56 protein-coding genes (1 of these 56 cut by a window edge) are annotated in these 56377 nt (G+C 60.9%); 16 read left to right on the top strand and 40 right to left on the bottom strand.

The features are described 5' to 3' along the window. The 20 genes from nuoL to BMH52_RS16510 all read right to left on the bottom strand — a co-directional run. Positions 1 to 297: the start of an NADH-quinone oxidoreductase subunit L gene (gene nuoL, locus BMH52_RS16605; protein ID WP_014718912.1), read on the bottom strand. 1557 nt of this gene lie to the left of the window's left edge; the window shows 297 of its 1854 coding nt (coding positions 1-297); its start codon is at positions 295 to 297; its stop codon lies off the left edge, out of view. Beyond that, on the bottom strand, positions 294 to 602 hold the full coding sequence (gene nuoK, locus BMH52_RS16600) for an NADH-quinone oxidoreductase subunit NuoK (RefSeq protein ID WP_003174727.1): 309 nt from the start codon (positions 600 to 602) through the stop codon (positions 294 to 296). Before nuoK ends, nuoL begins: the two co-directional genes overlap by 4 nt. Positions 603 to 604: 2 nt before the next feature. Continuing rightward, positions 605 to 1108: an NADH-quinone oxidoreductase subunit J gene (gene nuoJ / locus BMH52_RS16595; protein ID WP_003174726.1), complete on the bottom strand. Its 504-nt coding sequence runs from the start codon at positions 1106 to 1108 to the stop codon at positions 605 to 607. A 9-nt stretch (positions 1109 to 1117) separates the two neighbouring features. Continuing rightward, on the bottom strand, positions 1118 to 1666 hold the full coding sequence (nuoI, locus tag BMH52_RS16590; protein ID WP_014718911.1) for an NADH-quinone oxidoreductase subunit NuoI: 549 nt from the start codon (positions 1664 to 1666) through the stop codon (positions 1118 to 1120). Between the two features lie 11 nt (positions 1667 to 1677). Further along, positions 1678 to 2685: an NADH-quinone oxidoreductase subunit NuoH gene (gene nuoH / locus BMH52_RS16585; RefSeq protein WP_003174724.1), complete on the bottom strand. Its 1008-nt coding sequence runs from the start codon at positions 2683 to 2685 to the stop codon at positions 1678 to 1680. Then, complete coding sequence (gene nuoG, locus BMH52_RS16580; RefSeq protein WP_073844366.1) at positions 2682 to 5396, bottom strand: NADH-quinone oxidoreductase subunit NuoG; 2715 nt, start codon at positions 5394 to 5396, stop codon at positions 2682 to 2684. Before nuoG ends, nuoH begins: the two co-directional genes overlap by 4 nt. A 135-nt stretch (positions 5397 to 5531) precedes the next feature. Beyond that, entirely contained in the window at positions 5532 to 6887 is a 1356-nt protein-coding gene (gene nuoF, locus BMH52_RS16575; RefSeq protein WP_005789119.1) for an NADH-quinone oxidoreductase subunit NuoF, read from the bottom strand. Next, on the bottom strand, positions 6884 to 7381 hold the full coding sequence (nuoE, locus tag BMH52_RS16570; RefSeq protein ID WP_003232080.1) for an NADH-quinone oxidoreductase subunit NuoE: 498 nt from the start codon (positions 7379 to 7381) through the stop codon (positions 6884 to 6886). Before nuoE ends, nuoF begins: the two co-directional genes overlap by 4 nt. Before the next feature lie 2 nt (positions 7382 to 7383). Further along, complete coding sequence (gene nuoC / locus BMH52_RS16565) at positions 7384 to 9168, bottom strand: NADH-quinone oxidoreductase subunit C/D (protein WP_005789116.1); 1785 nt, start codon at positions 9166 to 9168, stop codon at positions 7384 to 7386. A gap of 71 nt (positions 9169 to 9239) precedes the next feature. Continuing rightward, positions 9240 to 9914 (bottom strand): NADH-quinone oxidoreductase subunit B family protein, encoded by a 675-nt coding sequence (locus BMH52_RS16560; protein ID WP_003174719.1) that lies wholly within the window; start codon positions 9912 to 9914, stop codon positions 9240 to 9242. A gap of 10 nt (positions 9915 to 9924) precedes the next feature. After that, positions 9925 to 10338, bottom strand: a complete 414-nt coding sequence (locus BMH52_RS16555; protein ID WP_003192109.1) for an NADH-quinone oxidoreductase subunit A — start codon at positions 10336 to 10338, stop codon at positions 9925 to 9927. 643 nt (positions 10339 to 10981) lie between these two features. After that, positions 10982 to 12307, bottom strand: coding sequence for an isocitrate lyase (gene aceA / locus BMH52_RS16550; RefSeq protein WP_032896668.1), 1326 nt, complete (start codon positions 12305 to 12307; stop codon positions 10982 to 10984). A gap of 493 nt (positions 12308 to 12800) precedes the next feature. Beyond that, positions 12801 to 13538, bottom strand: coding sequence for a secretin N-terminal domain-containing protein (locus BMH52_RS16545; protein WP_072433928.1), 738 nt, complete (start codon positions 13536 to 13538; stop codon positions 12801 to 12803). Between the two features lie 226 nt (positions 13539 to 13764). Next, positions 13765 to 14187, bottom strand: coding sequence for a GNAT family N-acetyltransferase (locus BMH52_RS16540; RefSeq protein WP_014718908.1), 423 nt, complete (start codon positions 14185 to 14187; stop codon positions 13765 to 13767). After that, positions 14180 to 15346: a cupin domain-containing protein gene (locus tag BMH52_RS16535; protein ID WP_014718907.1), complete on the bottom strand. Its 1167-nt coding sequence runs from the start codon at positions 15344 to 15346 to the stop codon at positions 14180 to 14182. The genes BMH52_RS16540 and BMH52_RS16535 overlap by 8 nt, the downstream gene beginning before the upstream one ends. Positions 15347 to 15430: 84 nt before the next feature. Then, on the bottom strand, positions 15431 to 16801 hold the full coding sequence (gene purB / locus BMH52_RS16530) for an adenylosuccinate lyase (protein WP_014718906.1): 1371 nt from the start codon (positions 16799 to 16801) through the stop codon (positions 15431 to 15433). 125 nt (positions 16802 to 16926) lie between these two features. Then, a complete protein-coding gene (hflD, locus tag BMH52_RS16525; protein WP_019816713.1) occupies positions 16927 to 17550 on the bottom strand; it encodes a high frequency lysogenization protein HflD in 624 nt (207 codons plus the stop codon). Then, positions 17547 to 18671 (bottom strand): tRNA 2-thiouridine(34) synthase MnmA, encoded by a 1125-nt coding sequence (gene mnmA, locus BMH52_RS16520; protein ID WP_014718905.1) that lies wholly within the window; start codon positions 18669 to 18671, stop codon positions 17547 to 17549. Before mnmA ends, hflD begins: the two co-directional genes overlap by 4 nt. A 59-nt stretch (positions 18672 to 18730) precedes the next feature. Then, positions 18731 to 19177: an NUDIX hydrolase gene (locus tag BMH52_RS16515; RefSeq protein WP_073844364.1), complete on the bottom strand. Its 447-nt coding sequence runs from the start codon at positions 19175 to 19177 to the stop codon at positions 18731 to 18733. Between the two features lie 225 nt (positions 19178 to 19402). Further along, complete coding sequence (locus BMH52_RS16510) at positions 19403 to 21628, bottom strand: NADP-dependent isocitrate dehydrogenase (RefSeq protein ID WP_072433931.1); 2226 nt, start codon at positions 21626 to 21628, stop codon at positions 19403 to 19405. 483 nt (positions 21629 to 22111) lie between these two features. Between BMH52_RS16510 and icd the strand changes: the two genes are divergently transcribed. Beyond that, positions 22112 to 23368 (top strand): NADP-dependent isocitrate dehydrogenase, encoded by a 1257-nt coding sequence (icd, locus tag BMH52_RS16505; RefSeq protein WP_005789095.1) that lies wholly within the window; start codon positions 22112 to 22114, stop codon positions 23366 to 23368. A gap of 75 nt (positions 23369 to 23443) precedes the next feature. Here the strand turns inward: icd and cspD are convergent, their stop codons facing one another. Next, positions 23444 to 23704 carry a cold shock domain-containing protein CspD gene (gene cspD, locus BMH52_RS16500; RefSeq protein ID WP_014718902.1) on the bottom strand — a complete coding sequence of 87 codons (261 nt, stop codon included), beginning with the start codon at positions 23702 to 23704 and terminating at the stop codon, positions 23444 to 23446. A gap of 225 nt (positions 23705 to 23929) precedes the next feature. On the opposite strand from cspD, the gene clpS reads away from it, so the two are divergent. After that, the gene (gene clpS, locus BMH52_RS16495) at positions 23930 to 24298 is read left to right on the top strand and encodes an ATP-dependent Clp protease adapter ClpS (RefSeq protein ID WP_005789091.1); all 369 of its coding nucleotides are present in this window, start codon (positions 23930 to 23932) and stop codon (positions 24296 to 24298) included. 29 nt (positions 24299 to 24327) lie between these two features. Then, complete coding sequence (gene clpA, locus BMH52_RS16490) at positions 24328 to 26598, top strand: ATP-dependent Clp protease ATP-binding subunit ClpA (RefSeq protein WP_003192090.1); 2271 nt, start codon at positions 24328 to 24330, stop codon at positions 26596 to 26598. 245 nt (positions 26599 to 26843) lie between these two features. Here clpA and infA read toward each other — a convergent pair whose 3' ends face one another. From infA to aat, 3 genes are all read right to left on the bottom strand, one after another. After that, a complete protein-coding gene (infA, locus tag BMH52_RS16485) occupies positions 26844 to 27062 on the bottom strand; it encodes a translation initiation factor IF-1 (RefSeq protein WP_002553999.1) in 219 nt (72 codons plus the stop codon). Between the two features lie 100 nt (positions 27063 to 27162). After that, positions 27163 to 27870, bottom strand: coding sequence for an arginyltransferase (locus BMH52_RS16480; protein ID WP_003192088.1), 708 nt, complete (start codon positions 27868 to 27870; stop codon positions 27163 to 27165). A 56-nt stretch (positions 27871 to 27926) separates the two neighbouring features. Further along, on the bottom strand, positions 27927 to 28607 hold the full coding sequence (gene aat / locus BMH52_RS16475; RefSeq protein WP_014718900.1) for a leucyl/phenylalanyl-tRNA--protein transferase: 681 nt from the start codon (positions 28605 to 28607) through the stop codon (positions 27927 to 27929). A 474-nt stretch (positions 28608 to 29081) separates the two neighbouring features. Between aat and ftsK the strand changes: the two genes are divergently transcribed. Genes ftsK through cysG form a run of 6 tightly spaced genes read left to right on the top strand, consistent with a single transcriptional unit; the run spans position 29082 to position 36579 of the window. Continuing rightward, a complete protein-coding gene (gene ftsK, locus BMH52_RS16470; RefSeq protein ID WP_003192084.1) occupies positions 29082 to 31490 on the top strand; it encodes a DNA translocase FtsK in 2409 nt (802 codons plus the stop codon). Between the two features lie 54 nt (positions 31491 to 31544). Continuing rightward, positions 31545 to 32168 (top strand): outer membrane lipoprotein chaperone LolA, encoded by a 624-nt coding sequence (gene lolA / locus BMH52_RS16465; protein ID WP_003174700.1) that lies wholly within the window; start codon positions 31545 to 31547, stop codon positions 32166 to 32168. A gap of 23 nt (positions 32169 to 32191) precedes the next feature. Further along, entirely contained in the window at positions 32192 to 33517 is a 1326-nt protein-coding gene (locus BMH52_RS16460; RefSeq protein ID WP_014718899.1) for a replication-associated recombination protein A, read from the top strand. After that, complete coding sequence (gene crcB, locus BMH52_RS16455; RefSeq protein ID WP_014718898.1) at positions 33514 to 33888, top strand: fluoride efflux transporter CrcB; 375 nt, start codon at positions 33514 to 33516, stop codon at positions 33886 to 33888. Before BMH52_RS16460 ends, crcB begins: the two co-directional genes overlap by 4 nt. Before the next feature lie 15 nt (positions 33889 to 33903). Further along, positions 33904 to 35184 (top strand): serine--tRNA ligase, encoded by a 1281-nt coding sequence (gene serS, locus BMH52_RS16450; RefSeq protein WP_019816715.1) that lies wholly within the window; start codon positions 33904 to 33906, stop codon positions 35182 to 35184. Then, positions 35185 to 36579, top strand: a complete 1395-nt coding sequence (gene cysG / locus BMH52_RS16445) for a siroheme synthase CysG (protein WP_073844362.1) — start codon at positions 35185 to 35187, stop codon at positions 36577 to 36579. Between the two features lie 106 nt (positions 36580 to 36685). On the opposite strand, the gene BMH52_RS16440 is transcribed toward cysG, so the two are convergent. The 6 genes from BMH52_RS16440 to tusD form a co-directional block, all read right to left on the bottom strand. Continuing rightward, the gene (locus tag BMH52_RS16440) at positions 36686 to 37681 is read right to left on the bottom strand and encodes a glutathione S-transferase family protein (RefSeq protein WP_060767000.1); all 996 of its coding nucleotides are present in this window, start codon (positions 37679 to 37681) and stop codon (positions 36686 to 36688) included. Positions 37682 to 37769: 88 nt separating this feature from the next. Continuing rightward, on the bottom strand, positions 37770 to 38771 hold the full coding sequence (locus BMH52_RS16435) for a glycosyl transferase family protein (RefSeq protein WP_014718894.1): 1002 nt from the start codon (positions 38769 to 38771) through the stop codon (positions 37770 to 37772). Continuing rightward, positions 38768 to 39103 carry a TusE/DsrC/DsvC family sulfur relay protein gene (locus BMH52_RS16430; protein WP_014718893.1) on the bottom strand — a complete coding sequence of 112 codons (336 nt, stop codon included), beginning with the start codon at positions 39101 to 39103 and terminating at the stop codon, positions 38768 to 38770. Before BMH52_RS16430 ends, BMH52_RS16435 begins: the two co-directional genes overlap by 4 nt. Then, on the bottom strand, positions 39100 to 39378 hold the full coding sequence (gene tusB, locus BMH52_RS16425) for a sulfurtransferase complex subunit TusB (protein WP_073844360.1): 279 nt from the start codon (positions 39376 to 39378) through the stop codon (positions 39100 to 39102). The genes BMH52_RS16430 and tusB overlap by 4 nt, the downstream gene beginning before the upstream one ends. After that, positions 39378 to 39728, bottom strand: a complete 351-nt coding sequence (gene tusC, locus BMH52_RS16420) for a sulfurtransferase complex subunit TusC (protein ID WP_014718891.1) — start codon at positions 39726 to 39728, stop codon at positions 39378 to 39380. Before tusC ends, tusB begins: the two co-directional genes overlap by 1 nt. 1 nt (position 39729) lies before the next feature. Beyond that, complete coding sequence (gene tusD, locus BMH52_RS16415; protein ID WP_003192069.1) at positions 39730 to 40122, bottom strand: sulfurtransferase complex subunit TusD; 393 nt, start codon at positions 40120 to 40122, stop codon at positions 39730 to 39732. 157 nt (positions 40123 to 40279) lie between these two features. Between tusD and BMH52_RS16410 the strand changes: the two genes are divergently transcribed. Continuing rightward, positions 40280 to 41455 carry a CaiB/BaiF CoA-transferase family protein gene (locus BMH52_RS16410; protein ID WP_032902852.1) on the top strand — a complete coding sequence of 392 codons (1176 nt, stop codon included), beginning with the start codon at positions 40280 to 40282 and terminating at the stop codon, positions 41453 to 41455. A gap of 93 nt (positions 41456 to 41548) precedes the next feature. Here BMH52_RS16410 and BMH52_RS16405 read toward each other — a convergent pair whose 3' ends face one another. Both BMH52_RS16405 and BMH52_RS16400 read right to left on the bottom strand, forming a co-directional pair. After that, entirely contained in the window at positions 41549 to 42043 is a 495-nt protein-coding gene (locus BMH52_RS16405; protein WP_003192067.1) for a SprT family zinc-dependent metalloprotease, read from the bottom strand. A gap of 128 nt (positions 42044 to 42171) precedes the next feature. Then, positions 42172 to 42774 (bottom strand): Yip1 family protein, encoded by a 603-nt coding sequence (locus tag BMH52_RS16400; protein WP_014718889.1) that lies wholly within the window; start codon positions 42772 to 42774, stop codon positions 42172 to 42174. 362 nt (positions 42775 to 43136) lie between these two features. Here BMH52_RS16400 and ttcA point away from each other — a divergent pair, with 362 nt between their 5' ends. After that, entirely contained in the window at positions 43137 to 43961 is an 825-nt protein-coding gene (gene ttcA, locus BMH52_RS16395; RefSeq protein WP_014718888.1) for a tRNA 2-thiocytidine(32) synthetase TtcA, read from the top strand. 67 nt (positions 43962 to 44028) lie between these two features. Continuing rightward, a complete protein-coding gene (locus tag BMH52_RS16390; RefSeq protein WP_014718887.1) occupies positions 44029 to 44700 on the top strand; it encodes a DNA-3-methyladenine glycosylase I in 672 nt (223 codons plus the stop codon). A 125-nt stretch (positions 44701 to 44825) separates the two neighbouring features. Here the strand turns inward: BMH52_RS16390 and BMH52_RS16385 are convergent, their stop codons facing one another. The 3 genes from BMH52_RS16385 to arsC are packed head-to-tail and all read right to left on the bottom strand — an operon-like array spanning position 44826 to position 46178. Continuing rightward, entirely contained in the window at positions 44826 to 45230 is a 405-nt protein-coding gene (locus BMH52_RS16385) for a DUF2069 domain-containing protein (RefSeq protein ID WP_073844358.1), read from the bottom strand. Beyond that, a complete protein-coding gene (gene wrbA, locus BMH52_RS16380; RefSeq protein WP_014718885.1) occupies positions 45214 to 45828 on the bottom strand; it encodes an NAD(P)H:quinone oxidoreductase in 615 nt (204 codons plus the stop codon). The genes BMH52_RS16385 and wrbA overlap by 17 nt, the downstream gene beginning before the upstream one ends. Next, on the bottom strand, positions 45825 to 46178 hold the full coding sequence (gene arsC, locus BMH52_RS16375; protein ID WP_014718884.1) for an arsenate reductase (glutaredoxin): 354 nt from the start codon (positions 46176 to 46178) through the stop codon (positions 45825 to 45827). Before arsC ends, wrbA begins: the two co-directional genes overlap by 4 nt. Before the next feature lie 115 nt (positions 46179 to 46293). Between arsC and BMH52_RS16370 the strand changes: the two genes are divergently transcribed. Then, entirely contained in the window at positions 46294 to 46755 is a 462-nt protein-coding gene (locus tag BMH52_RS16370; protein ID WP_003192057.1) for a TlpA disulfide reductase family protein, read from the top strand. A 132-nt stretch (positions 46756 to 46887) separates the two neighbouring features. Here the strand turns inward: BMH52_RS16370 and BMH52_RS16365 are convergent, their stop codons facing one another. The 4 genes from BMH52_RS16365 to BMH52_RS16350 all read right to left on the bottom strand — a co-directional run bounded on the left by BMH52_RS16365 (position 46888) and on the right by BMH52_RS16350 (position 51599). Then, on the bottom strand, positions 46888 to 47292 hold the full coding sequence (locus BMH52_RS16365) for an META domain-containing protein (RefSeq protein WP_014718883.1): 405 nt from the start codon (positions 47290 to 47292) through the stop codon (positions 46888 to 46890). Next, complete coding sequence (locus BMH52_RS16360) at positions 47289 to 47729, bottom strand: hypothetical protein (protein WP_003192054.1); 441 nt, start codon at positions 47727 to 47729, stop codon at positions 47289 to 47291. The genes BMH52_RS16365 and BMH52_RS16360 overlap by 4 nt, the downstream gene beginning before the upstream one ends. A gap of 71 nt (positions 47730 to 47800) precedes the next feature. Continuing rightward, positions 47801 to 48790, bottom strand: coding sequence for a 2-hydroxyacid dehydrogenase (locus tag BMH52_RS16355; RefSeq protein WP_072433934.1), 990 nt, complete (start codon positions 48788 to 48790; stop codon positions 47801 to 47803). A 55-nt stretch (positions 48791 to 48845) separates the two neighbouring features. After that, positions 48846 to 51599 (bottom strand): response regulator, encoded by a 2754-nt coding sequence (locus tag BMH52_RS16350; protein WP_019816717.1) that lies wholly within the window; start codon positions 51597 to 51599, stop codon positions 48846 to 48848. A gap of 205 nt (positions 51600 to 51804) precedes the next feature. Between BMH52_RS16350 and BMH52_RS16345 the strand changes: the two genes are divergently transcribed. Both BMH52_RS16345 and BMH52_RS16340 read left to right on the top strand, forming a co-directional pair. Continuing rightward, the gene (locus BMH52_RS16345; protein ID WP_038450508.1) at positions 51805 to 52533 is read left to right on the top strand and encodes a response regulator transcription factor; all 729 of its coding nucleotides are present in this window, start codon (positions 51805 to 51807) and stop codon (positions 52531 to 52533) included. Continuing rightward, positions 52520 to 53878 carry a sensor histidine kinase gene (locus tag BMH52_RS16340; protein WP_058410589.1) on the top strand — a complete coding sequence of 453 codons (1359 nt, stop codon included), beginning with the start codon at positions 52520 to 52522 and terminating at the stop codon, positions 53876 to 53878. The genes BMH52_RS16345 and BMH52_RS16340 overlap by 14 nt, the downstream gene beginning before the upstream one ends. Positions 53879 to 53881: 3 nt before the next feature. Here BMH52_RS16340 and BMH52_RS16335 read toward each other — a convergent pair whose 3' ends face one another. Further along, positions 53882 to 54397: a DUF2062 domain-containing protein gene (locus tag BMH52_RS16335; RefSeq protein ID WP_003192045.1), complete on the bottom strand. Its 516-nt coding sequence runs from the start codon at positions 54395 to 54397 to the stop codon at positions 53882 to 53884. A gap of 135 nt (positions 54398 to 54532) precedes the next feature. On the opposite strand from BMH52_RS16335, the gene BMH52_RS16330 reads away from it, so the two are divergent. Then, the coding region (locus tag BMH52_RS16330; protein ID WP_073844427.1) for a DNA internalization-related competence protein ComEC/Rec2 at positions 54533 to 56377 on the top strand (1845 nt) is incomplete at its 3' end.

Below are 56377 nucleotides of genomic sequence, written 5' to 3'. Positions count from 1 at the left end.
GAAGCCCACACCCACCACCACGCCGAGCATGGTGATCGACAGGCCGTCGATGTAGAGGGCGAAGTTGGGCTTGAAGCCCTCGACCGCCATCCACTGCCACAGCACCAGGGTGTAGTGACCGCCTTCAGGCGGTGCCACGTTGAATTGCCAGATGACGTAGGCGGCCACGATGGCCGACAGGCCGATGGAGCCCACGCCGATCAGGGCCGAGAGGTTTTCCGACCAGCGCCCGCGAGAGAACGACAGCAGCAGGAAACCGATCAGGGGGAATACGAAAGTCAGAAAGATCATGTTCATCCGCGCATCTCACTGGCAGCGTCGATATCAAGCGTGTGGAAGCGACGATACAGCTGCAGCAGGATCGCCAGGCCAATACTGGCTTCGGCGGCTGCCAGGCTGATCACCAGGATGAACATCACTTGCCCATCCGGCTGGCCCCAACGTGCGCCTGCCACAATGAACGCCAGTGCCGCGGCGTTCATCATGATTTCCAGGCTCATCAACACGAACAGAATGTTACGGCGAACCATCAGGCCGACCAGGCCAAGGCAGAACAGGATGCCGGCGACCGCCAGACCATGCTCCAAAGGGATAGCAGGCATCGTCATTGCTCCTTGGCTTCGTTGCGGCCCAAGTGGAAGGCAGTGATGGCTGCGGCGAGCAGCAGCATCGAAGCCAGTTCGACCACCAGCAGGTACGGGCCGAACAGGCTGATGCCCACGGCTTTCGCGTCTACGGTGGTGTGGCCGATGGCCTGGCCGCTCTGGTGAGCGAACAGCACATACAGCAGTTCACCCAGCAGCAGCGCTGCGAGGACAACCGGGCCGAGCCAGATGCCGGGCTTGAGCCAGACGCGCTCCTGGGCGACCGAAGCCGGCCCCAGGTTGAGCATCATCACCACAAACACGAACAGCACCATGATGGCGCCGGCATAGGCGATCACTTCCAGCACACCGGCGAACGGTGCGCCGAGGCTGAAGAAGGTCATGGCCACGGCGATCAGCGAAATGATCAGGTAGAGCAGGGCGTGCACGGGGTTAGTGTTGGTGATCACGCGAAGCGTGGACACCACTGCAATACCCGATGCGAAATAGAAAGCGAATTCCATCTTTCTTCCTTAAGGCAGCAAGCTCTTCACGTTGATCGGCTCGGCTTCGTTTTGTGCGGCGCCTTTTGGCTTACCGGCAACGGCCATACCTGCAACACGATAGAAGTTGTAATCAGGGTTTTTACCGGTACCTGCGATCAAAAGATCTTCTTTCTCGTACACCAGGTCCTGACGTTTGAACTCGGCCATCTCGAAATCCGGGGTGAGCTGGATCGCGGTGGTCGGGCAAGCTTCCTCGCAGAGGCCGCAGAAAATGCAGCGCGAGAAGTTGATGCGGAAGAAGTCCGGGTACCAGCGACCGTCTTCGGTTTCAGCTTTTTGCAGGGAGATGCAACCCACCGGGCACGCCACGGCGCACAGGTTGCAGGCTACGCAACGCTCTTCGCCGTCGGGGTCGCGGGTCAGTACGATGCGGCCGCGATAGCGCGGCGGCAGGTACACCGCTTCTTCGGGGTATTGCAGGGTGTCGCGTTTGCGAAAGCCGTGACCGAACACCATCACCAGGCTTCGCAACTGGGTACCGGTACCCTTAACGATGTCGCCAATATATTTGAACATGGGTCAAATCCTCACTGAACCGCGGCAGCTGGCGTGTTCAACAACACGACGGCAGCCGTCACCAGCAAATTGATCAGGGTCAGCGGCAGGCAGAATCTCCAGCTGAAATCCATCACCTGGTCATAACGCGGGCGCGGAATCGAGGCGCGCAGCAGGATGAACAGCATGATGAAGAACGCGGTCTTCAGGAAGAACCAGAAGAAGGCCAACTGCGGCAGGATGCCAAACGGACCGTGCCAGCCGCCGAAGAACAGCGTGACCAGCAGGGCCGAGATCAAGATGATGCCGATGTACTCACCGACGAAGAACATGCCCCACTTCATGCCGGCATATTCAATGTGGTAACCGTCGGCCAGTTCCTGTTCCGCTTCCGGCTGGTCGAACGGGTGACGGTGAGTCACGGCCACGCCAGCGATGAAGAAGGTGCAGAAGCCGAAGAACTGCGGAATGATGAACCACAGGTTCTGCGCCTGGTACTCGACGATGTCGCGCATGTTGAACGAGCCAACCTGCACCACGATGCCCATCAGTGCCAACCCCATGAACACTTCATAGGATACGGTTTGCGCCGAGGCACGCAAGCTGCCCAGCAGGGCGAACTTGTTGTTGCTCGACCAACCGGCGAACAGCACCGCGTATACCGACAAACCGGCCATGGCGAAGAAGAACAGCAAACCGATGTTCAGGTCCGCCACGCCCCAGGTCGGGGTGATCGGGATGATCGCAAAAGCAATCAGCAAGGCGCTCATGGCGACCACCGGTGCCAGGGTGAAGATCACCTTGTCGGCAAACGGCGGGGTCCAGTCTTCCTTGAAGAACATTTTCAGCATGTCGGCAGCGATCTGGAACATGCCGAACGGGCCAACACGGTTCGGACCGTAACGGTCCTGCCACCAGCCCAGCAGGCGACGTTCGACGAAGCTGAGCAGGGCGCCCGCGACGACCACGGCCAACAGGATCACGATGGCCTTGACCACCGAGATGATCACGTCAATTACTTCCGGCGTGAACCAAGTCATTGCGCTGCCTCCTGCAGACCGTCAACGGTTTTGCCGAAAATGGCAGGCGGAATACCGGCGATGCCTTTAGGCAGTGCAACCAGGCCGGCACCCAGCTCGTCATTGATACGCAGCGGCAGACGCAGGGTCTGGCCGGCCACGTTGAGGCTGAGCAGGGCACCGTCGTTGACGCCCAGGCGGTCGGCTTCGGACTTGGCCACGGACACATAGGCGGCAGGAATGCGCTCTTGAACCGGCGCGGCCTTGGAAGAAGTTTCTTCGCTGCCGAACAGGTGGAAGAACGGCACGACCTGCCAGGTACCCGGCGCCGGATTGAACGGACGCGGTACCGCAGCGAACCAGTTCAGCGAGTCACCGCTGGTTTCGATCAGGCGGGTGCCCGGGTCGCCAGCGCGGATGTGACCACCGACTTCGTCCTGGAACTTGTTCCAGGCCTGCGGCGAGTTCCAGCCCGGCGACCAGGCAAATGGCACCTGCTGACGGGGTTCGGCCGAACCCGAATAACCTTCCATGGAGAAGGCAAACGCGGTGTCGTTGTCTTGCGGGGTACGCGGTTCATGCACGCTGATGTCGGCGCGCATGGCGGTACGACCGGAGTAACGCAGCGGCTCACGTGCCAGTTTCAGGCCCTTGATGCGGAACGCGGCAGACGGCGCGGCATCGACAATACGAGCAAGCTGCGGCGCGCTGGCGGCGGTGGCAGCCGTCACGTGGTCGAGCTGGGTCCAGTCGATCGGCTGGTTCAGCAGGGTGGCGCGCAGGGCATGCAGCCAGCGCCAGCCTTCGTGCACCAGGATGCTGGCGTCCATGTACTTCGGATCGAACACCTGGAAGAAGCGCTGGGCGCGGCCTTCCTGGCTGACCAGGGTACCGTCGCCTTCGGCGAAGGTGGCGGCTGGCAGCACCAGGTCGGCACGCTCGCTGGTCGCGGTCTTCTGGTGGTCGGCGACGATCAGCACTTTGGCAGCATCCAGTGCAGCGTCAACCTTGGCGGCAGCGGTGCGGGTGTACAGGTCGTTTTCCAGCACCACGATGGCGTCGGCGTTGCCGTCGATAACCGCTTGCAGCGCCGCGTCCACGGACTCGCCACCGAGCATGGCCAGGCCCAGGCTGTTGGCTTCCGGCACCACCAGGCTGATGGAACCATTCTTGTCGCGCAGCTTCAGGGCCTTGGCGATGTTGGCGGCGGCTTCGATCAGCGCTTTGGAACCCAACGAGGTACCGGCAATGATCAGCGGGCGCTTGGCCGCCAGCAGGGCGTCGGCAATGCGCTGAGCCAACTCGGCAGCTTCAGCGTCCAGGCCTTCAACGGCGGGTGCGCTGGCGTCGAGGGCGTGGGCCACGGCGAAACCGAGGCGCGCCAGGTCGTCCGGCGCGGCGTGTACGCATTCTTCAGCGATGTCGTCGAGCTTGGTTTCAGCCAGGGAAGCGATAAACAGCGGGTTCAGCGCGTGCTGGCCGATGTTCTTCACGGCGGCGTCGAGCCAAGGCTGTACGCGCATGGCGTCGGCCATTTCTTCGGCCTTGCCTTTCACCGATTGACGCAGCGACAGCGCGATGCGTGCAGCGGTCTGGGTCAGGTCTTCACCAAGTACGAAGATCGCATCGTGGTCTTCGATGTCGCGCATGTTCGGTACCGGCAGCGGGCTGTCGTTCAGCACTTGCAGGACCAGGCGGATGCGCTCCAGCTCGTCGGCTTCGATACCGCAGTAGAAGTGTTCGGCACCTACCAGCTCGCGCAACGCGAAGTTGCTTTCGAGGCTGGCGCGTGGCGAACCGATACCCACGATATTGCGCCCGCGCAACAGGTCGGCAGCCTTATCCAGCGCTGCGTCCAGGCTCAGCTTGGCGCCATCGGCCAGCAGGGGCTGGCGTGGGCGGTCTTCGCGGTTGACGTAGCCGTAGCCGAAACGGCCACGGTCGCACAGGAAGTACTGGTTGACCGAACCGTTGAAGCGGTTTTCGATACGACGCAGCTCACCGTAGCGCTCGCCCGGGGAGATGTTGCAACCGCTGGAGCAGCCATGGCAGATGCTCGGCGCAAATTGCATGTCCCACTTACGGTTGTAGCGCTCGGAGTGGGTCTTGTCGGTGAACACACCGGTCGGGCAGACCTCGGTGAGGTTGCCGGAGAACTCGCTCTCCAGCACGCCGTCTTCAACGCGACCGAAGTACACGTTGTCGTGGGCGCCGAACACGCCGAGGTCGGTGCCGCCGGCGTAGTCCTTATAGAAGCGCACGCAGCGGTAGCAGGCGATGCAGCGGTTCATTTCGTGGGAAATGAACGGGCCGAGGTCCTGGTTCTGGTGGGTACGCTTGGTGAAGCGATAACGGCGCTCGTTGTGGCCGGTCATCACCGTCATGTCTTGCAGGTGGCAGTGACCGCCTTCCTCACAGACCGGGCAGTCGTGGGGGTGGTTGGTCATCAGCCATTCGACAACGCTGGCGCGAAACGCCTTGGATTCTTCATCGTCGATGGAGATCCAGGTGTTGTCGGTGGCTGGGGTCATGCAGGACATGACGATACGACCACGGGTGTCGTTCTCGTCGGTGTATTGCTTGACCGCACACTGGCGACAGGCACCGACGCTACCAAGCGCGGGGTGCCAGCAGAAATACGGGATGTCGAGGCCGAGTGACAGACACGCCTGTAACAGGTTGTCCGCCCCATCGACTTCGAGCGCTTTGCCGTCTACGTGGATAGTGGCCATGGTTCAAAGTTCTTCGTTGGCCCGTTGTCAGCGGGCGTGGCTAATGGAATCTTGTTATTCATGTGCATCTACACAGCCTTTACGGCGTCAGCACATGAGCAGGCGAAGGGCACGGACCCTTCGCCTGTTTAAGCGTTACGCGCCGACTACGATCGGCTTCGCCAGAGGCGGGACGGCGGCGCTGGTGGGCGCGATGCCGGCTTCGAACTCCGAGCGGAAGTATTTGATTGCGCTGCCCAATGGCTCCACGGCGCCCGGTGCGTGAGCACAGAAAGTCTTGCCTGGGCCGAGGAAACCGACCAGACCCAGCAGGGTTTCGATGTCGCCCTCGCGGCCTTCGCCATTTTCCAGGGCCATCAGCAGCTTGACGCTCCAAGGCAGGCCGTCGCGGCATGGGGTGCAGAAGCCGCAGGATTCGCGGGCAAAAAACTGCTCCATGTTGCGCAGCAACGAGACCATGTTCACGGTGTTGTCGACCGCCATCGCCAGGCCGGTACCCATCCGGGTGCCCACCTTGCCGATACCGCCGGCATACATTTGTGCATCCAGGTGCTCGGGCAGCAGGAAACCGGTGCCGGCGCCGCCTGGCTGCCAGGCTTTCAAGGTGTAGCCGTCGCGCATACCGCCGGCGTAGTCCTCGAACAGCTCGCGTGCGGTCACGCCGAATGGCAGTTCCCACAGGCCAGGGTTCTTGACCTTGCCGGAGAAGCCCATGAGCTTGGTGCCCATGTCTTCGCTGCCTTCGCGGGCCAGGGATTTGTACCAGTCCACGCCGTCGGCGATGATCGCCGGCACGTTGCACAGGGTCTCGACGTTGTTCACACACGTCGGCTTGCCCCACACGCCCACGGCGGCGGGGAAGGGCGGCTTGGAACGCGGGTTGGCGCGGCGGCCTTCGAGGGAGTTGATCAGTGCGGTCTCTTCACCGCAGATATAACGCCCGGCGCCGGTGTGCACGAACAGTTCGAAGTCAAAACCGGAACCGAGGATATTCTTGCCCAACAGGCCAGCGGCCTTGGCTTCTGCCACTGCACGGTTGAGGTGCTTGGCGGCGGTGGTGTACTCGCCACGCAGGAAGATATAGCCACGGTAGGTCTTGAGCGCACGGGCACTGATCAACATGCCTTCGATCAGCAGATGGGGCAGTTGCTCCATCAGCATGCGGTCTTTCCAGGTGTTGGGCTCCATTTCATCCGCGTTGCACAGCAGGTAGCGGATGTTGATGGATTCGTCCTTGGGCATCAGGCCCCACTTCACGCCAGTGGGGAAGCCTGCGCCGCCGCGGCCCTTGAGACCGGCGTCTTTCACGGTCTGGACGATATCGTCCTGGGCCATGTCGGCGAAAGCTTTGCGCGCAGCGGCGTAGCCGTTCTTGGCCTGGTATTCGTCGAGCCATACCGGCTCGCCGTCGTCACGCAAGCGCCAGGTCAGCGGGTGGGTCTCGGCCGAACGCTTGATCAGGTTGGCCGGGCCGAAAGAGGTCAGGGTCATGGGTAGCCCTCGAGCAATTGGGTCACGCCAGCAGGCTGTACGTCACCGAATGTGTCGTCGTCGATCATCAACGCCGGCGCCTTGTCGCAGTTGCCCAGGCAGCACACCGGCAGCAGCGTGAAGCGGCCGTCGGCGGTGGTCTGGCCGAGGCCGATGCCCAGCTTGGCCTGGATTTCGCTGACCACGGACTCATGGCCACCGATGTAGCAGACCATGCTGTCGCACACACGAATGATGTGGCGGCCCACCGGTTGGCGGAAGATCTGGCTGTAGAACGTCGCCACGCCTTCAACGTCGCTGGCGGGGATGCCGAGGATCTCGCCGATGGCGTAGAGGGCGCCGTCGGGCACCCAGCCACGTTCCTTCTGGACGATCTTCAGGGCTTCGATCGACGCCGCGCGCGGGTCTTCGTAGTGATGCAGCTCGTGCTCGATGGCCGAGCGCTCGGTTTCACTCAAGGTGAAACGGTCTGTCTGGATAAGCGTGCTGTTCATGCTTAGCGGTCCACGTCGGCCATAACGAAATCGATACTACCCAGGTACGCAATCAAGTCCGCGACCATCTCGCCTTTGATCACCGAAGGGATCTGCTGCAAGTGGGCAAAACTTGGGGTACGAATCCGGGTGCGGTAGCTCATGGTGCCGCCATCGCTCGTCAGGTAATAACTGTTGATACCCTTGGTCGCTTCGATCATCTGGAAGGATTCGTTGGCCGGCATCACCGGGCCCCACGAAACCTGCAGGAAGTGCGTGATCAGGGTTTCGATGTGCTGCAGCGTGCGCTCTTTGGGCGGCGGCGTGGTCAGCGGGTGATCCGCCTTGTACGGGCCGGCCGGCATGTTGCGCATGCACTGCTCGATGATCTTCAGGCTCTGGCGCATTTCTTCGACGCGCACGATGCAACGGTCGTAGGCATCGCCATTGGCCGCCAGCGGTACTTCGAACTCGAAGTTCTCGTAGCCGGAGTACGGGCGTGCTTTACGCAGGTCGAAGTCGCAACCGGTGGAACGCAGGCCGGCACCAGTGACGCCCCATTCCAGGGCCTCTTTAGTGTTGTACTGCGCGACGCCGATGGTGCGGCCCTTGAGGATGCTGTTGTCCAGCGCGGCTTTCTGGTACTCGTCCAGGCGCTTGGGCATCCAGTCGATGAATTCCTTGACCAGGCGTTCCCAGCCGTTCGGCAGGTCGTGGGCCACGCCGCCGATGCGGTACCAGGCCGGGTGCAGACGGAAACCGGTGATGGCTTCGATGACCTTGTAGGCACGCTGACGGTCGGTGAAGGTGAAGAACACCGGCGTCATGGCGCCGACGTCCTGGATATAGGTACCCAGGAACAGCAGGTGGCTGGTGATGCGGAAGAACTCGGCCATCATGATGCGGATGGTGTCGACGCGGTCCGGTACCTTGATACCGGCCAGCTTCTCGACCGAGAGCACGTACGGCAGGTTGTTCATCACGCCGCCGAGGTAGTCGATACGGTCGGTGTACGGGATGAAGCTGTGCCAGGACTGACGCTCGGCCATCTTCTCGGCGCCACGGTGGTGGTAGCCGATGTCCGGGACGCAGTCGACGATTTCTTCGCCGTCCAGTTGCAGGATGATACGGAAGGCACCGTGGGCCGAAGGGTGGTTCGGGCCCAGGTTGAGGAACATGTAGTCCTCGTTGGTGCCGGAGCGCTTCATGCCCCAGTCTTCGGGGCGGAAGCGCGCCGCCTCTTCTTCAAGCTGTTGCTTGGCGAGGTTGAGGCTGTACGGGTCGAATTCGGTGGCGCGGGCAGGGAAGTCCTTGCGCAGCGGGTGACCTTCCCAGGTCGGCGGCATCATGATGCGCGTCAGGTGCGGGTGGCCAGGGAAGTCGATGCCGAACATGTCCCAGACTTCACGCTCGTACCAGCTGGCGTTCGGCCAGATACCGGTCACGGTCGGGATGCTCAGGTCGCTCTCGCTCAGGGCGACCTTGATCATCACGTCGCTGTTACGTTCCAGCGACATCAGGTGGTAGAACACGGTGAAATCGGCGCCGCTCGGCAGGCCCTGGCGCTTGGTGCGCAGACGCTCGTCCACGCCATGCAGGTCATAGAGCATGACGTACGGCTTGGGCAGGTTGCGCAGGAAGGTCAGGACTTCGACGAGCCTGGCACGCGCCACCCACAGCACCGGCATACCGGTGCGTGTGGCCTGGGCGGTGAAGGCGTCAGGGCCGAAACGGTTATTGAGTTCGACAACCACATCCTGGTCGTCTGCCTTATAAGGCGGGATGTACAGAGCACTGCCTGTAGTCATGGTTTTTTATCGCTTTCGGTCAACGTAAAGAATGAAGCCAGGTTTTCGTTCTATAAAAGAAGCGGGCTGGATCAGACTTCGTCGGGGCTGCGCAGGTTGGTGACTGCGATTCGCTGTTCGCGGCGCTGTTCCTTTTGAGACGGCATCTCGGCGCGATAAACGCCTTGATCACCGACCACCCAGGACAGTGGGCGACGCTCCTTGCCAATCGATTCCTGCAACAGCATCAAGCCTTGCAGGAACGCTTCGGGACGGGGCGGGCAGCCAGGCACGTAGACGTCCACGGGCAGGAACTTGTCCACCCCTTGAACGACCGAGTAGATGTCGTACATGCCACCGGAGTTGGCGCACGAACCCATGGAGATAACCCACTTTGGTTCGAGCATTTGCTCATAGAGGCGCTGGATGATCGGCGCCATCTTGATGAAGCAGGTACCGGCGATAACCATGAAATCCGCCTGGCGCGGCGAGGCCCGGATCACTTCGGCGCCAAAGCGCGCGATGTCGTGGGGCGCCGTGAAGGCGGTGGTCATTTCCACGTAGCAGCACGAAAGACCGAAGTTGTACGGCCACAGGGAGTTTTTACGCCCCCAGTTGACCGCGCCACTCAGCACGTCTTCCAGCTTGCCCATGTAGATGTTTTTGTGGACTTGGTCTTCTAACGGGTCGGAGACGGTTTCCCGTTCGCCGATGGGGTACTGCTCGTTAGGAGCATCCGGGTCGATCCTGGTGAGATTGTATTGCATTGCCAAAGCCTCATTGTTTCAGCTTCGCTTGCCGCTTGCGACGAGCTTCCGGAGCCCAGTCAAGGGCGCCCACTCGGAACAGGTAGACAAGACCTGCCAACAGAATTGCTATGAAAACGAGAGCTTCGACGAATCCGGTCCAGCCGCTTTCGCGGACGGACACAGACCATGCAAAGAGAAAGAGGGCTTCGATATCGAAGATCACGAAGAGCATCGCGACCAGATAGAATTTGGCTGAGAGCCGCAAGCGGGCGCCACCTGTAGGTAGCATGCCGGATTCGAACGGTTCGTTTTTGCTGCGGCCCCAGGCTTTTGACCCGAGGAGGCTGGAGACGCCAAGCATGAAGGCGCAGAGGCCTACAACACCGAGAAGGAAAATGGCAAAGCCCCAGTTGTGGGCCATGAGTCCTGTCGCGTCGGTCATGCTGGAAATCCTTAACAGAGAGCAAAGGTCTCTGAGCTCGAAAAAGTAACGATGCAGTGACGATATGTCGCACTGCAATCAATCGCGGTGATTTTATGGCTAAACACCGGGCAAGTAAAATTCCCAGGGCGAAATTATTCGGTGGAATAAGCACATAGTGCACCTTCTTGGGGCTGTAGCCCTTGTGGCGTGGGCATTAGCGGGCTTTTCATCAATTATGTTTTGTTTAAGCGGTAACGAAGTTTTCAGGCGCTAAATGATAATGAATATTGTTTGCGTGGGGTGTAAGCGAGTGTTTCTCATGTGGCGCGGGAAGTTACCGTTACTTGCTTGAGTGTCGCTTAGTTGTCGCAACGGTTCTTTTAACCGATCGGATGTGCGCGGATACCGCTCTGGATCAATGTTTTTAGCAAAAAACTATGGATAGGGGGCGGTCAATGTAGGAGCTGGCTTGCCTGCGATGGCGGCTGATCAGCTGAAACACCTGCCTCTGACCCACCGCCATCGCAGGCAAGCCAGCTCCCACCCTTGATTTTCGGTGATTCCTAGGCAAAAAAAACGCCCCGAACCAGTCGGGGCGTGATTGTTGCGCGGCACTGCGGTTAGGTCTTCCGTGGGGCCGCCGTGGCCGTGTACGCGGTACTTAGTGGAACTGCTCTTCTTCGGTCGAACCGGTCAGCGCGGTCACGGACGAGGTGCCGCCCTGGATCACGGTGGTCATGTCGTCGAAGTAGCCGGTGCCCACTTCCTGCTGGTGCGCCACGAAGGTGTAGCCTTTGGCGGCGTCTGCGAATTCCTGCTCCTGCAGCTTCACGTAGGCGGTCATGTCGTTGCGGGCGTAGTCGTGCGCCAGGTTGAACATGCTGTGCCACATGTTGTGGATACCGGCCAGGGTGATGAACTGGTGCTTGTAGCCCATGGCCGACAGCTCACGCTGGAACTTGGCGATGGTCGCGTCGTCCAGGTTCTTCTTCCAGTTGAAGGAAGGCGAGCAGTTGTAGGACAGCAGTTGGTCCGGGTATTCCTTCTTGATCGCTTCGGCAAAGCGGCGTGCTTCGTCCAGGTCTGGCTTGGCGGTTTCGCACCAGATCAGATCGGCGTACGGCGCGTAGGCCAGGCCACGGGCGATTGCCTGGTCGAGGCCGGCGCGCACTTTATAGAAGCCTTCCTGGGTGCGCTCGCCGGTAACGAATGGTTGGTCGTACGGGTCGCAGTCCGAGGTCAGCAAGTCTGCCGCGTTGGCGTCGGTACGGGCCAGGATGATGGTCGGTGTACCGGCAACGTCAGCGGCCAGGCGAGCGGCGGTCAGCTTCTGTACAGCTTCCTGGGTCGGTACCAGTACCTTGCCACCCATGTGGCCGCATTTTTTCACCGAAGCCAGCTGGTCTTCGAAGTGCACGCCGGCAGCGCCTGCCTCGATCATGCTCTTCATCAGCTCGTAGGCATTGAGTACGCCACCGAAACCGGCTTCGGCGTCTGCCACGATTGGCGCGAAGTAGTCGATGTAGCCTTTATCGCCTGGGTTCTTGCCGGCTTTCCACTGGATCTGGTCGGCACGACGGAACGAGTTGTTGATGCGCTTGACCACGGTTGGCACCGAGTCCACCGGGTACAGCGATTGGTCGGGGTACATGGATTCAGCGGAGTTGTTGTCCGCTGCCACTTGCCAACCGGACAGGTAGATCGCCTGGATACCGGCTTTTACCTGCTGGACTGCCTGGCCGCCAGTGAGGGCGCCCATGCAGTTGACGAAATCTTTGTCGGGACGGAAAGAAGGCTTGGCACCCTGAGTGACCAGGTTCCACAGCTTCTCGGCGCCGAGTTTTGCGAAGGTGTGCTCAGGTTGGACCGAGCCACGCAGGCGGACGACGTCAGCAGCGGAATAAGCGCGGGTCACGCCTTTCCAGCGTGGGTTTTCAGCCCAGTCTTTTTCAAGGGCTGCAATTTGCTGTTCGCGTGTCAGTGCCATGGGGAAAAACCTCGTCGCGTCTTGTTTGAAGTATCCGTTTGCCAGCCCGGCATTCGTTGCCTGGGTAGGATTGCTCGCTGACCAGAAGCTTTGGTGTTCAAGTCAAATCTGACGGAGGTAGGCGACGGGATGAACGATGGGGCTCAAGGGGGAGTTGAGCAGGTAAGGGCAAACTGCGAACGGTCTTCGGGCGTCGTGGGCCTTTGTACGATCCATCAGTGTGTAGCCGGGTTACCTGGTTAGCTTCCGTCCCTCGGGACAACTTCGTTCCAGTCGCAACCAACGTCAAACACACCTTGTGGGCGGTACAGACACGAATCGGCTCAGGTGGGTAGCTTAGAGCGGCGATCCGAAGGCCCTTGCCAGGGCCCCTGATTAGCGGGAGCGAGGCCATCATGCCCATGCTTTTTTGGCTCGTCAAATGTTTTGTAGTGCTTTTTTTCCGGCACTACATCTTTAGTCTAATGCGACTTGCCAGTCAGTTTTCGGTGCTTCAGTTCAGGGTGTCGACCTTGACCCGTAAAGTCAGGTCATCGCGGCCCTGAGTAGAGTAGCTGCGGGTTCTAGAGGACTTGTCCGCCTGGGTTTCACGATTGATGCCGGCCAGGGGAATCCATTCGCCCAGGCGGCCGCTGACAGTTGTGTCGGTGCTTTGCACGTTCACTACATCGGGACGTTCCTGGCTCATGCGGTCACGGTTGGTACTGATGGCCAGGTGTACGGTCTCGCCGGTGACGCTGGCGGTCACGTAAAAGCCCTGGGTGACGTTGCGATACTGGGTCTGGTTTTGCAGACGGCCGTAGCTGTCCTGTTGCGTGGTGGTCAGCGGTACGCTCTGGCCGACCTGGATCAGCGCAGGCACGCCTTCGCTGGCCTGGATCTGCTGCACGCCACCGTCGCGGCTGGCAGTGCCGTAGCTGATGATGCGGGTCTGGCTGTCACCGCTGTTCTGTTGGTTGTTCTCGTTGGTATCGACGGTGATCAGCAGGCGTTTGGCCGGTGTATCCAATTGGCCGAGCAGTGCGCGCAAGCCCTCGATCCTGGCGGGCTCAGCGTTAACGATAAGCTGGTTGCCGTAGGCGCTGACGGTGCCGTCCTTGCCAATGAAGTTCTGCGCCACGGGCAGCAGGTCGGCGCTGGTGCGGTTGTTCAGATTGACAACTTCAGTGGCGGCCATGGCGCAAGCGCTGACGGTCATCACGAGGGCGGTGAGCAGGGTGCGTAGGGACATGTCCGTTATCTCTGCGAGTCATTTGCTTGATAGTGCCAGTTTGTCGGCCTGGCAGGGCGCAAGTTGAATCGTAGACGGCAAAATGCCCTGGGAGGCAGGGCATTTGTGGTGTTGCTGAAATCGCTATCGCAGGCAAGCCAGCTCCCACACTTGACCGAGTACAACCTTTGGAATGCGGTCAGTGTGGGAGCTGGCTTGCCTGCGATGCAGGCGACGCGGACTCGGGTCAGTCCCCGCGCACCATATCCACATGCGGAATCCCGACCTCAAGAAACTCATCGCTGACGATCTTGAAACCCAGCCGTTCATAAAACGGCGCCGCATACACCTGCGCACTCAGGAATTGCCGGGTCTGGCCGCGTTTCACCGCCTCGCCGATCACCGCTTCCATCAGCTTGTCGCCGACTTTCAGCCCACGCCAGTCCTTGAGCACTGATACCCGACCGATCTCGCCGCTGGGCAGCAATCGAGCGGTGCCAATCGGGAAATCACCTTCGTATGCAAGAAAATGCATGGCGCCGGCATCGTCCGCGTCCCACTCCAATTCAGGCGGGACCGATTGTTCAGCGATGAATACCGCTTCACGAATGCGCCGAATCTCGTCGATATCCTTTCGCCAGTCCGCGACACTTACGTGAATTCTATTCATCCGCGAACCCCAGGCTGCCTTGCTTGACCAGTTCGCACAGCAGGTCGCGACCGTCTTCGTCGGCCAGCCACTCGCCCAGGTTTTCGCTGTGCAGTGCATCGGCCGAGCACACCAGCTTCAACAGTTCACGCAGTTTGCCCGGCAGGTAACGGCTCTGGCCGCTGGCGAACAGCAGTACATCGTCGTCGACTTCGGACCAGGCCAGGCGTGCGCTCGGGTTGCGTACCAGGATCGCGCCGTCTTGCAGGCTGTTGATGAAATCTTCTTCGCCCAACTCTTCGCCGGCCACCAGTTCCGGGTAGCGTGGCTCGGTCATGAACTGGCCGAACCAGGTCAGCAGCATGCGCTCATCGCTCATGTGCTCGGCGAGCAAGCCCTTGAGGCGGTCCAGTGCGTCGCCCTGGATCTGGTGCGGGTCGCTGACCGGCTGGGCGTCTGCGTCGGTGTAGCGCTCTTCGTCGGTCAGGTACTGGCTGAGGAAGTCGGTGAAGTGGGTCAGCACTTCAGCGGCGCTCGGTGCACGGAAACCCACGGAATAGGTCATGCAGTCGTCTTCAGCAATACCGAAATGGGCCAGGCGCGGCGGCAGGTAGAGCATGTCGCCCGGTTCCAGCACCCATTCGGCGCTTTCTTCGAATTCGGCGAGGATGCGCAGGTCGGCGTGTTGCAGCAACGGGCTTTCGGAATTGCACATCTGGCCGATCTTCCAGTTGCGCTTGCCCTGGGCTTGCAGCAGGAACACATCGTAGTTATCGAAATGCGGACCGACGCTGCCACCCGGCGCGGCGAAGCTGATCATCACATCATCGATACGCCAGCTCGGCAGGAAGCGGAAGTGCTCCAGCAGCTCAGCCACTTCCGGAACGAACTGGTCGACTGCCTGCACCAGCAGGGTCCATTCGCGCTCGGGCAGGGTGCTGAAAGCGTCTTCGGCGAACGGGCCGCGACGCAGTTCCCACGGGCGCTCGCCGTGTTCGATCACCAGGCGCGACTCGACTTCTTCTTCCAGGGCCAGGCCTGCCAGTTCGTCGGCGTCGATCGGGCTTTCGAAGTCAGGGATGGCCTGGCGGATCAGCAGCGGTTTTTTCTGCCAGTAGTCGCGCAGGAATTCCCGTGCCGTGATGCCGCCCAGAAGTTGAAGAGGGATATCAGGATTCATGTGTAACCTATTGAAAAAAAGCACTTTTAAGACAGGAATAAAAACGCCCGGCGCGGCCGGGCGTCTCAAAGGAGCTTGCTTGGATCAGATGCGCTTGGCTTGTTCTACAGCGTTGCCGATGTAGTTGGCCGGGGTGAGCAGTTTCAGCTCGGCCTTGGCTGCGGCTGGCATGTCCAGGCCGTCGATGAAAGTTTGCAGCGCTTCGGGGCTGATGCCCTTGCCGCGCGTCAATTCTTTCAGCTTCTCGTAGGGGTTTTCGATGTTGTAGCGGCGCATCACGGTCTGGATCGGCTCGGCCAATACTTCCCAGCACGCGTCCAGGTCAGCGGCAATCTTCTGCTCGTTGAGCTCCAGCTTGCTGATGCCTTTGAGGCTGGCTTCGTACGCGATCACGCTGTGGGCAAAGCCGACACCGAGGTTGCGCAATACGGTGGAGTCGGTCAGGTCGCGCTGCCAGCGAGAGATCGGCAACTTGCTGGCCAGGTGCTGGAACAGGGCGTTGGCGATACCCAGGTTGCCTTCGGAGTTTTCGAAGTCGATCGGGTTGACCTTGTGCGGCATGGTCGATGAACCGATTTCGCCTGCAATAGTGCGCTGCTTGAAGTAGCCCAGGGAGATGTAGCCCCAGATATCGCGATCGAAATCGATCAGGATGGTGTTGAAGCGTGCAATCGCGTCGAACAGCTCGGCGATGTAGTCGTGGGGTTCGATCTGCGTGGTGTAGGGGTTGAAGCCCAGGCCCAGCTCGTCTTCGATGAAGGCGCGGGCGTTGGCTTCCCAGTCGATCTCAGGATAGGCCGACAGGTGGGCGTTGTAGTTGCCTACGGCGCCGTTGATCTTGCCCAGCAATGGCACGGCGGCGACTTGGGCGATCTGGCGCTCCAGGCGGTACACCACGTTGGCCAGTTCTTTGCCCAGGGTGGTCGGCGAGGCCGGCTGGCCGTGGGTGCGCGACAGCATCGGCACGGCAGCGAAACGGATCGCCAGCTCGCGAATGGCTTCGGCGGTCTGGCGCATCAGCGGCAGCATCACGTCATCACGGCCTTCGCGCAGCATCAGGGCGTGGGACAGGTTGTTGATGTCCTCGCTGGTGCAGGCAAAGTGGATGAACTCGCTGACCTGGGCCAGTTCCGGCAGTTGGGCCGCTTGCTCTTTGAGCAGGTATTCGATGGCTTTGACGTCGTGGTTGGTGGTGCGCTCGATCTCTTTGACACGCTCGGCGTGCTCCAGGGAGAAGTTTTCCGCCAGGGTGTTCAATACAGCGTTGGCTTCGGCGGAAAACGCCGGCACTTCGCTGATGGCGGGGTGAGCGGCCAGGCGCTGGAGCCAGCGCACTTCAACCAGGACACGGGCACGGATCAGGCCGTACTCGCTGAAAATAGGGCGCAGGGCCTGGGTTTTGCCGGCGTAGCGGCCGTCAACAGGGGAAACCGCAGTGAGCGAAGAGAGCTGCATGGGGTGTTCTCGGACAGTCGGGCAACGAAATGGGGCGCGTATCATACATGAAAAAATCCGCCGGTCCGTCGCCAACTGACCGGCGTATTACGCGTAATGGCTTGAAAACAGCCTGCTGGTGCGACTTATTCGTTGCGCATCAACGGGTAAAGCTCTTTGAGCAATTTGCGTCGGCTGATCACCAACTGCCAGCGATGACCGCCCAGTTGGCGCCACAAGCGTGCCGAACGAATACCGGCCAGGAGCAGGGCGCGGATTTTCGACGCGTTGTTGGGTTGCTGCAGGTTGCGCATGTCGCCGTGCACCTGGATGCGCTGGCGCAGGGTGCTCAAGGTGTCCTGGTACAGCGCACCTACGGCTGCGATCACGTTTTCATGGGCCGGGCCGAAGTGTTCTACCTGGGACTGGATCTGCGGCAGGCGCTTGCCGATGGTGTCCAGCAGGTCGTCACGCTTGGCCAGTTGGCGCTCAAGGCCAAGCATCGACAGGGCATAGCGCAACGGCTCGCGCTGCAAGGTGCTGGGGTCACGCTCCAGGGCGCCGATCAGGGCGCGATAGCCTTCACGCAGGGCCAGGTCGTCGCCGCCGTAAACCTCAAGGGTGTCCTTGGGGTCGCGGATCAGCAGGCTGCCGAGCATACAGGTCAGGCCGGCTTCAGTGACCTGGCCGGTCTTGGCGATCTTGTCTACCAGTACCGCAGCGAGAAAGACACCGCCAAGGGCCGTCAATTGCTCCTGGGTCGGGCTCATGCCGGGTTGCTCCAGGCCTGCGCGACTTCAATCACGCCGCCGCCCAGGCAGATTTCGCCGTCATAGAACACCACGGACTGGCCAGGGGTGACCGCGCGCTGCGGGTCATCGAAGGTGGCACGGTAGCCGGTGGCGGTCTTTTCCAGGGTGCAGGGCTGGTCACTCTGGCGATAACGCACTTTGGCGGTCAGGCGGCGCGGGGTGCTCAAGTCGATCGGGTTGACCCAATAGATCTCGGAAGCGAGCAGGGCGCCGGAGAACAGCAGCGGGTGCTCGTTGCCTTGGCCGACCACCAGCACGTTGTTTTCCAGGTCTTTGACCAGCACGTACCACGGCTCTTCACCGGCGTCCTTCAAACCGCCAATACCCAGGCCCTGGCGCTGGCCGATGGTGTGGTACATCAGGCCGTGGTGGCGGCCGATCACTTCACCCTCGGTGGTCTTGATCTCGCCCGGTTGCGCCGGCAGGTATTGCTTGAGGAAATCACTGAAGCGCCGCTCGCCGATAAAGCAGATACCGGTGGAATCTTTCTTCTTGGCGGTGGCCAGGCCGTGTTTCTCGGCAATTTTGCGCACTTCGGGCTTTTCCAGCTCGCCGACCGGAAACAGGGTCTTGGCGATCTGCTCACCACCGACGGCGTGCAGGAAGTAGCTCTGGTCTTTGTTCGGGTCCAGGCCCTTGAGCAATTCGGTGCGGCCATCGATATCGCGACGGCGCACGTAGTGGCCGGTAGCTATCAGGTCGGCACCGAGCATCATGGCGTAGTCGAGGAAGGCCTTGAACTTGATTTCGCGGTTACACAGGATGTCCGGGTTCGGCGTGCGGCCGGCCTTGTATTCGGCCAGGAAGTGCTCGAACACGTTGTCCCAGTACTCGGCGGCGAAGTTGGCGGTGTGCAGCTTGATGCCGATCTTGTCGCATACGGCCTGGGCGTCGGCGAGGTCGTCCATGGCGGTGCAGTATTCGGTTCCATCGTCTTCTTCCCAGTTCTTCATGAACAGGCCTTCCACCTCATAACCCTGCTCCATGAGCAGAACGGCGGAAACGGAAGAGTCCACGCCGCCGGACATGCCGACGATGACGCGCTTCTTTTGTGTGTCAGAAGGGGCTGAATCACGCATAGGGTTTCAACGGGTGTCTTGAAAAAGGACGCGATTCTAGCAGGCCTGGGCCCGCAAGGCTAAAGAGAAGGGCGGATCAATTCGAGACTGTGGCATTGGCCGGCCAGATAATCATCGATGCAGCGGATAATCAGCTCGCTGCGCCAGTCGTCGCGCACGGCCATCAGCTCGTCACGGGTCAGCCAGCGGGCGCGCAGGATGCCTTCGTCGAGTTGATAGTCCGGGTGGTGTCTCAGGGCCTTGGCGATAAAGCAGACCCGTTGATAGGTGACGCCATTGCTGGGTGCGGTGTACAGGTAGATGCCGACGATGCCGGTAGCTTCCACGTCCCAGCCGGTTTCTTCCAGCGTTTCGCGCACGGCAGCTTCGGTCAGGGTTTCGTTCGGGTCCAGATGGCCGGCGGGCTGGTTGAGCACGGCCCGGCCGCCCTTGAGTTCTTCGACCATCAGGAAGCGGCCGTTGTCTTCGACGATGGTGGCGACGGTGATGTGAGGTTGCCAGGTCATGGGAGGTCTCTTGGGATGCCCCGCGGTCTTCGGGCAGGATTGCGGTCAATGTGGGAGCTGGCTTGCCTGCGATAGCGGTGGGTCAGCTACTGAATAGCTTGCTGGTAGACCGTCATCGCAGGCAAGCCAGCTCCCACATTCTATTGGGTTTCTTCAGTTAAATCGGTGGCAGTCCGAAACAGAAACCCCGGCACTGGGCCGGGGCTTCTTCGCATCCTTACAACCTTACTTCAACTTGGCAATCGCCGCATTGAGGGTGTTGCTCGGGCGCATGGCCTTGCTGGTCAGCTCAGGGTTCGGCGCGTAGTAGCCGCCGATGTCCACTGGCTTGCCCTGTACGGCGTTGAGTTCGGCAACGATGGTTGCTTCGTTCTCGGCCAGGGTTTTGGCCAATTCGCCAAACTGCGCTTGCAGTGCAGTGTCTTCGGTCTGGGCGGCCAGGGCTTGTGCCCAGTACAGCGCCAGGTAGAAGTGGCTGCCGCGGTTGTCGATGTTGCCGACCTTACGCGATGGCGATTTGTTGTTGTCCAGGAACTGGCCGGTGGCCTGGTCCAGGGTCTTGGACAGTACCAGGGCTTTGGGGTTGTTGTACGTCACACCCAAATGCTCAAGGGACGCGGCCAGGGCCAGGAACTCGCCCAGGGAATCCCAGCGCAGGAAGTTTTCTTCCAGCAGTTGCTGCACGTGCTTTGGAGCCGAACCGCCAGCACCGGTTTCGAACAGGCCACCGCCATTCATCAGCGGCACGATCGACAGCATCTTGGCGCTGGTGCCCAGTTCCATGATCGGGAACAGGTCGGTCAGGTAGTCGCGCAGTACGTTGCCGGTCACCGAAATGGTGTCCAGGCCCTTGCGGGTGCGCTCCAGGGTAAACTTCATCGCATCGACCGGGGCCATGATGCGGATGTCCAGGCCTTCGGTGTTGTGGTCTTTCAGGTAAGCCTGAACTTTCTCGACCACTACGCCATCGTGGGCGCGCTGGGGGTCCAGCCAAAAGATGGCCGGGGTGTTGCTGGCGCGGGCACGGTTGACGGCGAGCTTGACCCAGTCCTGGATCGGCGCGTCTTTGGTCTGGCACATGCGGAAGATGTCGCCAGCTTCGACGTTCTGTTCCATCAGCAGGTTGCCCTGGCTGTCGGTGACGCGGACAACGCCGTCAGCCTTGATCTGGAAGGTCTTGTCGTGGGAGCCGTACTCTTCGGCTTTCTTCGCCATCAGGCCAACGTTTGGCACGCTGCCCATGGTGGTGGGGTCGAAGGCGCCATGGGCCTTGCAGTCTTCGATGACCGCCTGGTAGATGGTGGCGTAGCAGCGATCCGGGATCACAGCCTTGGTGTCGTGCAGTTGGCCGTCGGTGCCCCACATTTTGCCGGAGTCACGGATCATCGCTGGCATCGAGGCGTCGACGATGACGTCGCTCGGCACGTGCAGGTTGGTGATGCCTTTGTCGGAGTTGACCATCGCCAGGGCAGGGCGAACGGCGTAGACCGCCTGGATATCGGCTTCGATCTGCGCCTGCTGGTCGGCCGGCAGGGCTTTGATGCGGGCGTACAGGTCGCCGATGCCGTTGTTCAGGTTGAAGCCGATCTGTTCCAGCACGGTCGCGTGCTTGGCCAGGGCGTCTTTATAGAACTCGGCAACGATCTGGCCGAACATGATCGGGTCGGAGACCTTCATCATGGTGGCTTTCAAGTGAACCGACAGCAGCACGCCTTGCTTCTTGGCGTCTTCGATTTCAGCGGCGATGAAGCTGCGCAGGGCTTTCTTGCTCAGCACGGCGGTGTCGATGATTTCGCCGGCCTGAACGCTGGTCTTTTCCTTCAGGACGGTGGTGGTGCCGTCCTTTGCAACCAGCGCAATTTTGACCGCATCAGCGGTTTCGATCTGCACGGCTTTTTCGCTGCCGTAGAAGTCGCCGTTGTTCATGTGGGCAATGTGCGACTTGGAGTCGGCAGCCCAGGCGCCCATCTTGTGCGGGTGCTTGCGTGCGTAGTTCTTGACCGACAGCGGTGCGCGACGGTCGGAGTTGCCTTCGCGCAGTACCGGGTTCACGGCGCTGCCCTTGACCTTGTCGTAACGTGCACGGGTTTCTTTTTCCGCGTCGGTGGTTACGGTTTCAGGGTAGTCCGGCAGGGCGTAGCCTTGGGCCTGCAGTTCCTTGATCGCGGCTTGCAGCTGCGGGGTCGAGGCGCTGATGTTGGGAAGCTTGATGATGTTGGCTTCAGGCGTAACGGCCAGGTCGCCCAGTTCGGCGAGGTGGTCCGGGATGGCCTTGGTGCCCAGTTGCTCAGGGAAGCTTGCGAGGATGCGCCCGGCGAGGGAAATGTCGCGGGTTTCCACGGCAATATCAGCGGAAGCGGTGAAGGCCTCTACGATAGGCAGCAGTGAATAGGTGGCGAGGGCTGGGGCTTCGTCGGTGAAGGTGTAGATGATCTTCGAGCGGGTGGGCATATTCGGATTAACTCTCTTCTTTGCTGAAAGCGTGCGCAGAAACTCGAGATGCGCCGGGTAGAGCGCGTTCGTTCAAAGTCATCCATGAGCGAAATGTCGAGGTTTCTTCGCGGTGATGTTGGTTTGCATCAGTCGAGCGTCAAGCGGGTGGGCTATGGTAATAGTCCGGCTTTCTGGCGAAAGGCTACGTTCTAGAGCGGTCCGCCGTCGTGACTCTTTGGTCAGCGGCGGCATTATACATAGGTCGCTATGCTTACGCTGAGCCTTCATACAAAAGGGGGCTCGTCCATTGGTCTAAAGGTCGCAGGTGCGTGGGGTAGTGGGATGTGCTCAAGATTGGCGCTTTTCCCTTTGCTTTCAGGCTTGTAGGCCACCAAATATGCTGTTTTCGATGCAAATGAGCATGGCGTGAGGTTTCAGTCGCCATTTATCTGGAGTAGGCTCGAACGCAGCCAGATGTTCAATCCATAGATGGAGTTCAGCATGGGATACAAGAAGATTCAGGTTCCGGCAGTCGGCGACAAAATCACCGTCAATGCAGACCATTCTCTCAATGTTCCTGACCAACCGATCATCCCCTACATCGAAGGTGACGGTATTGGCGTCGACATCAGCCCGGTGATGATCAAGGTGGTCGACGCCGCTGTTGAAAAGGCTTACGGCGGCAAGCGCAAAATCTCCTGGATGGAGGTGTACGCTGGCGAAAAGGCCACTCAAGTCTACGACCAGGACACCTGGCTGCCCCAGGAAACCCTGGACGCGGTCAAGGATTACGTAGTGTCCATCAAGGGCCCGCTGACAACGCCGGTGGGTGGCGGTATCCGCTCGCTGAACGTAGCGCTGCGCCAGCAACTTGACCTGTACGTGTGCCTGCGCCCGGTGCGCTGGTTCGAAGGCGTGCCCAGTCCGGTGAAAAAGCCTGGCGACGTGGACATGACTATTTTCCGTGAGAACTCCGAGGATATTTACGCGGGCATCGAGTGGAAGGCTGGTTCGCCGGAAGCGATCAAAGTGATCAAGTTCCTCAAGGAAGAAATGGGTGTTACCAAGATCCGTTTCGACCAGGATTGCGGGATTGGCGTCAAGCCGGTCTCCAAAGAGGGTACCAAGCGCCTGGCGCGCAAGGCCTTGCAGTATGTGGTGGATAACGACCGCGACTCGCTGACCATCGTGCACAAAGGCAACATCATGAAGTTCACCGAAGGGGCCTTCAAGGAGTGGGCCTACGAGGTGGCGGCTGAAGAGTTCGGCGCGACTCTGCTCGACGGCGGGCCGTGGATGCAGTTCAAGAATCCCAAGACCGGTAAGAATGTAGTGGTCAAGGATGCCATTGCCGACGCCATGCTCCAGCAGATCCTGCTGCGCCCGGCCGAATATGACGTGATCGCGACCCTCAACCTCAATGGTGATTACCTGTCCGACGCCCTAGCGGCGGAAGTGGGCGGCATTGGTATTGCGCCGGGGGCCAACCTGTCGGACACCGTGGCAATGTTTGAAGCCACCCACGGTACTGCGCCTAAATATGCGGGCAAGGATCAGGTCAACCCTGGTTCATTGATCCTGTCGGCGGAAATGATGCTGCGGCATATGGGCTGGGTCGAGGCGGCGGATCTGATCATCAAGGGCACCAACGGCGCGATTTCGGCCAAGACTGTGACTTATGACTTCGAGCGTCTGATGGATGGCGCTACGCTGGTGTCGTCGTCGGGGTTTGGTGATGCGTTGATCAAGCATATGTAAACAGGCAGAGAAAACCGGCCGCCCTGATGAGTCGGGGCGGCCGGTTTGCTTTGAGTGCTTGATTTCAGTGGCTGGTCAGGCCCGCTGCTTCTCTGATTTTTCTACCTTTGTTTCTTTCACGCCTGCAGTGGCAGGCGCATCAACAATATTTACGGCATGCATGCCTTTTGGCCCTTGAATGATTTCAAAGTTGACACGCTGACCCGCTTTCAGCGTTTTGTAACCTTCCATCTGGATCGCTGAGAAATGCGCAAAAAGGTCCTCGGTCTTGCCGTCTTCAATGACGAAGCCGTAACCCTTGACATTGTTGAACCACTTGACCTTACCACTAGCCATTCCCTTATCCCTCTGCACCAGACTCCATCACTGGAGTATCATCCTGTCTATCCGTCCTAACCCGAATAAATAAGGTTGACTGCGCGGACCTTTTTTACCCACTGTGGGCTCTATTCGTTGTAACACCGTTTCGCCGATAGTCAAGGTGACCAAAGGGTCAGAGTTGAAATTCTGACAGGCCGCCCCCACCACTGTAATTGAACCACTGACGAACCTTTCTTTCCCATGCATGCAAACAGCCAGATTCGACTAACATTCAATCAGGATCGCCCGGATCAGGAACATGACGACGACGGTTCTGCAGGCATTGCTGTTCAGGAGGCCAAGCCTGCTTTACAGGCGCCGCCGATGTACAAGGTGGTTTTGTTTAATGATGACTACACACCGATGGATTTCGTCGTCGAAGTGCTCGAGGTGTTTTTCAACCTGAACCGCGAGTTGGCGACCAAGGTAATGCTGGCCGTTCACACAGAAGGACGGGCAGTATGTGGAGTGTTTACCCGCGACATCGCCGAGACAAAGGCCATGCAGGTCAACCAGTACGCCAGGGAAAGCCAGCATCCGCTACTCTGTGAAATCGAGAAGGACGGTTAACGCCGACCACTTGGGTATGAGGTGAAGCTATGTTAAACCGCGAGCTCGAAGTCACCCTCAATCTTGCCTTCAAAGAGGCTCGTTCGAAGCGTCATGAATTCATGACCGTCGAACACCTTTTGCTGGCACTTTTGGATAACGAAGCTGCCGCCACCGTTCTACGTGCGTGCGGCGCCAACCTCGACAAGCTCAAGCATGACCTGCAGGAGTTTATCGACTCCACCACGCCACTGATCCCCGTGCATGACGAGGACCGCGAAACCCAGCCAACCCTGGGGTTCCAGCGGGTATTGCAGCGTGCTGTGTTCCACGTACAGAGCTCCGGTAAGCGTGAAGTCACGGGCGCGAATGTGCTGGTGGCAATTTTCAGCGAACAGGAAAGCCAGGCCGTGTTCCTGCTCAAGCAGCAGAGCGTTGCCCGTATTGATGTAGTCAATTACATCGCCCACGGTATCTCCAAGGTGCCTGGGCACGGCGATCATTCCGAGGGCGAGCAGGATATGCAGGACGAGGAGGGCGGTGAGTCTTCTTCTTCCAGCAACCCGCTGGATGCCTATGCCAGCAACCTCAATGAAATGGCGCGCCAGGGGCGGATCGATCCGCTGGTGGGGCGTGAGCACGAGGTAGAGCGTGTAGCGCAGATACTTGCGCGTCGTCGCAAGAACAACCCGTTGCTGGTGGGCGAGGCGGGCGTGGGTAAAACCGCGATTGCCGAAGGCCTGGCCAAGCGCATTGTCGACAACCAGGTGCCAGACCTGCTGGCCAGCAGTGTCGTCTATTCCCTTGACCTGGGCGCGTTGCTCGCCGGGACCAAGTACCGTGGCGATTTCGAGAAACGCTTCAAGGCGTTGCTCGGCGAGCTGAAAAAACGCCCGCAGGCCATCCTGTTCATCGACGAGATCCATACCATCATTGGCGCCGGTGCGGCTTCCGGTGGGGTGATGGACGCTTCCAACCTGCTCAAGCCGCTGCTGTCCTCCGGTGATATCCGCTGCATTGGTTCGACCACGTTCCAGGAATTTCGCGGCATCTTCGAAAAAGACCGTGCCCTGGCGCGTCGCTTCCAGAAAGTCGACGTGTCCGAGCCGTCGGTTGAAGATACCATCGGCATCCTGCGTGGGCTCAAGGGGCGTTTTGAAGCGCACCATGGCATCGAGTACACCGATGAGGCCTTGCGTGCGGCGGCTGAGCTGGCGTCGCGCTACATCAATGACCGGCATATGCCTGACAAGGCCATCGATGTGATCGACGAAGCGGGTGCCTACCAGCGCCTGCAACCGGTCGAGAAGCGCGTGAAGCGCATCGACGTGCCTCAGGTCGAGGACATCGTGGCCAAGATCGCGCGGATTCCGCCAAAACACGTCACCAGTTCCGACAAGGAGCTGCTGCGTAACCTGGAGCGCGACCTCAAGCTCACCGTGTTTGGCCAGGATGCGGCCATCGACTCGCTGTCCACGGCGATCAAGTTGTCCCGTGCGGGCCTCAAGTCGCCGGACAAGCCAGTCGGTTCGTTCCTGTTCGCAGGCCCGACCGGTGTCGGCAAGACCGAGGCGGCTCGCCAGTTGGCCAAGGCCATGGGCATCGAGCTGGTCCGTTTCGACATGTCCGAGTACATGGAGCGCCACACTGTGTCGCGCTTGATCGGTGCGCCTCCGGGCTATGTCGGCTTCGACCAGGGCGGCCTGTTGACCGAGGCGATCACCAAGCAGCCACATTGCGTATTGCTGCTCGATGAAATCGAAAAGGCTCACCCGGAAGTCTTCAACCTGTTGTTGCAGGTCATGGACCACGGGACCCTGACCGATAACAACGGGCGCAAGGCGGACTTCCGCAATGTGATCGTGATCATGACCACCAACGCCGGTGCCGAAACCGCGGCGCGGGCTTCGATCGGCTTTACGCATCAGGATCACTCCTCCGATGCCATGGAAGTGATCAAGAAGAGCTTCACGCCGGAGTTCCGCAACCGCCTGGACACCATTATCCAGTTTGGTCGCCTCAGCCATGAGGTCATCAAAAGCGTGGTGGACAAGTTCCTCACCGAGCTTCAAGCGCAGTTGGAAGACAAGCGCGTGCAGCTGGATGTGACGGAAGCGGCCCGCAGTTGGATCGCAGAGGGCGGCTACGATGCGGCAATGGGCGCACGCCCGATGGCGCGTCTGATCCAGGACAAGATCAAGCGGCCACTGGCCGAAGAGATCCTGTTCGGCGAACTCTCCGACCATGGTGGCGTGGTGCACATCGACCTGAAGGACGGCGAGCTGACCTTCGAGTTCGAGACCACGGCGGAAATGGCCTGATCGTTAGCTGCAACATTGCAAAAGGCGCCGAAAGGCGCCTTTTTGCTGCCTGAAATACGATTTACGAGACTGTGACCATCAACTGTGGGAGCTGGGTTGCCTGCGATGGCGGTCCTTCGGTCGCACATCGTTAACTGGCCCACCGCTATCGCAGGCAAGCCAGCTCCCACAGGGTCAAGTGGCGACTGTTAAATCCTGCGCACACAAAAACGCCCGGCATAACCGGGCGTTTTGTATTGACTTGCTTAGCGAGCGCGGTAAGTGATGCGCCCCTTGCTCAAGTCATAGGGCGTCAGCTCGACGCGCACTTTGTCACCGGTAAGAATACGAATGTAGTTCTTGCGCATCTTGCCGGAGATATGCGCGGTTACGACGTGCCCATTTTCCAACTCCACACGAAACATGGTGTTGGGCAGGGTGTCGACGACAGTGCCTTCCATTTCGAAGCTGTCTTCTTTCGACATGCAGTAAAGCCCTCGGTATCCAGTGAATGGCCCGGTGCAACTGCGCCAGGCAAAAGCGGCGTGCATTGTGCCCGAAAAAGGGTGTTCAAGCCAAGGGGTTCTAGTTAAGCGTGACCCATCTTTGATTAATCAGCAGCTCAATGGGCCGATATTGGGTCTTGTAGTTCATCTTTTTGCAGTTCTTGATCCAGTATCCGAGGTACACCGCCTCCAGTTCCAGGCGCAGCGCTTCGCCTATCTGCCACAGGATGGCGAAGCGCCCGAGGCTGCGGCGTTCTTCGGTCGGTTCATAGAAGGTGTACACCGCCGAGAGGCCGTTGGGCAGTAGGTCGGTGACCGCCACGGCCAACAGGCGGCCGTCGAGGCGGAATTCGTAGAACCGCGAAAAGGGCAGGTCACGCACCAGGAATGTGGAAAACTGGTCGCGGCTGGGTGGATACATATCGCCGTCGGCATGACGCTGCTCGATATAGCGTTGGTAGAGATCGAAATATTCTTCGCTGTATTGGGGTTTGGTGGCGTGTACGGTCAGGTCGGCGTTGCGCTTGAGAATGCGTTTCTGGTTACGGTCGGGCGAAAACTGCGCAACCGGGATGCGTGCGGGCACGCAGGCATTACAGTTCTGGCAATGGGGGCGATACAGGTGATCGCCGCTGCGCCGGAAGCCCATCTCGGACAGGTCGGCATACACATGCACGTCCATGGGCTGGCTGGGATCGAGGAACAGCGTGGTGGCCTGCTCGTCGGGCAGATAGCTGCATGAGTGGGCTTGAGTGGCATAGAACTTCAAGCGCGCCAGCTCGGTCATGATCAACCCTCGGGATAAGCTTTGAAATAAGTGTAAGCCACGTGCGCGAAAGTCGCCTAGGAAACCCACGGCCCGGCGTTGGGTTGGTCCAGATGTTTGTCCAGGAAGTCAGCGAAGACGCTGCGCGGTATGCCGCGGGCACCCAGGCTGTGCAGGTGATCATTGGGCATCTGGCAATCGATCAGTACAAATCCCCAGGCTTGCAGTTGCCGGGTCAATGTGGCGAAGCCGAATTTGGAGGCGTTGTCGGCGCGGCTGAACATGGACTCGCCAAAAAACAACTGGCCCATCGCCAGGCCATACAGGCCACCTACCAGTTCGCCCTGGTCCCAGACCTCGACGGAATGCGCGTAGCCACGCTGGTGCAGCTCCAGATAGGCCTGCTGGATGCTTTCGGTGATCCAGGTGCCATCGGCATAGGCACGGGGCGCGGCGCAGGCGTGTATGACGGCGGCGAAATCCTGGTCGAAGGTCACGGTATAGCGCTGCTGGCGCAATAATTTGCCCAGGCTGCGGGAAACATGCAGCTCGTCGGGGAATATCACTGTGCGAGGGTCGGGCGACCACCAGAGGATAGGCTGGCCTTCGGAGAACCAGGGAAAACAGCCATGACGGTAGGCCTGGATCAGTCGTTCGGCCGACAGGTCGCCACCGGCGGCGAGCAGGCCGTTGGGTTCGCGCATGGCCTTGGCCAAAGGTGGGAACGTCAGGGTGTCGCGTTGTAACCAGGTCAGCATGGCATCCAGGCTTACGGAAGGGGAGGGGAGTGGCAGGTCATGCACCTGCACCGCAAGTGTTGATTATTGACGACCCGGCGCCACGGGGCCAGCCCGAATAGGCTATTAACGAGGATTAGCATGAGCGGGTGTTTCTGCAACTCTGCACACAGGGTGTGGTCGTAATCGGGTCTGGCGCATGCCGGCCATTTGCCAAGCTTGCCTGGATTGCTAAATACAGCTCATAAGCCTTTGTCAGCAAAGGCAATGCATGCTCAAATTGTCAGTGCAGTCAGGTGAAGGGCAAGTGCGTGGCATCGCGCACGCAAACCCGTACAATGCGGCCATTGTGGCGTTATCGCCATTTCACCTATCCGTCACCGGATGTTAAAAGTAGATTCAGCAACATTCGTTCATTTTTCAGCTGCTCCGGATAGAGCAGTCGTGTAGTCATTTAACAGATGGACGCGCTAAAGGCGCAGGAATAGACCCGTTTTGAAGAAATCCGCCGCAGCACCTAAAGCAGCAGTCGTACCGGCCTGGCGCCAGCACCTGCATTACCGACTCAAGGAAGGCGCACTGATTGCCATCGGTGCGCTGTGTCTGTTCCTGATGATGGCCTTGCTCACCTATGGCAAGGACGATCCGGGCTGGAGTCATAACAGCAAGATCGATGACGTGCAGAATTTCGGCGGCCCTGTAGGTTCTTACAGCGCCGATATCCTCTTCATGATCCTGGGTTACTTCGCCTACATTTTCCCGCTGTTGCTGGCGATCAAGACCTGGCAGATCTTCCGCCAGCGTCACGAACCGTGGCAGTGGAGCGGCTGGCTGTTCTCCTGGCGCCTGATCGGCCTGGTGTTCCTGGTGCTGTCGGGCGCTGCGCTGGCGCATATCCACTTCCATGCACCGACCGGCTTGCCGGCGGGCGCGGGCGGGGCTCTGGGCGAAAGCCTTGGCGACCTGGCACGCCGTACCCTGAATATCCAGGGCAGCACCCTGATGTTCATCGCGCTGTTCCTGTTCGGCCTGACGGTATTCACCGACCTGTCATGGTTCAAGGTGATGGACGTGACCGGCAAAATTACCCTCGACCTGTTCGAATTGTTCCAAGGCGCCGCCAACCGCTGGTGGGCCGCCCGTGTCGAGCGCAAGCAAATGGTGGCGCAGCTGCGTGAGGTTGACACCCGTGTCAACGAGGTGGTGGCTCCAAGCACGCCGGATCGACGCGAGCAAGCCAAGGTCAAGGAGCGCTTGATCGAGCGCGAGCAGGCCCTGAGCAAGCACATGTCGGACCGTGAAAAGCAGGTGCCGCCCGTGATCGCCCCGGCACCGCCCAAGGCGCCGGAGCCCAGCCATCGCGTGCAAAAAGAGAAGCAGGCACCGTTGTTTATCGACAGCGCTGTCGAAGGCACCTTGCCGCCGATCTCGATTCTGGACCCGGCCGAAAAGAAACAACTCAACTATTCCCCCGAATCCCTGGCGGCCGTCGGCCACCTGCTGGAAATCAAGCTCAAGGAATTCGGCGTCGAAGTGTCGGTGGACTCGATCCATCCGGGCCCGGTGATTACCCGTTACGAAATCCAACCGGCCGCCGGGGTAAAAGTCAGCCGCATTTCCAACCTGGCCAAAGACTTGGCACGTTCCCTGGCCGTGACCAGCGTGCGCGTGGTGGAAGTGATCCCGGGCAAGACCACCGTGGGTATCGAGATCCCCAACGAAGACCGGCAGATCGTGCGCTTCTCCGAAGTGCTGTCGACCCCGGAATACGACAACTTCAAATCGCCGGTCACCCTGGCGCTCGGCCATGACATCGGCGGCAAGCCGGTGATTACCGACCTGGCGAAAATGCCGCACCTGCTGGTAGCCGGTACCACCGGTTCCGGTAAGTCGGTGGGTGTGAACGCCATGATCCTGTCGATCCTGTTCAAGTCCGGGCCGGATGACGCCAAGCTGATCATGATCGACCCGAAGATGCTGGAACTGTCGATCTACGAAGGCATCCCGCACCTGCTGTGCCCGGTGGTTACCGACATGAAGGACGCCGCCAACGCCCTGCGTTGGAGCGTTGCCGAGATGGAGCGCCGCTACAAGCTGATGGCGAAGATGGGCGTGCGTAACCTGTCGGGCTTCAATGCCAAGGTCAAAGAAGCCCAGGACGCCGGCACACCGCTGACCGACCCGCTGTACAAGCGCGAAAGCATTCACGATGAAGCACCACTGCTGACCAAGTTGCCGACCATCGTGGTGGTGGTCGATGAATTTGCCGACATGATGATGATCGTCGGCAAGAAGGTTGAAGAGCTGATCGCCCGTATCGCCCAGAAGGCGCGGGCGGCGGGCATCCACTTGATTCTCGCGACCCAGCGGCCGTCGGTGGACGTGATCACCGGCCTGATCAAGGCCAACATTCCGACGCGCATGGCGTTCCAGGTCTCCAGCAAGATCGACTCGCGTACCATCATCGACCAGGGTGGCGCCGAGCAACTGCTGGGCCACGGTGACATGCTGTACATGCCGCCCGGGACCAGCCTGCCGATTCGCGTTCACGGCGCCTTTGTTTCCGATGACGAAGTCCACCGTGTGGTCGAAGCCTGGAAACTGCGCGGCGCGCCGGAATATAACGACGACATTCTCGCTGGCGTGGAAGAGGCCGGCAGCGGCTTCGACGGTGGCAGCAGCGGTGGCGACGATGATGCTGAAACCGACGCGCTCTACGACGAGGCCGTGGCCTTCGTACTGGAAAGCCGCCGTGCCTCGATTTCGGCGGTGCAGCGCAAGCTTAAAATCGGCTACAACCGCGCCGCCCGCATGATCGAAGCCATGGAAATGGCCGGCGTCGTGACCGCAATGAACACCAATGGCTCGCGTGAAGTCATCGCCCCTGGGCAGATGCGCGACTGATTCCGCGCCGCGTGGCAACACGCGGCGTGCCCTGACTACTCAATGAGGACTCCCATGCGCTTTATCCGCATGCTGTTGTTGCCGGCCCTGGCCTTGACCGCTGTTTCGGCTCACGCTGACCCGGCTTCCGTCGCCAGCCTGAAGAACCTGTTGGACAAATCCCAGACCCTCACCGCGCGCTTCTCCCAGCTCACCCTGGATGCCGGCGGCACCCAGTTGCAGGAAACAGCCGGTGAAATGGCCGTGCAGCGCCCAGGGCTGTTCTACTGGCATACCGAAGGCAAGGCGGAGCAGACCATCGTTTCCGACGGCCAGAAAGTCACGCTGTGGGACCCGGACCTGGAACAAGCCACCATCAAGAAGCTCGATCCACGCCTGAACCAGACCCCGGCACTGCTGCTGTCGGGTGATGTGTCGAAAATCAACGACAGCTTCGACATCACCTCCAAGCAGACCAGCAACGTCATCGAATTCACCCTCAAGCCAAAATCCAAGGACACGCTGTTTGACACGCTGTCCTTGTCGTTCGGCAACGGCGTGATCAACAACATGCGCCTGGTCGACAGCGTCGGCCAGCGCACCGATATCCTGTTCTCCGGAGTCAAGGCCAACCAGCCGGTGCCCGCGTCCAAGTTCAAGTTCGACATCCCCAAGGGTGCCGACGTGATCCAGGAATAATCTAGAGGTTTCAAACGCTGCCCATGGATCTGTTTCGAAGTGACCCGATTGCCCAGCCACTGGCCGCGCGCTTGCGTTCGACCAACCTGGATGAGTACGTCGGTCAGGAACACCTGCTCGCTCGCGGCAAACCCTTGCGCGAAGCCTTGGAGCAGGGTGCGCTGCATTCGATGATTTTCTGGGGGCCGCCGGGCGTGGGCAAGACCACCCTGGCGCGGCTGCTGGCGAAAGTCTCGGACGCGCACTTTGAAACGGTCTCGGCGGTGCTCGCCGGGGTGAAGGAGATCCGCCAGGCGGTGGAAGTGGCCAAGCAGCAGGCCGGGCAATACGGCAAGCGCACTATCCTGTTCGTCGACGAAGTGCATCGCTTCAACAAGTCGCAGCAGGATGCGTTCCTGCCTTATGTCGAGGACGGTACGCTGATCTTTATCGGCGCCACCACCGAAAACCCTTCCTTTGAATTGAACAACGCCTTGTTGTCACGGGCGCGGGTCTATGTGCTCAAGAGCCTGGATGAAGCGGCGATGCAAAAGCTGCTGCACCGTGCCTTGAGCGAAGACAAGGGCCTGGGCAAGCGCCAGCTGAGCCTCAGCGATGAAGGCTTCAAGATTTTGCTGACCGCCGCCGATGGTGACGGGCGTCGCTTTCTCAACCTGCTGGAGAACGCTTCCGACCTGGCCGAAGACGGCGGCGAGATTGGCGTTGATCTGTTGCAAAGCCTGCTGGGTGACACGCGCCGACGTTTCGACAAGGGCGGCGAAGCCTTCTACGACCAGATTTCCGCGCTGCACAAATCCGTACGCGGTTCCAACCCTGACGGCGCGCTGTATTGGTTTGCGCGCATGATCGATGGCGGTTGCGACCCGCTGTACCTGGCGCGCCGCGTAGTGCGCATGGCCAGCGAAGACATCGGCAACGCCGACCCGCGGGCCCTGAGCCTGTGCCTGGCCGCCTGGGAGGTGCAGGAGCGCCTCGGCAGCCCGGAAGGCGAGCTGGCGGTGGCCCAGGCCATCACCTACCTGGCCTGCGCGCCGAAAAGCAACGCGGTGTATATGGGCTTCAAGTCGGCCCTGCGTGCGGCCGCCGAGCACGGCTCCCTCGAAGTGCCGCTGCACCTGCGCAACGCACCGACCAAGCTGATGAAGCAACTGGGGTATGGCGACGAATACCGTTATGCCCACGATGAGCCGGACGCCTATGCGGCCGGCGAAGACTACTTCCCCGATGAGCTGGAGCCGCAGCCGTTCTACCAGCCCGTGCCCCGTGGCCTGGAGCTGAAGATCGGTGAGAAGCTCAATCACCTGGCCACCCTCGACCGTCTGAGCCCCCGGCAGCGGAGAAAATCATGATTCCTTTGGTGGTCGCCGTCTCGGTGGGGGGGATTGCCGGGACGCTGTTGCGCTTCGCCACCGGCAATTGGATCAACGCCAATTGGCCGAAACACTTCTATACGGCGACGCTCGCCGTTAATATCGTGGGCTGCCTGTTGATCGGCGTGTTATACGGCCTGTTTTTGTTACGCCCGGAAGTGCCTGTCGAGGTACGTGCCGGCCTGATGGTTGGCTTTCTTGGCGGCCTGACGACTTTTTCATCCTTTTCACTGGATACCGTGCGCCTGCTGGAAAGCGGGCAAGTGCCGCTGGCGATTGGCTATGCGGCCATCAGCGTATTCGGCGGGCTGCTCGCCACCTGGGCTGGCCTGTCCTTGACCAAACTTTGATAACGAGAGACCGACATGCTCGATTCCAAACTGTTACGTAGCAACCTTCAGGACGTAGCGGACCGCCTGGCATCCCGTGGCTTTGCCTTGGATGTTGCGCGCATCGAAGCGCTGGAAGAACAGCGCAAGACCGTCCAGACCCGCACCGAAGCACTGCAGGCTGAACGTAATGCGCGCTCCAAGTCCATCGGCCAGGCCAAGCAGCGCGGCGAAGATATCGCGCCGTTGATGGCGGATGTCGAGCGCATGGGCACTGAGCTGTCCGACGGCAAAATCGAGCTGGAAGGCATTCAGACCCAGTTGGATTCGATCCTGCTGGGCATTCCGAACCTGCCCCACGAATCCGTACCGGTCGGCGAAGATGAAGACGGCAACGTCGAAGTGCGCCGCTGGGGCACGCCGAAAGCCTTCGATTTCGAGATCAAGGACCACGTCGCCCTGGGCGAATTGACCGGTGGCCTGGATTTTGAAACCGCGGCAAAAATGTCCGGCGCACGCTTTGCCTTGCTGCGCGGCCCGATTGCGCGCATGCACCGTGCACTGGCGCAGTTCATGATCAACCTGCACACCGGCGAACACGGTTACGAAGAGGCCTACACCCCGTACCTGGTTCAGGCGCCGGCGTTGATGGGCACCAGCCAACTGCCGAAATTCGAAGAAGACCTGTTCAAGATCAGCCGCGACGGCGAAGCCGACCTGTACCTGATCCCGACGGCCGAAGTGTCGCTGACCAATATCGTCGCCGGCGAAATCCTCGACGCCAAGCAACTGCCGTTGAAGCTGGTTGCCCACAGCCCGTGCTTCCGTAGCGAAGCCGGCGCATCGGGTCGCGATACCCGCGGCATGATCCGCCAGCATCAGTTCGACAAGGTTGAAATGGTCCAGGTAGTAGAACCGTCGACCTCCATGCAAGCCCTGGAAGGCCTGACTGCCAACGCCGAGCGCGTGTTGCAGCTGCTGGAGCTGCCGTACCGCGTACTGGCCCTGTGCACGGGCGACATGGGCTTCAGCGCCGTGAAAACCTACGACCTGGAAGTGTGGGTGCCGAGCCAGGACAAATACCGCGAGATTTCGTCGTGCTCCAACTGCGGTGACTTCCAGGCCCGTCGCATGCAGGCGCGTTTCCGCAACCCGGAAACCGGCAAGCCGGAACTGGTGCATACCCTCAACGGTTCGGGCCTGGCCGTAGGCCGTACCCTGGTGGCCGTGCTGGAAAACTACCAGCAGGCGGACGGTTCGATCCGTGTACCTGAGGTGCTCAAGCCTTACATGGCGGGCGTTGAGGTCATCCGCTAAATGGAATTTCTGCCGCTGTTTCATAACCTGCGCGGCAGTCGTGTGTTGGTCGTCGGTGGTGGGGAGATTGCCTTGCGCAAATCCCGGCTGCTGGCCGATGCCGGCGCGGTGTTGCGGGTGGTTGCTCCCCAGATCGAAAGCCAGCTGCGTGAGCTGGTGCTGGGCAGTGGCGGGGAACTGATGTTGCGCGGTTATCAGGAGGCCGACCTGGACGGTTGCACCCTGATTATCGCGGCTACCGACGATGAGCCATTGAATGCGCAAGTGTCCAGTGATGCCAAGCGTCGCTGCGTGCCGGTCAATGTGGTGGACGCGCCAGCGTTGTGCAGCGTGATCTTCCCGGCGATTGTCGACCGTTCACCCCTGGTGATTGCCGTCTCCAGCGGCGGTGACGCGCCGGTACTGGCACGGCTGATCCGCGCCAAGCTGGAAACCTGGATTCCTTCGACCTATGGTCAACTGGCTGGGCTGGCCGCGCGTTTTCGGGCTCAGGTCAAAGGTTTGTACCCGGATGTGCAGCAGCGCCGGGCGTTCTGGGAAGAAGTGTTCCAGGGCCCGATTGCCGACCGCCAGTTGGCCGGGCAGGGCGAGGAGGCCGAGCGCCTGTTGATCGAAAAGGTCAATGGCGCGCCGCCTTACGCGCCCGGTGAGGTGTACCTGGTGGGTGCGGGCCCAGGTGACCCGGATTTGCTGACCTTCCGCGCATTGCGCCTGATGCAGCAAGCCGACGTGGTGCTGTACGACCGTTTGGTTGCGCCGGCGATTTTGGAACTGTGCCGTCGTGATGCCGAGCGCGTGTACGTCGGCAAGCGTCGTGCCGATCACGCGGTGCCTCAGAACCAGATCAACCAGCAACTGGTCGACCTGGCCAAGCAAGGCAAGCGCGTGCTGCGCCTTAAAGGGGGTGACCCGTTCATCTTTGGTCGTGGTGGCGAAGAGATCGAGGAATTGGCGGCCCATGGCATCCCCTTCCAGGTGGTGCCGGGTATCACGGCAGCCAGTGGTTGTGCGGCTTATGCCGGGATTCCGCTGACTCACCGCGATTATGCCCAGTCGGTACGGTTTATTACCGGGCACTTGAAGAACGGTACCTCGGACTTGCCTTGGCAAGACCTGGTCGGCCCCTCACAGACCCTGGTGTTCTACATGGGCTTGATTGGCTTGCCGATCATTTGCGAGCAGTTGATCAAGCACGGGCGCTCCGCAGATACCCCAGCGGCGCTGATCCAGCAGGGCACCACGTCCAACCAGCGCGTGTTCACCGGCACCCTGGCCGACCTGCCGCGCATGGTGGCGGAGCATGAAGTGCATGCGCCGACACTGGTGATCGTGGGTGAGGTGGTGGTACTGCGTGAAAAGCTCAAGTGGTTCGAGGGCGCCCAGTCCCAAGTCTGACCTCAAAAGCATCGGGGGCAAGCCCCCTCCCACATTGGAATGCATTCCAAGTGTGGGAGGGGGCTTGCCCCCGATGAGGCCATCTCATTACAACCGATGATCCGGATCAGCCAAAGACACCTTTACCCGGCAGCCGCACCCGATCATGCTCCGTATCAAACCTCTGCAACGGCCCCTTCGGCACAATCCCCGTCGGGTTGATCGTGCGATGGCTGGCATAGTAATGCCCCTTGATATGCTCGAAATCCACCGTCTCGGCCACCCCCGGCCACTGATACATCTCCCGCAGCCAGTTCGACAAATTCCCATAGTCGGCAATTCGCCGCAGGTTGCATTTGAAGTGGCTGTAGTACACCGCATCAAAACGAATCAGCGTAGTGAACAGCCGTACATCGGCTTCGGTCAGGTACTCGCCGGCCAGATAACGATGGCTGCCCAGGTGCTGTTCCAAATGATCCAGCTCGGCAAACACATCATCAAACGCACTTTCATACGCCTGTTGTGAGGTGGCGAAACCTGCGCGGTACACGCCGTTGTTCACGGCGGGGTAGATGCGTTCGTTGAGGCTGTCGATGGTCGAATGCAGGGCTTGGGGGTAGAAATCCAGGGTATTGCCGGTCAGCGCATTGAACGCACTGTTGAACATGCGGATGATCTCCGCCGATTCATTGCTGACGATGCGCTTGAGCTTTTTGTCCCACAGCACCGGCACGGTGACGCGCCCGGTATAGTCGGCGGTATCGGCGGTGTAGCGTTGGTGCATGAAGTTGAAACCGTCGAGGTTGTCGCCGCTGGAGCCGTGGGCCTTGTCGAAGGTCCAGCCGTTTTCCAGCATCAGCCAACTGACCACCGAGACGTCGATCAGGCTTTCCAGGCCCTTGAGCTTGCGCAGAATCAAGGTGCGGTGCGCCCACGGGCAGGCGAGGGATACATAGAGGTGATAGCGACCGGCCTCGGCCTTGAAGCCGCCTTCACCACTCGGGCCTGGCGCGCCATCGGCGGTCACCCAGTTGCGGCGTTGTGCCTGCTCCCGTTGGAAAGCGCCATCGGCGCTACTTTCGTACCATTGGTCTTTCCACTGTCCGTCGATCAATAAACCCATGACTGGCTCCTTGGCTGATAAGCGTTGGAGCCCAGTCTAAAGGGATGAGTTCGAACTAAAAGCGCAAAGAACCGGCGTGAATGATCGATTAAATCGATTTATCCCGTGCGTCCCAGTACTGCTGGGCCAACTCGAACGCCTGTTGCCGTGGGTGGCCAAGGCCGCGCAGGGCCAACGCCATGGTGGCGATCAACGCCAGTTGCGGGTAGCTGTCTTCAACATCGCCGCGCCACAGCGCTTTGAGGTGCTCGGGCTCAAGCGTTGCGGGCTTGACGTGGCGCTGGTCTGAGAGGGCGGGCCACTCTTCGTCCCAGCTCTGGCCGCCGGTGGTGCCGTACAGGTGACTGAGGGTGTCGGGGTTGATCTCGATCTCGCCGCCGTCGCCCTTGACCACAATCACGTTGTCACCCAGCAAGCCACTGGCATCGCGATGCACGCCCTGGTAACCGGGGTGGAAAATGCTTTGCAGGCCACAACGCGCATTCAGCGGGTTGAGCAGGCGCGCCAGAGAGTGGATAGGCGAGCGCAGGCCCAGGGTGTTGCGCAGGTCGATCATGCGTTGCAGCTGTGGGGCCCAATCACCCAGCGGGATAAATGCCAGGTTGCCGTGGGCGAAGGTGCTCTGGACCTGTTGCCAGTCGCGGCACAGCGGGATCTGCAAGCCGTCCAGCAATTGCTCGGTGTACAAGCGCCCCGCAGTGTGGGCGCCGCCGCCGTGCATCAGGATGCGCACGCCGTTCTGCGCCAGGCATTTGGCTGCCAGCAGGAACCACGGCAGGTGGCGCTTTTTACCGGCGTAGGTCGGCCAGTCGATATCGACGTTCAGCGCTGGCGCGTGCAGGCGCTCACGTACGGCTTCGGTGAAACCGGCGAGTTCTTCCGGGCTTTCTTCCTTGTGGCGCAGCAGCATCAGGAAGGCGCCGAGCTGGGTGTCCTCGACCTTTTCGTCGAGCAGCATGCCCATGGCTTCCCGCGCTTCCTCGCGGGTGAGGTTGCGCGCGCCACGCTTGCCTTTGCCGAGGATGCGCACGAACTGCGCAAAGGGATGCTCTTGGGGCGTTACGAGAGTCAGGGGGGCAAAGTCGGTCATAAGCAATTCGTCGGCCTGGGCAGGCCCGCCAGCTTGGCGGCGAGTTTGGCGGGAGTGCCGTTGAACAGTTTGTTGAGGTGCAGGCTGTTGCCCTTTTCCGGGCCCAGCTTCAAGGCGGTGTACTTGATCAGCGGGCGCGTGGCGGGGGATAGCTGGAATTCGGTGTAGAACTGGCGCAGCAGGGTGAGGATTTCCCAGTGTGCCGGCGTCAGCTCCAAGGCTTCGGCAGCGGCCAGGGCATTCGCCACTTCATCGGACCAGTCGTTGAGGTCGACGAGGTAGCCGTCCTTATCCAGTTCCAGGGTGCGTGCGCCGACGGTCAGGGTGTTCATAGCCAGGTGTTGACCTTGTCGTAGTCGATCGACAGTTGCACGAAGCCTGGGTAATCGACGCTGTCGGCCCACTCGGGCAGCGGCAGGTTGCGCGCCTGCATGTCTTCGGCCAGCACAAACACCTTTACGCCTTTGGTTTGCAGGGCGGGCGTGTGCAGGCCGTAGGCTCCGTCACCACATAGGAGGATAGCGTCCTCGGTGCCACAGATGCGCAGGCAGCTGTCGAGGCGGCTGTCGGTAAACGGGGAATGAGACACCACATGTAGAGTCGACATCAGAGGGTAATCACCTGGTCGTAACGGTCAATCAGCTGGGAAATGGCTTGGCTGTCGAGCGCCTGCGCGTGGGCAGGCGGCGGCAACCCGCGTGCGGTCAGGCTATGGCTGCACGCGAACACGTCATCAATGCCGAACAGGCCCAGGGCCTGCAGGTTGGCACTCAGGTCTTTCTGTTGCACGGCCTTGGCCGCTTGGTTCGGCGCCAGTTGGAACACACCGTCATCCAGGAACAGCAGGCCAATGGGCAGATCGAACGCGCCGCCGGCCAGCACGATATCCAGTGCTTCCCGCGCACTCGGCCCGGACCACGGGGCCTGGCGGCTGATCACCAATAAGGATCTGGACATGTCACGGCCCTCCAAAACAGATCAGGCGGTCGGCGTCCTGGATCGCGTCATGCAATTGCCCCAGGCCCGACAACGCCCAGGGTGCTTCCAGGTTGACCGCGCTGCGTTGGTAACGCGCAGCTTCCTCGGCATTAAGCACACCCCGGCGCAGGGCTGCGGCGATGCACACCACGCCGTCGAGTTGGTGCTGGCTGACAAACTCGCGCCATTGGCGCGCAATGTCTTGCTCATCCTGGGGCGCGACGATGTTATTGGACGCGCTGTACACGCCGTCCTGGTAGAAAAACAGCCGCACGATCTCATGCCCGCCGGCCAGCGCCGCCTGGGCGAACAACAGGGCGCGGCGCGAGGAGGGCGCGTGGGCGGCGCTATACAGTGCAATCGCGAACTTCATGGAAGACTCTGCCAACAAACGTCGGCCAATGATAAAGCCGCCGCCGCGAAAAAGCCCGCCGTGATCAAAACGGTCACTGTGCTTGATCGTTCTGACGATTGCCGGCAGCTGCCCGGCTGCCTAGTCTGTGAGTATTCGCAACCCAACTGGAGTCCCCATGTCAGGTCCCTTGGCGTCCCTTAAAGTGTTGGATTTTTCCACCTTGCTGCCCGGCCCGTTTGCCTCCCTGATGCTGGCGGACATGGGCGCCGAGGTGCTGCGTATCGAATCGCCCACACGGATGGACCTGTTGCGGGTATTGCCGCCCCATGATCGTGGTACCTCGGCCAGCCACGCCTACCTCAATCGCAACAAGCGCAGCCTGGCCCTGGACCTCAAGCAGGCCGAGGCGCTGGAGATTGTGCGTGAGTTGGTCAAGGGCCATGACATCCTGCTCGAGCAGTTCCGCCCCGGTGTCATGGAGCGCCTGGGCCTGGGATATGAGGCGCTGAAGGCGATCAACCCGCGGCTGATCTATGTGTCGATCACCGGTTACGGCCAGACCGGCCCCTATAAGGACCGCGCCGGGCACGATATCAACTACCTGGCGTTGGCCGGCGTGGCCAGCCATACCGGGCGCCAGGACACCGGCCCGTTGCCCCTGGGCGTACAGCTGGCGGATGTGGCGGGCGGTTCACTGCATGCCGTGGTGGGCTTGCTGGCGGCGGTGATTGCCAGGCAGCAAAGCGGGGTGGGGCAATACCTGGATGTGAGCATGACCGATTGCTCGTTCAGTCTGAATGCCATGGCGGGGGCCGGCTACCTGGCTTGTGGGGTCGAGCCTGGGTGGGAGAACCATGTGCTCAATGGCGGGAGTTTCTATGACTACTACCGTACACGCGATGGGCGCTGGATGTCGGTGGGCAGTTTGGAACCGGGGTTTATGCAGCAGCTGTGCGCGGCCTTGGGGCGCCCGGAACTGGCGGCACACAGCGTGACGCCCGAACGCCAGGCCGTGCTCAAACAGGCGTTGCAGGTGGAGTTCGAGAAGCGCAGTTTTGACCAGTTGTGTGAGTTGTTTGCCGGGGTGGATGCCTGTGTTGAGCCAGTGTTGAGTTTGAGCGAAGCGGCGGAGCATCCCCAGTTGAAGGCGCGGGAGCTAGTCAGCCAGGTGCCCCGGGGTGACGGCTCGACACAAGCGCAATTGGCCTGCCCGCTGAAATTCTCCGAGGGGTTGCCGGCGCCTAGGCATATTGGGGTGGCGGTGGGGGCGCACAGTGATGAGGTGCTGGCGGAGTTGGGGTTCGGCATTGAGCGGATAGAGCAATTGCGGCAGGCCAAGGTTGTAGGTTGACTGAGCGGGCGCTTTCGCAGGCAAGCCAGCTCCCACATCTGGATCTGTGAACGCAATCAAAATGTGGGAGCTGGCTTGCCTGCGAAGAGGCCCTCATTCCACCCGAGTTTCTCCAGTGAACACCAGAGTCTGCCGACACCGCCGACACAAATACCGCCGCCCCTGGTTCACCAGCCCATGGCGCTGCGGTGAAAACGGAAAATCACTGTCCGCACACGGGCAGCGGTAAATATAGCGAGTCACTTGCCGACGCTTGACCTCGTAGGTGTGGCAACGGTCGGGCGGCAGCTCGTAAACCCCGCGCATGATCAACTGCCATTCCTCGCCATGGGGCTGGATACGCTCGCCAAACAATTGGTGGGCAATCAGGTGCGCCACTTCATGGGCCACGGTTTGCTTGAGAAAGTGTTGGCTGTTTTCACGGTACAACTGAGGGTTGAAGCGCAGCAGGTTCTCGTGCAAATGCGCGACACCGGCCTTCTGGCCCCGCAGCTTGAGGCTGACCTGGGGGCGTTTGAAGCTTCGTTTGAAAAAGGATTCGGCTTGCAGGAAACAATCTTCGACGCGGGTATTGAGTTGCTCGGGCATGCTGTACATATCTCCAGAGACGCCCAGTATGCCGCAAAGCTGGGTGTTTCCGAATCTGTCAGGCGCCGAATGGTCATGCAGAACGCACAAAGCCACCTTGCGGTGGCCGTGCCTGCGGGGTTTTTCGTTCAACTGGTGTAGATCGGCCCGACGCCCAGGCCCCAGACGATCACGGTAAAGGCCATGATCGCCACCAGCACCACCAGGCCGACGGCCAATACCGAGCTGGAAAACAGGAAGCCTTCATCCGGGTCGATACTCATGAAGGTCGGCAGCCCCACATACAGCAGGTACACCGTGTAGCAGATCGCCGCCGTGCCCACGACCATGCCCAGCCACATATGCGGGTAGAGCGCCGCCAGCCCGCCGATAAACAAGGGTGTGGCGGTATAAGTGGCAAACGCCACGCAGCGGGCCATGCTTGGGCTGGCGTCGTAGGTGCGGGCCATCCAGTGAATGAATGCACCCATCACCGCCACGCCGCACAGCATGGCCGCGTAGGACATGAGGGTCATCCACAGCGCGCTTTCCTGGGTCAGCATCACCGGGGCGCGGTTGCCGATGACCCAGCCGACCTGAGTGGTGCCAATAAAGGCGGAAATGGCGGGGATCGCCGCGAGAATCAGGGTATGAGTGAGGTACATGTGGCTGATGCTTTCTTCTTTATCGCCACGGATTTCCCGCCATTCCTGGTCGGGATGGGTAAACAGCCCCACGACGTGATGGATCATGCCAGTCACTCCTGTCGTTATTACCATCGCCCCCCATCGGAGCGCCCACGGGCCAAATGGCCTGAAAGGTCTGGATAGATGTGCAACCTCAAGTCGCAGTATAGAAAGGGATGACCGGAATAACCGTAGGGCCTTTAGAGCAAATTGCGCTGTAAACACTCACGCTAATCGCGGTGCGGTCTGTCAGGATTCATGGGATCCAGTGTGGGAGCTGGCTTGCCTGCGATGGCGGCCTGTCCGGACCAGAGATGTTGACTGGCACACCGCTATCGCAGGCAAGCCAGCTCCCACATTGGAACTCGGCGAGTCTTACCGGTAAAATGCTGCGCTTTTCGTCACACACCTTTGCGGATCCAAGCGCCATGGGCACTCTTACAGTCAACCAGAACAAACTGCAAAAACGCCTGCGTCGCCTGGCCGGTGAAGCGGTCGCCGATTTCAACATGATCGAGGACGGCGACAAGGTCATGGTCTGCCTCTCCGGCGGCAAAGACAGCTACACCATGCTCGACGTGTTGCTGCACCTGCAAAAGGTCGCGCCGATCAAGTTCGAGATCGTGGCGGTCAACATGGACCAGAAACAACCCGGTTTCCCTGAGCATGTGCTGCCGGCCTACCTGAAAGAGCTGGGCGTGGAGTACCACATTGTCGAGAAAGACACCTACTCGGTGGTCAAGGAATTGATCCCGGAAGGCAAGACCACCTGCTCGCTGTGCTCGCGCCTGCGCCGTGGCACGCTCTATACCTTTGCCGATGAGATCGGCGCGACCAAGATGGCCTTGGGTCATCACCGCGATGACATCGTCGAAACCTTCTTCCTCAATATGTTCTTCAACGGCTCGCTCAAGGCCATGCCGCCCAAGCTGCGTGCCGATGATGGGCGCAACGTGGTGATCCGCCCGCTGGCGTATTGCAACGAGAAGGACATCCAGGCTTACTCCGATTTCAAGCAATTCCCGATCATCCCGTGCAACCTGTGCGGCTCCCAGGAAAACCTGCAGCGCCAGGTGGTCAAGGAGATGCTGGTGGACTGGGAGCGCAAGACCCCTGGGCGTACCGAAAGTATCTTCCGCAGCCTGCAAAACGTGATCCCGTCGCAATTGGCCGACCGCAACCTGTTCGACTTCACCAGCTTGAAAATCGATGAGACCGCCGCATCGCGTTTCGTCAATGTAGTGAACCTCTGAGTCTTCCCGAGGCTCTAGTACACGGCGCTTGCGGGCGCCGTTTTCAATTCGACTGACAGGAGAGGGCATGCGCGATTACAAGTGGCTGCACGAATATTGTCTGAACCGCTTCGGTTCGGCGGCCAAGTTGGAAGCCCATCTGCCGGTGCCCAAGACCCCGGCGCAATTGCGCAAGATCACCGATGACCGTTACCTGTCGACCTTGGCGCTGCGGGTGTTCCGCGCCGGTTTGAAGCACAGCGTGGTTGATGCCAAATGGCCGGCGTTCGAGCAGGTGTTCTTCGGTTTCGACCCGGAAAAAGTCGTGCTGATGGGCGCCGAGCACCTGGAACGGTTGATGCAGGACGCCCGCATCATCCGCCACCTGGGCAAGCTCAAGAGTGTGCCGCGCAATGCGCAGATGATCCTGGATATCGAGCAGGAAAAAGGTAGCTTCGGTGCGTTTATCGCCGATTGGCCGGTGACTGACATCGTTGGGCTCTGGAAGTACCTGAGCAAGCATGGCCATCAACTGGGCGGGCTGTCGGCGCCGCGCTTTCTGCGCATGGTCGGCAAGGACACCTTTGTGCCAAGCGATGACGTGGTGGCGGCGCTGAATGCGCAGAAGATTGTCGACAAGGCCCCGACCAGCCTGCGCGACCTGGCGACGGTGCAGGGCGCCTTCAACCAGTGGCATGCCGAGAGTGGGCGGCCGATGTGTCAGTTGTCGATGATGTTGGCTTACACGGTGAATCATTGATCACCTGATCGTTCCCACGCTCCGCGTGGGAATGCATCCTGTGACGCTCCGCGTCACCCTTGCACTAGGCCTGGGACGCAGAGCGTCCTGGGCAGCATTCCCACGCGGAGCGTGGGAACGATCAGTCAATCGGCCAGTCGCCGGTTCAACTGATGCCGCCAACGCACGTACAGCAACGCCGTGCAAAACACCGCCAGGCTCGTCAGCATCTCCAGCACACCAAACCACTGGCGGTTCGGGTCATACGCCGCCAGCGCGCCCTTGATGAAATACAGGTTCACCACAAAGCACATCCACGAATGCCCGCGTGCGCTGCCCATCAGCATGCCTGGCGCAAGTATCAGTAGCGGCACCAGCTCGATCAGCAGGATGACCCACGGGCGCGCCCCATGCAGGTCGGCGACAAACAGGTAGTACGCGCACAACAAGCCCACCAGGCCTAAAAACGCCAGCAGGCTCAGCGTGCGTGCCACCTTGACCCGCGGCGCCAGCCATTCCCGCGTTGGCAGGACCTTAGGCTTCCTGGCCACGGCCGTTCTCCAACAGCGTGGCGGTCTTGGCCAGGCGCAGGCCCAAGGCCCGGCACAGGGTGATTTCATGTTGATCGAGCATGCGCTTACCGTCTGGCCCGGAATGGTGGCTGGCGCCATACGGCGTGCCGCCGCCCTGGGTGTCGAGCAGTGCCTGCTCGCTGTAGGGTAGGCCGGTGATCAACATGCCATGGTGCAGCAGCGGTAGCAGCATCGACATCAGCGTGGTCTCCTGGCCGCCATGCAGGCTGGCGGTGGAGGTGAACACGCCGGCCGGCTTGCCGACCAAAGCGCCGGTAAGCCACAGGTTGCTGGTGCCATCGAGGAAGTACTTGAGCGGCGCGGCCATGTTGCCGAACCGGGTCGGGCTGCCCAGGGCCAGGCCCGAGCAGTGCTTCAGGTCGTCCAGGCTGGCATACAGCGCGCCTTCGTCGGGAATGCTCGGCGCCACCGCTTCGCACTCGGTGGAAATCGCCGGCACGGTGCGCAACCGCGCTTCCATGCCGCCTTGCTCGATACCGCGGGCAATCTGCCGGGCCATCTCGCTCACCGAGCCGTTACGGCTGTAATACAACACCAGCACATAGGGCGTAGTCACGGCAGGATCTCCAGCACGTTCTCGGGTGGGCGGCCAATGATGGCTTTATCGGCGGTTGCCAGGATCGGGCGTTCCATCAGCTTGGGATGGGCTGCGATGGCGGCGATCAGTTGGGTGTCGCTGAGGCTGGCGTCTGCCAGGTTCAGGGTTTTGTATTCGTCTTCGCCGGTGCGCAGCAGTTGGCGTGCGCTGATCCCCAGTTTTTTCAGCAGGGCCTCGATTTGCGCGGCATCCAGCGGGGTATCCAGGTAGCGCACGACGGTCGGGGTGAGGCCGCGGGCTTCCAGCAGTTCCAGCGCACCGCGGGATTTCGAGCAGCGCGGGTTGTGATAAAGCGTCAGATCGGTCATGTGCGGGTCGCATCTTGCGTAAGGTGGCGGGTATTCTACCTGCGCTGGCGCCTGTCCTTAAACCGTAAGAGGCGATAGGCCGCAGCCAACGTTCATTTTTGCGAAGGAATACCCCATGACAAGGCGACTGATCGGTGCATTGGCGATCATCACAACCCTGCTGCTCAGCGGCTGCGGTAACGATTACGGCGTTGACCAATATGGCCAGAAAGTGGCGGCCGAACGCCTGGACAAACAGTGGCTGGTGGTCAACTACTGGGCCGAATGGTGTGGGCCGTGCCGCACGGAAATCCCCGAGCTCAATGCCCTGGCAGAACAGTTGAAAGGCCAGAATGTCGGGGTGTTCGGCGTCAACTTCGACAATGTGCAGGGTGAAGAACTGAAGGCCGCCAGCGACAAGCTGGGGATCAAGTTCACGGTACTGGCCCAGAACCCGGACGGGATCTTCGAGATTCCGCGCAGCGAGGCATTGCCGGTGACCTACATCATCGACGACAAGGGCAAGGTGCGTGAGCAGTTGATGGGTGAGCAGACAGCGGAAGGGGTGTTGGCCAAGCTCAAGGCGCTGAAAGGATAAAACTGTGGGGGCTGGCTTGCCTGCGATGGCATCGCTGCGGTGTACCTGATACACCGCGTCGTCCGCATCGCAGGCAAGCCAGCTCCCACAGAACCAGAGGACACCGCGTTAATACAGGAGAGTGCGCCTAGATCAGCCTTCTTCGAGCCACAAGCGGATCGGCTTGCCTTCGGCCGGCCAGAACCGCGTCTGCTCGATCGGCGAGATGTCCCAGCGCTGCACGCCTTGCAGGGCCTGGAAGAAGCGATGCTCTTGCTCCATCAGGGCCTCGGCGCACATTTTCCGGGTGCTGCCGACTGGGCCGAAGCTGAGCTTGTCGCCTTCGACCGTGTACGGCGCAAACCAGTGGTTACAGCCGCCATTGCCATAGGCGCGGCCATCGGCGCCCAGAGTGACGGTGAGGTGCGCGTAGTCCATCAACGGCCGCTCACCGATCCATTCCACTACGTAGCTGTGGTCGCGCTCGAGCTTGGCGCCATCGGCAGCGCAGCCTGCCAGGCCCATGCCGATGGCGGCGAGCAGCAGCGGGCCTTTCATTGCGCGGCCTGCTGGCATTTCGGGCAGCGGTGCTTATCGCCTTCGCTGGCCCAGCCCAGTTCTTTGATACGCGCGTTGGCGGCCGGTTGCAGCGGTGCCTTGGTCAGCTTGGTTTCTACCGCGAATTCAAACTCCAGCACGGCGTCGCAGCTGTCGCAATTGACCTTCCAGGTGTGAATCTCCAGTTCGCCGAACTTCGGCCCTTGGGCCATGGCGACCCACTGGCCCGCCGGGCGGATGGAGTAGCGTGCGTCACCTTCGACGGTCAGTCGCATCGACAGGGTTTTACTGCCGCGCAGGCTGACGATCAGGACGTCGCCATGTTTGATCGAACCACCGTTGCCGGTGACTTGGTAACGGCCCGGCACCAGGGCACGGCATTCGATCAGGGTATGTTGCGGGCTCAGCAAGCTGAAGCGGAAATCGTGTTCGGCCATGGATCCTCCAAATAGGCGCGGCATCCTATCACGGGTGCCGGCCTATCATGAGGCTGGTATGTGACCGCTGATCATCCCTCGACCAGGTTCTGCGCCCGGCCATCGGCCCACGCGGCAATGTTGGCCAATGTGGTGCCGGCAATCGCCGCCAGGGCCTCACGGGTGAGGAAGGCCTGGTGCGCGGTGATGATCACGTTGGGGAAGGTCAGCAGGCGGGCAAGCACGTCATCCTGCAGGGGCAGGTCCGAGCGGTCCTCGAAAAACAATTGGGCTTCTTCTTCGTAGACGTCCAGCCCCAGGTAGCCCAACTGGCCAAGCTTGAGCGCTTCGATCAGTGCTGGCGTGTCGACCAGGCCACCGCGCCCGGTGTTGATCAGCATCGCACCGGTTTGCATCTGCGCGAGTGAGCGGGCATTGATCAGGTGTTTGCTGTCGGCGGTCAGCGGGCAGTGCAGGCTGATGATTTGCGCCTTCGCCAACAGTTCAGGCAGGCTCACGTAGCGGGCCCCGAGGTCCTGCACCTGTGGGTTGGGGAAGGGATCGTAGGCCAGCAACTGGCAGCCGAAGCCGGCCATGATCTTGGCGAAGGTCGCGCCGATCTGACCGGTGCCGACCACGCCGACCGTTTTGCCGACCAGATCAAAACCGGTCAGCCCGTGCAGGCTGAAATCACCGTCGCGGGTACGGTTGTAGGCACGGTGCAGGCGACGGTTGAGGGCCAGGATCAGGGCGACGGCATGCTCGGCCACTGCGTGGGGCGAATAGGCGGGCACGCGCACGATGGTCAAGCCCAGGCGCTGGGCGGCGGGTAGGTCGACGTGGTTGTAGCCCGCCGAGCGCAGGGCAATCAGGCGTGTGCCGCCCTTGGCCAAGTGCTCCAGCACCGGGGCGCTGAGGTCGTCGTTGATAAAGGCACAGACCACCTCGTGGTGTTCGGCCAGGGCCACGGTATCGAGGTTGAGCCGGGCGGGTTGGAATTGCAGTTCCAGGCCAGCCGGCAGCGGTTCGCCGAGGAAACTCTCGCGGTCGTAGGTTTGGCTGCTGAAGAGAATGACGCGCATTGAGAAGGCTCCCTGCAATTTACACATTGTTGATTCGTTGCCCATGAAAACAGGGTCAGGCGCTGACTCTGGCTTCACTGGCCAGCCGCGCAATCGCCATGTCCAGTTCGTCCAGCGCGGCCATGGCCTTGGCGTCATCCTGCTTGAGCAGGGTTTCGGCGCGTTGGCAGGCTGCTCGTAATTGCGGCACGCCACAGTAGCGGGTGGCGCCGTGCAAACGGTGCACGCGCTCGATCAAGGCATGGTTGTCATTGGCTTCGCGGGCGTGGGTAATTGCCAGGCGATCAGCCTCCAGGGAGGCCAGCAGCATGGCGAGCATATCGGCGGCCAGGTCGGCCTTGTTGGCGGCCAGGCGCAGGCCTTCTTCGTGGTCGAGTACCAAGAGCTGCACGCCCTGGGCCGCACCTTCATGGGTGCGCTCCGGGCCTTGGTTACGCAGCGCCAGGCCGGTCCATTTCAATACCACCTGGGCCAATTGCCGCTCGCTGATGGGTTTGGTCAGGTAGTCGTCCATACCGCTTTGCAGCAGGGCGCGTTTTTCGTTGGCCATGGCGTGAGCCGTGAGGGCTACCACCGGCAGCGGCGTGCCGTGGCGTTCGCTTTCCCACTGGCGGATCGCCTCGGTGCTCTGGCGGCCATCCATGCCGGGCATTTGCACGTCCATCAGCACCAAATCGAACGTTTCCTGCTTCACGGCGTCGACCGCTGCGTAACCGCTTTCCACCGCCTGCACCTTGGCGCCCATGTCTTCCAACAGGGTTTGCACCAGCAACAGGTTGGCCGGGTTGTCGTCCACGCACAGCACCCGTGGCGCACGGCTGGACAACGGCTCACCGGGTTCGCTGCGCGAAGGGCGCGGGCTGATCAGGTCGGCCAGGGAGCGGCGCAACTTGCGCGTACAGGCGGGCTTGGCCTGCAGTTGGCTGTTGGGGTTGGGCACCGATTGGTTGAACAGCATCTGCTCGGTGGTCGGGCACAGCACCAGCACCTTGCAGCCCAGGTGTTCAAGGTCCCACAGGTGTTGGTTGAGGCGCTCGGGCGGAATGTCGTTGGCCGTGACGCCGAGCACCGCCAGGCTGATGGCCTGTTCGGTCTGGTGCGCACTGGTGATGCCGTTGGTCAGGCTTTCCAGGGTATTGAACGGCGTGACTTCCAGGCCGCAGTCTTCCAACTGATGTTGCAGGGCCTGGCGCGCCAGTTCGTGGTTTTCCAGCACGGCCACACGACGCCCCAATAGCGGCGCGGCGGGCAGGTCTTCGACGTCGTCACGGGTCTTGGGCAGGTTCAGGCTGATCCAGAATTCCGAACCTTCACCCGGCGTGCTGTCGACGCCGATTTCGCCGCCCATCTGCTCGATCAATCGCTTGGAAATCACCAGGCCCAAACCGGTGCCGCCGGGCTGGCGCGACAGCGAGTTGTCGGCCTGGCTGAATGCCTGGAACAGGGCGCGCACATCCTGGTTCGACAGGCCAATGCCGGTGTCTTGCACACTGATGCGCAATTGCACGCTGTCTTCCTGCTCGTCCTCGATCATGGCCCGGGCCACAATGGTGCCTTCGCGGGTGAACTTGATCGCATTACTGATCAGGTTGGTCAGGATCTGCTTGAGCCGCAGCGGGTCGCCCACCAACGCCAGGGGCGTGTCGCGGTAAACCAGGCTCACCAATTCGAGCTGCTTGGCATGGGCGGCGGGAGCGAGGATGGTCAAGGTGTCTTGCAGCAAGTCGCGCAGGTTGAAAGGCACGCTGTCGAGCACCAGCTTGCCGGCTTCAATCTTCGAGAAATCGAGGATCTCGTTAATGATGCCCAGCAAGTTATCCGCAGACTTTTCGATAGTGCCCAGGTAGTCCAACTGGCGCGGCGACAGCTCGCTTTTTTGCAACAGGTGAGTAAAGCCGAGGATGCCGTTGAGCGGCGTGCGGATTTCATGGCTCATGTTGGCCAGGAACTCCGACTTGATACGGCTGGCCTCCAGGGCTTCCTTGCGCGCCAGGTCCAGCTCGATGTTCTGGATCTCGATGGTTTCCAGGTTCTGGCGCACGTCTTCGGTGGCCTGGTCGATGCTGTGTTGCAGCTCTTCCTGGGCATTTTGCAGGGTTTCGGCCATGCGGTTGATGCCCGACGCGAGTTGGTCCAGTTCCTGGCTGCCCAAGGGTGGCAGGCGTGTCTCCAGGTTGCCGTCCTTGAGCTGGGTCACGGCTTGCTTGATCTGGCCAATCGGCGAATTGATGGTGCGGCTGATACGCAGGGCGAGGGCGGCGGTGCACATCAGGCCGATGGCGATCAGCAGCAGGCTGGCGAACAGGCTGCGATAGCCGCGCAGCAACATGCCATTGTGGGACAGCTCCACTTCGACCCAACCCAGTAGACGGTCGGCCTCATCGGGAATCAACTCGCCCGCCAGGTTGCGATGGCGGCCAAACACCGGCAGTAGATAGCGAGTGGCGTCATTGCCGGTGCGCTGCAACAGGTGCGAACTGTTGCCGGTGGGCGGCTGGTTGAGCATGGTCGGACCGGCATGGGCCAGGGACGAACGGTCGGGCGCCAGGAACGACACGGCGCGCACATCCGGCTGCTCCAGGGACTGGGTCGCGATGCGCTCCAGCAGGTCGGTGTTCTTATGGCCCAGCGCGGGTGCCACCAAGGGTGCCAATTGCTCGGCGATCATTTCGCCGCGTTGCAGCAGTTGGGTCTGCAACTCCGAGAGCTGCATCCAGGTGAAATAGCCGCCCAACAACAGCGCCATCAGGCTGGTCGGTAATAAGGTCAGCAACAGTACGCGGCCTTTTATCCCCATTCTTCTAAGCACGCCACTCTCCTGCTACCACGTTGTTATCAATGATCCACGCCGGCATCCGGCCCGCGCCACCTGCGCAGTGTAGCCATTTGCACGGTCTGGAATCTTGCAAATTAATGACATGCGGCAATCTTCGGGCCATTCGGCGCCGGGTGGCGATTGCCTGTGAACGTTTAATCTTGAATAATCAGTGATTGAGAATGACTTGCAGACGCTAATGACTCCCGTAGCAGTTGGCCTACCCAGTATCCTGACCATCGAAGACGACCCGGTGTTGGGCGCCTACGTGCACGAGCAGCTTGGCCGCAGCGGCTTCCAGGTGACCTGGTGCCAGAACGGCCAGCAGGGCCTGCAACTGGCCCGCGCCCAGGCCTTCGACCTGGTGCTGATGGACATTCTGCTGCCGGGGCTGGACGGTTTGTCGATCCTCACCCATTTGCGCCAGAGCCACGCCATGCCCGTGATCCTGATGTCGGCCCTGGGCGCTGAAGCCGACCGTATCAGCGGTTTTCGCCTGGGCGCGGACGACTATTTGCCCAAGCCGTTCAGCATGGTTGAACTGTGCGTGCGAATTGAAGCGATCCTGCGCCGCGTTGCCCTGGATCGCCGGCCCGAACCGCCGCGCGCCTCGGTCCCTGAACATGCCCGGGTGCTGCACTTTGATGATGAACGCTGCGATGTGTCCTGCCAGGACCAGTGGGCCGGGCTCACGCGCAGCGAATACCGCCTGCTGGAAACCCTGCACCGCAATGCCGAAGAAGTCCTCAGCAAAGCCTTCCTGTATCAGCAGGTGTTGCAGCGCGGGTATGCGCCCCATGACCGCAGCCTCGACATGCATGTCAGCCAGATCCGCCGCAAGCTCAAGGCCATCGGTTACATCGAGCGTGAAGTACGCACCGTATGGGGCAAGGGCTACGTGCTGAGCGGTCACGATGAAGGGCTTTGAGCGATTGCCCGGCAGGCACTCGTTGTTCTGGAAGCTGGCCTGTCTGTTGATCGCCTTCTGTTTGCTGATGATCTGGCTCAGTTGGTCCTGGGGCCGCTACATGGAGCAGCAGAGCGCGTACCTGTCGGACAAGTCGCGGGAGATTCTCACTGGCTATGCCGCGGGTGCCGAGCTGGCGTGGAGCACTCAAGGCAGCGCCGGCGTGGACGCCTGGCTGCGGCGGATGGCCGAGCGCGAAAGCACTTGGGTGGGGGTGATCGGTAACGATCTACAGTCCCTGGGCAGCACGCCCTTGAGTGACAAGGAAAGCCAGCGCCTGACGTTTTTGCGCGGATTGGATTGGCCGGTCAGCCGGCATGTCATTGGCCTGCCCTGGATGAAGGTGCCGTTTCCGGTCGACCCTGGCGCGGGGTCGCTGGTGATCGAGCTGCCGCAGCGTTTTATGCCAGGGCGCTATCAACTGTTCTGGCGGGTGGTCACCAATGGTGTGATTCCCGGCCTGTTTACCCTGTTGCTGTGCATCGGCCTCTACCGGCTGTTGATCATGCCCCTCAATCAATTGCGCGAGCAGGCCAATGCCTGGCGTGCGGACCAACTCAATACGCGGATGTCTCGCGATGCCACCAGCCGCCAGGATGAACTGGGCGAGTTGGGCCGCGCCTTTGACCATATGTCCGAACGCTTGCAGGGCACCGTGCGTTTGCAGCAGCAGTTGCTGCGCGATATGTCCCATGAACTGCGCACACCCTTGAGCCGCCTGCGGGTAGCCTGCGACAGCGAGCAAGACCCGGCCAAGCTGCGCGAGCGCCTGGGCCGGGAAATCGACGCCATGCAGCGCCTGGTGGAAGACAGCCTGCAACTGGCGTGGCTCGACAGCGAAACAACGCCGCTGCCCCAGGAAGACATTCAGCTCCAGGCGTTATGGGACATCTTGCGCGAGAACGCGTGTTTTGAAAGCGGTTGGCCCGCATCGCGCTTGCCGTGCCTGTTACCCGCGGACAGTTGGGTACGCGGCAACCTGAATGCACTGGCCCAGGCCCTTGAAAATATCCTGCGCAACGCCATACGCCACTCGCCCACGGGCGGCAGCGTGCAACTCGACGGCTGTCGTGAAGGGGACTATTGGCATATCTGGCTGCAGGACCAGGGCGCTGGGATTGCTGAGGATGATCTGGAGCGCATCTTCGCGCCCTTTACCCGCCTGGACGGCTCGCGGCCCGGCGATGGTGGTTTCGGCCTGGGCCTGAGCATTGCCCGCAACGCCGTGCAGCGCCAGGGCGGTCGCTTATGGGCGGAAAATACCGGGCAGGGCCTGCGGGTGCATTTGCACTTGCTGGCCCGTTAGCGCTCAGCGCCTACGCAGTTTGCGTTTTTTCCACTGGTGCGCCACCCACCAGCGCCAGTACGCCATGGTCAGGCAATAGGCCAGGGCGCCCAATACTACCCCCAATACCACCGAACCCAGCAGGAACGGCTGCCAGAGTGTGCTCAACTGGCCGCTGATCCATTCCCACGTCAGGTTGTCGGGCAAGCTGCGTGGCGGCACGTTCATCAGCCAGGCGCCGGTCATATAGGTGCAGATGAACACCACCGGCATGGTGATGGGGTTGGTCAACCACACCAGGCTGATGGCGATGGGCATATTGCCGCGCACCGAGATCGCGAGCACTGCGGCGAGCAACATCTGCAACGGAATCGGGATAAACGCCGCAAATAAACCCACCGCCATGGCGCGCGCCACGGAGTGCCGGTTCAGGTGCCAGAGGTTGGGGTCATGCAGCAGCGTGCCAAGAAACTGTAATGACTTGTGTTCCCTGATACTGCTGGGGTCTGGCATGTACCGTTTGAATAAGCGCCGGGGCATATGGGGTCCAGGTCAATTCGAGGGGCAAGTATGCCCGGATTCTATAAACAGAAAATTCAGACTTTGTGACAAAACATCATAGGCGCTGTCGTTCAGCCGGCTAAGACTGAGTGGATCACGGGAAAAGGATGGTCCATGAAGACAGGGATGTTGGCGTTGGCGCTGGGGTTGCTGATGTTGCGTTGGTTGCCGGCCCTGCCGCCCGGCGCCGCGTTATTGGGCATGCTGGTGCTGGCCTTGATGCTGTTGCCTTTTCGGTCCTATCCCTTGGCCTTTTTTCTGGTGGGGTTGAGCTGGGCTTGCTTCAGCGCGCAGCGGGCGTTGGATGATCGACTGCAGCCGGCCCTGGATGGGCAGACTCGTTGGGTGGAGGGGCGTGTGGTCGGCTTGCCCCAGCAGACGGTTACGGGCGTGCGCTTTGAACTGGCCGACGGCCGGTTGCGCAAGGGGCGGCTGCCCAAACGTATCCGCGTGTCCTGGCACGGCGGGCCAGTGGTGAACAGCGGCGAACGCTGGCGCCTGGCGCTGACACTCAAGCGGCCTGCGGGCCTGCTCAATTTTCATGGAGTTGACCACGAAGCCTGGCTGCTGGCCCAGCGTATCGGTGCCACTGCAACGGTAAAAGATGGTGAACGCCTCGCACCGGCCCGCAATGCCTGGCGCGATGCTGTTCGCCAGCGCGTGATGGCGGTGGATGCCCAAGGCCGCGAGGCGGGCTTGGCGGCGTTGGTATTGGGCGACGGTTCCGGCTTGGCGCCTGAGGATTGGCAGGTGTTGCAGGACACGGGCACGGTGCATCTGCTGGTGATTTCCGGGCAGCATATCGGCTTGTTGGCGGGCTTGATCTACGGCTTTGTCGCGGTATTGGCGCGCTATGGTTGCTGGCCACGAACCTGGCCGTGGCTGCCGTGGGCGTGCGGCCTGGCTTTTGGCGCAGCGTTGGGTTATGGCCTGCTGGCGGGGTTTGGCGTGCCGGTGCAGCGGGCTTGTATGATGGTCGGCCTGGTGTTGCTGTGGCGTCTGCGTTTCCGCCATTTGGGGCTGTGGTGGCCGTTGCTGCTGGCGCTGAACGGCGTGCTGGTGCTGGAGCCCTTGGCCAGCCTGCAGGTAGGGTTCTGGTTATCGTTTGCGGCGGTCGCGGTATTGTTGCTGGCGTTCGGCGGGCGCTTGGGGCCGTGGAGCGTCTGGCAGGCGTGGACCCGGCCTCAGTGGTTGATTGCCATTGGCTTGTTTCCGGTGTTGCTGGTGTTGGGTTTGCCCATCAGCCTCAGCGCACCGGTGGCCAATCTGTTTGCCGTGCCGTGGATCAGCCTGGTGGTGCTGCCCCTGGCGCTGCTGGGCACGGCGTTGTTGTGGGTGCCGCTGGCGGGGGAAGCTGTGCTGTGGCTGGCCGGCGGCGCGCTGGACGGATTGTTCAAGGGTCTGGCGCTGCCGGCCGGGCAATTGCCGGCCCGGGTGCCGCCCGAGGTGCCGCTGGCGTATTGGCTGGTCAGCCTGATGGGCGCAGTGGTGTTACTGCTGCCCAAAGGGGTGCCGTTCCGGGTGTTGGGCTGGCCCATGTTGTTGATGGCCGTTTTCCCGCCCCGGGAGTGGGTGCCCCACGGACAGGTCGATGTGGTGCAACTGGATGTCGGCCAGGGGCAGGCACTGATCCTGCGCACCCGCCATCACACCTTGCTCTACGATGCCGGGCCGCGCTCGGGGCCTGTCGACCTCGGCGCGCGCGTCGTGTTGCCGTCGTTGAAAAAACTCGGGGTAGGGCAGTTGGACATGATGCTGCTCAGCCATGCCGACGCCGATCACGCCGGTGGTGCGGCAGCAGTGGCTCGGGGGCTGCCCGTCAAACGCGTGGTGGGCGGCGAAACCGAGGGCTTGCCAGCCTTTCTCGCCACCCAGCCCTGTACCAGCGGCGAACGATGGGAATGGGATCTGGCTCTTATACACCTCTCCGCGCCCACGAAACCGTACCAGACCCCGTAT

Source organism: Pseudomonas sp. BTN1, from assembly GCF_001907715.1.
Classification (GTDB): domain Bacteria; phylum Pseudomonadota; class Gammaproteobacteria; order Pseudomonadales; family Pseudomonadaceae; genus Aquipseudomonas; species Aquipseudomonas paracarnis.
Note: the sequence above shows the minus strand (reverse complement) of the source record. Positions and strands in the feature narration are given on the sequence as shown.

Coding starts and splice junctions, on each gene's coding strand:
- nuoK (WP_003174727.1), bottom strand. CDS start 602: ATGCCTGCTATCCCTTTGGAGCATGGTCTGGCGGTCGCCGGCATCCTG.
- nuoJ (WP_003174726.1), bottom strand. CDS start 1,108: ATGGAATTCGCTTTCTATTTCGCATCGGGTATTGCAGTGGTGTCCACG.
- nuoI (WP_014718911.1), bottom strand. CDS start 1,666: ATGTTCAAATATATTGGCGACATCGTTAAGGGTACCGGTACCCAGTTG.
- nuoH (WP_003174724.1), bottom strand. CDS start 2,685: ATGACTTGGTTCACGCCGGAAGTAATTGACGTGATCATCTCGGTGGTC.
- nuoG (WP_073844366.1), bottom strand. CDS start 5,396: ATGGCCACTATCCACGTAGACGGCAAAGCGCTCGAAGTCGATGGGGCG.
- nuoF (WP_005789119.1), bottom strand. CDS start 6,887: ATGACCCTGACCTCTTTCGGCCCGGCCAACCTGATCAAGCGTTCGGCC.
- nuoE (WP_003232080.1), bottom strand. CDS start 7,381: ATGAACAGCACGCTTATCCAGACAGACCGTTTCACCTTGAGTGAAACC.
- nuoC (WP_005789116.1), bottom strand. CDS start 9,168: ATGACTACAGGCAGTGCTCTGTACATCCCGCCTTATAAGGCAGACGAC.
- BMH52_RS16560 (WP_003174719.1), bottom strand. CDS start 9,914: ATGCAATACAATCTCACCAGGATCGACCCGGATGCTCCTAACGAGCAG.
- BMH52_RS16555 (WP_003192109.1), bottom strand. CDS start 10,338: ATGACCGACGCGACAGGACTCATGGCCCACAACTGGGGCTTTGCCATT.
- aceA (WP_032896668.1), bottom strand. CDS start 12,307: ATGGCACTGACACGCGAACAGCAAATTGCAGCCCTTGAAAAAGACTGG.
- BMH52_RS16545 (WP_072433928.1), bottom strand. CDS start 13,538: ATGTCCCTACGCACCCTGCTCACCGCCCTCGTGATGACCGTCAGCGCT.
- BMH52_RS16540 (WP_014718908.1), bottom strand. CDS start 14,187: ATGAATAGAATTCACGTAAGTGTCGCGGACTGGCGAAAGGATATCGAC.
- BMH52_RS16535 (WP_014718907.1), bottom strand. CDS start 15,346: ATGAATCCTGATATCCCTCTTCAACTTCTGGGCGGCATCACGGCACGG.
- purB (WP_014718906.1), bottom strand. CDS start 16,801: ATGCAGCTCTCTTCGCTCACTGCGGTTTCCCCTGTTGACGGCCGCTAC.
- hflD (WP_019816713.1), bottom strand. CDS start 17,550: ATGAGCCCGACCCAGGAGCAATTGACGGCCCTTGGCGGTGTCTTTCTC.
- mnmA (WP_014718905.1), bottom strand. CDS start 18,671: ATGCGTGATTCAGCCCCTTCTGACACACAAAAGAAGCGCGTCATCGTC.
- BMH52_RS16515 (WP_073844364.1), bottom strand. CDS start 19,177: ATGACCTGGCAACCTCACATCACCGTCGCCACCATCGTCGAAGACAAC.
- BMH52_RS16510 (WP_072433931.1), bottom strand. CDS start 21,628: ATGCCCACCCGCTCGAAGATCATCTACACCTTCACCGACGAAGCCCCA.
- icd (WP_005789095.1), top strand. CDS start 22,112: ATGGGATACAAGAAGATTCAGGTTCCGGCAGTCGGCGACAAAATCACC.
- cspD (WP_014718902.1), bottom strand. CDS start 23,704: ATGGCTAGTGGTAAGGTCAAGTGGTTCAACAATGTCAAGGGTTACGGC.
- clpS (WP_005789091.1), top strand. CDS start 23,930: ATGCATGCAAACAGCCAGATTCGACTAACATTCAATCAGGATCGCCCG.
- clpA (WP_003192090.1), top strand. CDS start 24,328: ATGTTAAACCGCGAGCTCGAAGTCACCCTCAATCTTGCCTTCAAAGAG.
- infA (WP_002553999.1), bottom strand. CDS start 27,062: ATGTCGAAAGAAGACAGCTTCGAAATGGAAGGCACTGTCGTCGACACC.
- BMH52_RS16480 (WP_003192088.1), bottom strand. CDS start 27,870: ATGACCGAGCTGGCGCGCTTGAAGTTCTATGCCACTCAAGCCCACTCA.
- aat (WP_014718900.1), bottom strand. CDS start 28,607: ATGCTGACCTGGTTACAACGCGACACCCTGACGTTCCCACCTTTGGCC.
- lolA (WP_003174700.1), top strand. CDS start 31,545: ATGCGCTTTATCCGCATGCTGTTGTTGCCGGCCCTGGCCTTGACCGCT.
- BMH52_RS16460 (WP_014718899.1), top strand. CDS start 32,192: ATGGATCTGTTTCGAAGTGACCCGATTGCCCAGCCACTGGCCGCGCGC.
- crcB (WP_014718898.1), top strand. CDS start 33,514: ATGATTCCTTTGGTGGTCGCCGTCTCGGTGGGGGGGATTGCCGGGACG.
- serS (WP_019816715.1), top strand. CDS start 33,904: ATGCTCGATTCCAAACTGTTACGTAGCAACCTTCAGGACGTAGCGGAC.
- cysG (WP_073844362.1), top strand. CDS start 35,185: ATGGAATTTCTGCCGCTGTTTCATAACCTGCGCGGCAGTCGTGTGTTG.
- BMH52_RS16440 (WP_060767000.1), bottom strand. CDS start 37,681: ATGGGTTTATTGATCGACGGACAGTGGAAAGACCAATGGTACGAAAGT.
- BMH52_RS16435 (WP_014718894.1), bottom strand. CDS start 38,771: ATGACCGACTTTGCCCCCCTGACTCTCGTAACGCCCCAAGAGCATCCC.
- BMH52_RS16430 (WP_014718893.1), bottom strand. CDS start 39,103: ATGAACACCCTGACCGTCGGCGCACGCACCCTGGAACTGGATAAGGAC.
- tusB (WP_073844360.1), bottom strand. CDS start 39,378: ATGTCGACTCTACATGTGGTGTCTCATTCCCCGTTTACCGACAGCCGC.
- tusC (WP_014718891.1), bottom strand. CDS start 39,728: ATGTCCAGATCCTTATTGGTGATCAGCCGCCAGGCCCCGTGGTCCGGG.
- tusD (WP_003192069.1), bottom strand. CDS start 40,122: ATGAAGTTCGCGATTGCACTGTATAGCGCCGCCCACGCGCCCTCCTCG.
- BMH52_RS16410 (WP_032902852.1), top strand. CDS start 40,280: ATGTCAGGTCCCTTGGCGTCCCTTAAAGTGTTGGATTTTTCCACCTTG.
- BMH52_RS16405 (WP_003192067.1), bottom strand. CDS start 42,043: ATGCCCGAGCAACTCAATACCCGCGTCGAAGATTGTTTCCTGCAAGCC.
- BMH52_RS16400 (WP_014718889.1), bottom strand. CDS start 42,774: ATGATCCATCACGTCGTGGGGCTGTTTACCCATCCCGACCAGGAATGG.
- ttcA (WP_014718888.1), top strand. CDS start 43,137: ATGGGCACTCTTACAGTCAACCAGAACAAACTGCAAAAACGCCTGCGT.
- BMH52_RS16390 (WP_014718887.1), top strand. CDS start 44,029: ATGCGCGATTACAAGTGGCTGCACGAATATTGTCTGAACCGCTTCGGT.
- arsC (WP_014718884.1), bottom strand. CDS start 46,178: ATGACCGATCTGACGCTTTATCACAACCCGCGCTGCTCGAAATCCCGC.
- BMH52_RS16370 (WP_003192057.1), top strand. CDS start 46,294: ATGACAAGGCGACTGATCGGTGCATTGGCGATCATCACAACCCTGCTG.
- BMH52_RS16365 (WP_014718883.1), bottom strand. CDS start 47,292: ATGAAAGGCCCGCTGCTGCTCGCCGCCATCGGCATGGGCCTGGCAGGC.
- BMH52_RS16360 (WP_003192054.1), bottom strand. CDS start 47,729: ATGGCCGAACACGATTTCCGCTTCAGCTTGCTGAGCCCGCAACATACC.
- BMH52_RS16355 (WP_072433934.1), bottom strand. CDS start 48,790: ATGCGCGTCATTCTCTTCAGCAGCCAAACCTACGACCGCGAGAGTTTC.
- BMH52_RS16345 (WP_038450508.1), top strand. CDS start 51,805: ATGACTCCCGTAGCAGTTGGCCTACCCAGTATCCTGACCATCGAAGAC.
- BMH52_RS16340 (WP_058410589.1), top strand. CDS start 52,520: ATGAAGGGCTTTGAGCGATTGCCCGGCAGGCACTCGTTGTTCTGGAAG.
- BMH52_RS16335 (WP_003192045.1), bottom strand. CDS start 54,397: ATGCCCCGGCGCTTATTCAAACGGTACATGCCAGACCCCAGCAGTATC.